The sequence below is a fragment of the Providencia sp. wls1943 genome, from assembly GCF_009706275.1.
GTDB lineage: Bacteria > Pseudomonadota > Gammaproteobacteria > Enterobacterales > Enterobacteriaceae > Providencia > Providencia zhijiangensis.
In genome coordinates this window covers 229,995-287,665 of record NZ_WLTU01000017.1, presented here as the reverse complement: position 1 = coordinate 287,665, position 57,671 = coordinate 229,995, and the positions used below count along the sequence as shown (strand labels likewise).

At 43.9% G+C, this 57,671-nt stretch carries 50 protein-coding genes (1 of these 50 only partly in view); 34 read left to right on the top strand and 16 right to left on the bottom strand.

Annotated features, from left to right (window positions below; all coding sequences use genetic code 11):
• Positions 1 to 215: 215 nt before the first annotated feature.
• From GKR48_RS08825 to GKR48_RS08800, 6 genes are all read left to right on the top strand, one after another.
• Positions 216 to 2,942, top strand: coding sequence for a DUF2345 domain-containing protein (locus GKR48_RS08825; RefSeq protein ID WP_154627794.1), 2,727 nt, complete (start codon positions 216 to 218; stop codon positions 2,940 to 2,942).
• A gap of 2 nt (positions 2,943 to 2,944) precedes the next feature.
• Positions 2,945 to 4,735 carry a phospholipase D-like domain-containing protein gene (locus GKR48_RS08820; RefSeq protein WP_154627793.1) on the top strand — a complete coding sequence of 597 codons (1,791 nt, stop codon included), beginning with the start codon at positions 2,945 to 2,947 and terminating at the stop codon, positions 4,733 to 4,735.
• Between the two features lie 2 nt (positions 4,736 to 4,737).
• Entirely contained in the window at positions 4,738 to 5,679 is a 942-nt protein-coding gene (locus tag GKR48_RS08815) for an SEL1-like repeat protein (RefSeq protein WP_230088630.1), read from the top strand.
• Positions 5,680 to 5,759: 80 nt separating this feature from the next.
• Positions 5,760 to 6,686 (top strand): SEL1-like repeat protein, encoded by a 927-nt coding sequence (locus tag GKR48_RS08810; protein WP_154627901.1) that lies wholly within the window; start codon positions 5,760 to 5,762, stop codon positions 6,684 to 6,686.
• Between the two features lie 15 nt (positions 6,687 to 6,701).
• The gene (locus GKR48_RS08805) at positions 6,702 to 6,965 is read left to right on the top strand and encodes a PAAR domain-containing protein (protein WP_154627792.1); all 264 of its coding nucleotides are present in this window, start codon (positions 6,702 to 6,704) and stop codon (positions 6,963 to 6,965) included.
• Positions 6,962 to 8,086 carry a hypothetical protein gene (locus GKR48_RS08800; RefSeq protein ID WP_154627791.1) on the top strand — a complete coding sequence of 375 codons (1,125 nt, stop codon included), beginning with the start codon at positions 6,962 to 6,964 and terminating at the stop codon, positions 8,084 to 8,086. The genes GKR48_RS08805 and GKR48_RS08800 overlap by 4 nt, the downstream gene beginning before the upstream one ends.
• Positions 8,087 to 8,171: 85 nt before the next feature.
• Here GKR48_RS08800 and glpQ read toward each other — a convergent pair whose 3' ends face one another.
• Together glpQ and glpT are read right to left on the bottom strand one after the other, a co-directional pair.
• Positions 8,172 to 9,245 carry a glycerophosphodiester phosphodiesterase gene (glpQ, locus tag GKR48_RS08795; RefSeq protein WP_006659015.1) on the bottom strand — a complete coding sequence of 358 codons (1,074 nt, stop codon included), beginning with the start codon at positions 9,243 to 9,245 and terminating at the stop codon, positions 8,172 to 8,174.
• 215 nt (positions 9,246 to 9,460) lie between these two features.
• On the bottom strand, positions 9,461 to 10,810 hold the full coding sequence (gene glpT / locus GKR48_RS08790; protein ID WP_036955981.1) for a glycerol-3-phosphate transporter: 1,350 nt from the start codon (positions 10,808 to 10,810) through the stop codon (positions 9,461 to 9,463).
• 434 nt (positions 10,811 to 11,244) lie between these two features.
• Between glpT and glpA the strand changes: the two genes are divergently transcribed.
• The 3 genes from glpA to glpC are packed head-to-tail and all read left to right on the top strand — an operon-like array spanning position 11,245 to position 15,378.
• Positions 11,245 to 12,900, top strand: coding sequence for an anaerobic glycerol-3-phosphate dehydrogenase subunit A (glpA, locus tag GKR48_RS08785; protein WP_154627790.1), 1,656 nt, complete (start codon positions 11,245 to 11,247; stop codon positions 12,898 to 12,900).
• Positions 12,890 to 14,185: a glycerol-3-phosphate dehydrogenase subunit GlpB gene (glpB, locus tag GKR48_RS08780; protein WP_154627789.1), complete on the top strand. Its 1,296-nt coding sequence runs from the start codon at positions 12,890 to 12,892 to the stop codon at positions 14,183 to 14,185. The genes glpA and glpB overlap by 11 nt, the downstream gene beginning before the upstream one ends.
• Positions 14,182 to 15,378 (top strand): anaerobic glycerol-3-phosphate dehydrogenase subunit GlpC, encoded by a 1,197-nt coding sequence (glpC, locus tag GKR48_RS08775; protein WP_006659019.1) that lies wholly within the window; start codon positions 14,182 to 14,184, stop codon positions 15,376 to 15,378. Before glpB ends, glpC begins: the two co-directional genes overlap by 4 nt.
• 93 nt (positions 15,379 to 15,471) lie before the next feature.
• On the opposite strand, the gene GKR48_RS08770 is transcribed toward glpC, so the two are convergent.
• Positions 15,472 to 16,140 carry a 7-cyano-7-deazaguanine/7-aminomethyl-7-deazaguanine transporter gene (locus tag GKR48_RS08770; RefSeq protein ID WP_154627788.1) on the bottom strand — a complete coding sequence of 223 codons (669 nt, stop codon included), beginning with the start codon at positions 16,138 to 16,140 and terminating at the stop codon, positions 15,472 to 15,474.
• Between the two features lie 161 nt (positions 16,141 to 16,301).
• Between GKR48_RS08770 and tusA the strand changes: the two genes are divergently transcribed.
• Positions 16,302 to 16,556 carry a sulfurtransferase TusA gene (tusA, locus tag GKR48_RS08765; RefSeq protein ID WP_154627787.1) on the top strand — a complete coding sequence of 85 codons (255 nt, stop codon included), beginning with the start codon at positions 16,302 to 16,304 and terminating at the stop codon, positions 16,554 to 16,556.
• Positions 16,557 to 16,620: 64 nt separating this feature from the next.
• Here tusA and GKR48_RS08760 read toward each other — a convergent pair whose 3' ends face one another.
• The 3 genes from GKR48_RS08760 to GKR48_RS08750 all read right to left on the bottom strand — a co-directional run bounded on the left by GKR48_RS08760 (position 16,621) and on the right by GKR48_RS08750 (position 20,842).
• Positions 16,621 to 17,523 carry an Rpn family recombination-promoting nuclease/putative transposase gene (locus tag GKR48_RS08760; RefSeq protein WP_154627786.1) on the bottom strand — a complete coding sequence of 301 codons (903 nt, stop codon included), beginning with the start codon at positions 17,521 to 17,523 and terminating at the stop codon, positions 16,621 to 16,623.
• 198 nt (positions 17,524 to 17,721) lie between these two features.
• Positions 17,722 to 20,064, bottom strand: a complete 2,343-nt coding sequence (locus GKR48_RS08755) for a zinc/cadmium/mercury/lead-transporting ATPase (protein WP_154627785.1) — start codon at positions 20,062 to 20,064, stop codon at positions 17,722 to 17,724.
• Between the two features lie 148 nt (positions 20,065 to 20,212).
• The gene (locus tag GKR48_RS08750) at positions 20,213 to 20,842 is read right to left on the bottom strand and encodes a lysoplasmalogenase (RefSeq protein WP_154603493.1); all 630 of its coding nucleotides are present in this window, start codon (positions 20,840 to 20,842) and stop codon (positions 20,213 to 20,215) included.
• Between the two features lie 158 nt (positions 20,843 to 21,000).
• Between GKR48_RS08750 and GKR48_RS08745 the strand changes: the two genes are divergently transcribed.
• The gene (locus GKR48_RS08745; RefSeq protein WP_036956001.1) at positions 21,001 to 21,354 is read left to right on the top strand and encodes a DUF2500 family protein; all 354 of its coding nucleotides are present in this window, start codon (positions 21,001 to 21,003) and stop codon (positions 21,352 to 21,354) included.
• 4 nt (positions 21,355 to 21,358) lie between these two features.
• On the opposite strand, the gene GKR48_RS08740 is transcribed toward GKR48_RS08745, so the two are convergent.
• Positions 21,359 to 21,643: a DUF1145 family protein gene (locus tag GKR48_RS08740; RefSeq protein ID WP_036956002.1), complete on the bottom strand. Its 285-nt coding sequence runs from the start codon at positions 21,641 to 21,643 to the stop codon at positions 21,359 to 21,361.
• Positions 21,633 to 22,250: a 16S rRNA (guanine(966)-N(2))-methyltransferase gene (gene rsmD, locus GKR48_RS08735; RefSeq protein WP_154627784.1), complete on the bottom strand. Its 618-nt coding sequence runs from the start codon at positions 22,248 to 22,250 to the stop codon at positions 21,633 to 21,635. Before rsmD ends, GKR48_RS08740 begins: the two co-directional genes overlap by 11 nt.
• Positions 22,251 to 22,467: 217 nt before the next feature.
• Between rsmD and ftsY the strand changes: the two genes are divergently transcribed.
• The 4 genes from ftsY to rpoH all read left to right on the top strand — a co-directional run bounded on the left by ftsY (position 22,468) and on the right by rpoH (position 26,999).
• Positions 22,468 to 24,279, top strand: a complete 1,812-nt coding sequence (ftsY, locus tag GKR48_RS08730; protein ID WP_154627783.1) for a signal recognition particle-docking protein FtsY — start codon at positions 22,468 to 22,470, stop codon at positions 24,277 to 24,279.
• Positions 24,280 to 24,285: 6 nt separating this feature from the next.
• Positions 24,286 to 24,951, top strand: a complete 666-nt coding sequence (gene ftsE / locus GKR48_RS08725; protein ID WP_154627782.1) for a cell division ATP-binding protein FtsE — start codon at positions 24,286 to 24,288, stop codon at positions 24,949 to 24,951.
• The gene (ftsX, locus tag GKR48_RS08720) at positions 24,944 to 25,921 is read left to right on the top strand and encodes a permease-like cell division protein FtsX (protein ID WP_132496629.1); all 978 of its coding nucleotides are present in this window, start codon (positions 24,944 to 24,946) and stop codon (positions 25,919 to 25,921) included. The genes ftsE and ftsX overlap by 8 nt, the downstream gene beginning before the upstream one ends.
• A gap of 202 nt (positions 25,922 to 26,123) precedes the next feature.
• Complete coding sequence (gene rpoH / locus GKR48_RS08715) at positions 26,124 to 26,999, top strand: RNA polymerase sigma factor RpoH (RefSeq protein WP_108478418.1); 876 nt, start codon at positions 26,124 to 26,126, stop codon at positions 26,997 to 26,999.
• A gap of 84 nt (positions 27,000 to 27,083) precedes the next feature.
• Here the strand turns inward: rpoH and gloA2 are convergent, their stop codons facing one another.
• Together gloA2 and panM are read right to left on the bottom strand one after the other, a co-directional pair.
• The gene (gloA2, locus tag GKR48_RS08710; protein WP_154627781.1) at positions 27,084 to 27,470 is read right to left on the bottom strand and encodes an SMU1112c/YaeR family gloxylase I-like metalloprotein; all 387 of its coding nucleotides are present in this window, start codon (positions 27,468 to 27,470) and stop codon (positions 27,084 to 27,086) included.
• Positions 27,467 to 27,883 carry an aspartate 1-decarboxylase autocleavage activator PanM gene (gene panM, locus GKR48_RS08705; protein ID WP_154627780.1) on the bottom strand — a complete coding sequence of 139 codons (417 nt, stop codon included), beginning with the start codon at positions 27,881 to 27,883 and terminating at the stop codon, positions 27,467 to 27,469. Before panM ends, gloA2 begins: the two co-directional genes overlap by 4 nt.
• Positions 27,884 to 28,273: 390 nt before the next feature.
• On the opposite strand from panM, the gene GKR48_RS08700 reads away from it, so the two are divergent.
• The 5 genes from GKR48_RS08700 to livF all read left to right on the top strand — a co-directional run bounded on the left by GKR48_RS08700 (position 28,274) and on the right by livF (position 33,179).
• A complete protein-coding gene (locus GKR48_RS08700; protein ID WP_132496626.1) occupies positions 28,274 to 29,383 on the top strand; it encodes a branched-chain amino acid ABC transporter substrate-binding protein in 1,110 nt (369 codons plus the stop codon).
• A gap of 115 nt (positions 29,384 to 29,498) precedes the next feature.
• The gene (gene livH, locus GKR48_RS08695) at positions 29,499 to 30,425 is read left to right on the top strand and encodes a high-affinity branched-chain amino acid ABC transporter permease LivH (protein ID WP_154627779.1); all 927 of its coding nucleotides are present in this window, start codon (positions 29,499 to 29,501) and stop codon (positions 30,423 to 30,425) included.
• A complete protein-coding gene (locus GKR48_RS08690; protein ID WP_154627778.1) occupies positions 30,422 to 31,690 on the top strand; it encodes a high-affinity branched-chain amino acid ABC transporter permease LivM in 1,269 nt (422 codons plus the stop codon). Before livH ends, GKR48_RS08690 begins: the two co-directional genes overlap by 4 nt.
• The gene (gene livG / locus GKR48_RS08685; protein ID WP_154627777.1) at positions 31,687 to 32,478 is read left to right on the top strand and encodes a high-affinity branched-chain amino acid ABC transporter ATP-binding protein LivG; all 792 of its coding nucleotides are present in this window, start codon (positions 31,687 to 31,689) and stop codon (positions 32,476 to 32,478) included. The genes GKR48_RS08690 and livG overlap by 4 nt, the downstream gene beginning before the upstream one ends.
• Entirely contained in the window at positions 32,478 to 33,179 is a 702-nt protein-coding gene (gene livF, locus GKR48_RS08680) for a high-affinity branched-chain amino acid ABC transporter ATP-binding protein LivF (protein ID WP_154627776.1), read from the top strand. Before livG ends, livF begins: the two co-directional genes overlap by 1 nt.
• Before the next feature lie 101 nt (positions 33,180 to 33,280).
• Here livF and GKR48_RS08675 read toward each other — a convergent pair whose 3' ends face one another.
• Positions 33,281 to 34,213, bottom strand: coding sequence for a hypothetical protein (locus GKR48_RS08675; protein WP_154627775.1), 933 nt, complete (start codon positions 34,211 to 34,213; stop codon positions 33,281 to 33,283).
• Positions 34,214 to 34,775: 562 nt separating this feature from the next.
• Between GKR48_RS08675 and hutU the strand changes: the two genes are divergently transcribed.
• The 7 genes from hutU to GKR48_RS08640 all read left to right on the top strand — a co-directional run bounded on the left by hutU (position 34,776) and on the right by GKR48_RS08640 (position 44,111).
• Positions 34,776 to 36,443: a urocanate hydratase gene (gene hutU, locus GKR48_RS08670; RefSeq protein ID WP_154627774.1), complete on the top strand. Its 1,668-nt coding sequence runs from the start codon at positions 34,776 to 34,778 to the stop codon at positions 36,441 to 36,443.
• A 57-nt stretch (positions 36,444 to 36,500) separates the two neighbouring features.
• The gene (locus GKR48_RS08665) at positions 36,501 to 37,703 is read left to right on the top strand and encodes a CaiB/BaiF CoA transferase family protein (RefSeq protein ID WP_154627773.1); all 1,203 of its coding nucleotides are present in this window, start codon (positions 36,501 to 36,503) and stop codon (positions 37,701 to 37,703) included.
• Positions 37,700 to 38,836, top strand: coding sequence for an acyl-CoA dehydrogenase family protein (locus GKR48_RS08660; RefSeq protein ID WP_154627772.1), 1,137 nt, complete (start codon positions 37,700 to 37,702; stop codon positions 38,834 to 38,836). The genes GKR48_RS08665 and GKR48_RS08660 overlap by 4 nt, the downstream gene beginning before the upstream one ends.
• A gap of 282 nt (positions 38,837 to 39,118) precedes the next feature.
• Positions 39,119 to 40,558 (top strand): purine-cytosine permease family protein, encoded by a 1,440-nt coding sequence (locus tag GKR48_RS08655; protein WP_154627771.1) that lies wholly within the window; start codon positions 39,119 to 39,121, stop codon positions 40,556 to 40,558.
• 138 nt (positions 40,559 to 40,696) lie between these two features.
• Positions 40,697 to 41,452, top strand: a complete 756-nt coding sequence (locus tag GKR48_RS08650; protein WP_154627770.1) for an electron transfer flavoprotein subunit beta/FixA family protein — start codon at positions 40,697 to 40,699, stop codon at positions 41,450 to 41,452.
• Between the two features lie 14 nt (positions 41,453 to 41,466).
• Positions 41,467 to 42,417 (top strand): electron transfer flavoprotein subunit alpha/FixB family protein, encoded by a 951-nt coding sequence (locus tag GKR48_RS08645; RefSeq protein ID WP_154627769.1) that lies wholly within the window; start codon positions 41,467 to 41,469, stop codon positions 42,415 to 42,417.
• 11 nt (positions 42,418 to 42,428) lie between these two features.
• Positions 42,429 to 44,111 (top strand): electron transfer flavoprotein-ubiquinone oxidoreductase, encoded by a 1,683-nt coding sequence (locus tag GKR48_RS08640; RefSeq protein WP_154627768.1) that lies wholly within the window; start codon positions 42,429 to 42,431, stop codon positions 44,109 to 44,111.
• Positions 44,112 to 44,284: 173 nt separating this feature from the next.
• Here GKR48_RS08640 and GKR48_RS08635 read toward each other — a convergent pair whose 3' ends face one another.
• Positions 44,285 to 44,998, bottom strand: a complete 714-nt coding sequence (locus GKR48_RS08635; RefSeq protein ID WP_154627767.1) for a UTRA domain-containing protein — start codon at positions 44,996 to 44,998, stop codon at positions 44,285 to 44,287.
• 351 nt (positions 44,999 to 45,349) lie between these two features.
• On the opposite strand from GKR48_RS08635, the gene GKR48_RS08630 reads away from it, so the two are divergent.
• On the top strand, positions 45,350 to 46,534 hold the full coding sequence (locus tag GKR48_RS08630; protein ID WP_230088627.1) for a hypothetical protein: 1,185 nt from the start codon (positions 45,350 to 45,352) through the stop codon (positions 46,532 to 46,534).
• Positions 46,534 to 47,664, top strand: a complete 1,131-nt coding sequence (locus GKR48_RS08625; RefSeq protein ID WP_154627765.1) for a hypothetical protein — start codon at positions 46,534 to 46,536, stop codon at positions 47,662 to 47,664. Before GKR48_RS08630 ends, GKR48_RS08625 begins: the two co-directional genes overlap by 1 nt.
• 80 nt (positions 47,665 to 47,744) lie before the next feature.
• Here the strand turns inward: GKR48_RS08625 and GKR48_RS08620 are convergent, their stop codons facing one another.
• Positions 47,745 to 49,037 (bottom strand): MFS transporter, encoded by a 1,293-nt coding sequence (locus GKR48_RS08620; protein WP_154627764.1) that lies wholly within the window; start codon positions 49,035 to 49,037, stop codon positions 47,745 to 47,747.
• 256 nt (positions 49,038 to 49,293) lie between these two features.
• Between GKR48_RS08620 and GKR48_RS08615 the strand changes: the two genes are divergently transcribed.
• The 4 genes from GKR48_RS08615 (at position 49,294) to GKR48_RS08600 (ending at position 53,510) form a co-directional block, all read left to right on the top strand.
• Positions 49,294 to 49,650, top strand: coding sequence for a YcgJ family protein (locus tag GKR48_RS08615; protein ID WP_154627763.1), 357 nt, complete (start codon positions 49,294 to 49,296; stop codon positions 49,648 to 49,650).
• A 270-nt stretch (positions 49,651 to 49,920) separates the two neighbouring features.
• Entirely contained in the window at positions 49,921 to 50,256 is a 336-nt protein-coding gene (locus GKR48_RS08610; protein WP_154627900.1) for a GNA1162 family protein, read from the top strand.
• 523 nt (positions 50,257 to 50,779) lie between these two features.
• Positions 50,780 to 52,183, top strand: a complete 1,404-nt coding sequence (locus GKR48_RS08605) for a tryptophanase (RefSeq protein WP_036956054.1) — start codon at positions 50,780 to 50,782, stop codon at positions 52,181 to 52,183.
• A 79-nt stretch (positions 52,184 to 52,262) separates the two neighbouring features.
• Positions 52,263 to 53,510: an aromatic amino acid transporter gene (locus GKR48_RS08600; protein ID WP_154627762.1), complete on the top strand. Its 1,248-nt coding sequence runs from the start codon at positions 52,263 to 52,265 to the stop codon at positions 53,508 to 53,510.
• Between the two features lie 110 nt (positions 53,511 to 53,620).
• Here GKR48_RS08600 and GKR48_RS08595 read toward each other — a convergent pair whose 3' ends face one another.
• Complete coding sequence (locus GKR48_RS08595; protein ID WP_154627761.1) at positions 53,621 to 54,058, bottom strand: DUF411 domain-containing protein; 438 nt, start codon at positions 54,056 to 54,058, stop codon at positions 53,621 to 53,623.
• 447 nt (positions 54,059 to 54,505) lie between these two features.
• Here GKR48_RS08595 and GKR48_RS08590 point away from each other — a divergent pair, with 447 nt between their 5' ends.
• Positions 54,506 to 56,092, top strand: a complete 1,587-nt coding sequence (locus tag GKR48_RS08590; RefSeq protein WP_154627760.1) for a methyl-accepting chemotaxis protein — start codon at positions 54,506 to 54,508, stop codon at positions 56,090 to 56,092.
• 68 nt (positions 56,093 to 56,160) lie between these two features.
• Here the strand turns inward: GKR48_RS08590 and GKR48_RS08585 are convergent, their stop codons facing one another.
• Positions 56,161 to 57,369, bottom strand: a complete 1,209-nt coding sequence (locus GKR48_RS08585; RefSeq protein WP_154627759.1) for an ATP-grasp domain-containing protein — start codon at positions 57,367 to 57,369, stop codon at positions 56,161 to 56,163.
• Positions 57,341 to 57,671: the end of an MFS transporter gene (locus GKR48_RS08580; RefSeq protein ID WP_154627899.1), read on the bottom strand. The gene runs 821 nt beyond the window's last position; 331 of the gene's 1,152 nt are visible here — the last part of the coding sequence; the start codon falls outside the window, past its right edge; it ends in the stop codon at positions 57,341 to 57,343. Before GKR48_RS08580 ends, GKR48_RS08585 begins: the two co-directional genes overlap by 29 nt.

The window sequence follows — 57,671 nt, the reverse complement described above, 5'->3', positions numbered from 1 at the left end:
TTTTCTTTCCTATCTATTCCTACCACAAACGGATTAATGGCTTTCGGATAATTCTTCTATAAGTCCCATTCTTGAAAATTATGGTTGATTTCAAGTTCATTTGCTGGTCTTCTGTTTGACTTAAGCCAAATAAAATGAGTTTGGGTTGGTGACCTTTCTGCCTTTGCTTCTATGACAGGTTGCTATGGAATAAGCAGAAATGGAATGTAGATAGAATGAGCTTAGAGGATATTGCTTTAAAAATAGTCACCCGTCATAACCGTTATCAACTGGCAATCCAAGGCTGTGATGCATTATTAGATGTGGAATCCTTCATTGGACGAGAAGCCATTAGTGAAACCTATCGTTATCAAATAACGTTCACCTCCCCAGCCCAAAACCTACAAGCTCAACAGTTTCTTCGCCGTACCGCTCATTTTACCTTTTCATCTCCCACTATTCCGCTGGCGGCATTAGATTCACTGAGAGAACCACAAAAGCGAATTCATGGGGTCGTCACACATTTTAAGCGGCTGTCCGGTTCGGCGGATGAAGCCCAATACCAAATTGTGATTGAGCCGTTTGTCTCATTGCTACGCCATCAGATGCGTTCCCATCGCTTTTTCCTCAATAAATCTGTACCGGAAGTGGTTGAGCTTATTTTGCGTGAACACAAAATTCAGGGCTGGGAGTTTGAGTTTCACCTGCAACGGCAATACCCTAAACGGGAGCAAATCAACCAAATCAATGAGAGTGATTGGCAGTTTATTGAACGCCTGTTAAGTGAAGTGGGGATTTTCTATTCGTTCAGTTTGCAGCCGGATACCAAAACCGAAGTCATTCATTTTGGGGATAGCCAGCGTGCCTATGTGTATGATTTACACCTGCCAATCAATAGCCCTTCAGGCATGAATGACAATGGCGTTGAAAGCGTGTGGGGGCTATCGCTACGTCATCAAGTGGTGGAACGCAGTGTCACCACCAAAGATTACAATCACCGCCAAGCGATGCAAACCTTGCTATCCATTGAAACGGATATGACTCGCACAGATGGGGACGATATAAATTATGGCGACGTTTACCACTACAAAGCCCGTCATCTTGAGCGCGGTGAAAAGTACCAACCTGCAACAGAAACCGCCCATTTTTGGTCACGGCTAGACCATGAACGCTTTCTCGCACGTCAAACACTGCTGCGAGGAAAAAGTAATTCACCACGCTTGACGCCGTTGATGATTTTTAAAGTCATCGATAGCCAGTTGCCGTCCACCTTACCAACGGATTTTCAATCCGAAATCTTAATCACGCGATTACGATTTTCAGGCAGTCGCAGCAGCGCGTTAGTGATTCAGTTTGATGCGGCGCCGTACACTGAGGCACTGTGTTGGCGACCTGTTCTAAAGCCTCGCCCTGTGATTGCAGGCACATTAATGGCGCGCATCACTAGTGCCAAATCCCATGATATTTACGCCCACCAAAATGAGCACGGTTTCTATTGGGTGAAATTCGATGCAGACCGTGATGAAAAACCGACGGGGTATGAAAGCATGCCTGTGAGGCTGGCAAAACCCTATGCAGGTGATACCTACGGAATACACTTCCCGTTAATTCAAGGAACGGAAGTAGCGATTGCCTTCCATGAAGGCGACCCGGATAGACCGTATATCGCCCATGCCTTGCATGACTCCCATCGCACAGACCATGTGACGGATAAAAACAATACTCGCAACGTGATTCGTACTCCGGCCAATAATAAGCTTCGTATGGAAGACAAGCGCGGGGAAGAGCACATCAAGCTCAGCACTGAATACGGCGGTAAATCCCAACTGAATTTAGGGCATTTGGTTAACCAAGGACGTGAAAAACGCGGTGACGGTTTTGAACTGCGTACCGACAGTTGGGGGGCAATACGTGCAGGGAAAGGGCTGTTTATCAGTACCGATTTACGCACAAAAGCATCTTCAGAACAACTGGATATACGCGAAGCTAAGCAGCAATTAGATGATGCGCTGAATTTGGTGAGTTCTTTACGGGAGGCTGCCGAAGTCGCAAAAGCCGAACTGGCCGATTTAAACGCCCAACAAACGTTATTGACCCAATCGATTTATGAACTGCAACAAGCGGCAATATTACTCAGTGCGCCTGCGGGCATCGCATTAACCTCACCCAAAACCGTGCAGGCTAACAGCGGTGAAAGCATTACCCTGACGGCGAATAAACAGGCCGATATCTCAGTCGGTAAAAAAATCACCTTAGCGGCGGGTAAGGCAATCAGCCTGTTTGCTCACACAATGGGCATTAAAGCCTTTGCGGCAAAAGGCAAGGTGGAAATCCAAGCACAAAGTGACGAAATGCACCTGACCTCACTCAAGGACATGACGGTCACCAGTACCGGCGGTAAAACGGTCGTTGCCGCTAAAGACGAGCTATTGCTGACCTGTGGTGGCGCCTATATTCGCTTAAAAGGCGGGCAAATTGAGTACGGCAGCCCCAATAATCAAACGGTGAAAGCCACAAACTGGGTGGTTGAAGGCGCTGCCTCGATGGATGTCACCCATCCACAATTTCCACAGTCGATGCCAAAACAAACCTTGCGTTTTCAACTGAGTTCGTCGCCGCAAAGTCCAATGAAGGCACGCGCTTTTGAACCCTATGCCTTATATGGTAACGGAACTCTACTTGCAAAAGGATTCACTGATGAAAATGGCAATATTCAAATTGAACATGATGTTTCGGTAGAAAAATACCGCGTTGAACTGATGGACGGTGAAAAATTCACCATCAATCTTTTAAAAGCAGACTCAGAAAATACTCAAGATGATAAAGTTTCAAGAGAGGGATTTCGTGCTCTCAAACCAATGCCAAGTATGGAAGGCAAAAAACTTTCAGGTATGACACATAGAGATGTTTTCAAAAAGTTATTGATGTCTGAAGCACTGAAAGATAATCAAGAGGAAGAATAGTCATGAGCGATGTAACGGAACAAACCATCAACCTCGTGTTAGGTGAAAATAACAGTGCAATATTGACACCGCAATGGTTCATCAGTGGTAAGTATGCACCTGTTGCTGCAGGCTTTGCTCCTTTAATTAATGGTGAACGTACTTTTGCCACAATAGCTAAAGCGATTCAACAGGCACAAAAAAGTATTGATATTATTACATGGGGATTTCAATCATCTATGTATTTTATTCGGGGGAGTAAAGACGAAGCAAAAAGAGTGGGAGACCTACTTGTTGAAGCTGCTGATCGCGGTGTTAAGGTACGTATATTAGTTTGGTATACATTAGGGGGAGATAGCCAAGACCCCAATTTCCCTGGGTGGAAAGCGAGACCTAAAAACTTTGGTTATGGAAATTATGCTGTTTCTACACCCGTTGTCTACAGTGCTTCCGGTAACCGTTTACCATATCAAAGACCTGAAGATTATGAATACGATTGTCAGTGGCATTGGGAAATTTCAATCAAGAAAAGAGGAAAAGGGAATATCCTTGTCAGACATCGAGAATTAAATTGGACCAATGATGTTCAAGAAGCGACTGAACGACAAACAAGCCATCACGTAAAAGAATATGGCGATATTGGTTATGTTCAAGGGCGGCTACTTGCTTTATACCCAACTCACCATCAAAAAGTGATTCTGATTGATTATGAAGTGCCAGATGATGCTGTCGGATTTGTCATGGGACACAATTCCCTCTCCACCTATTGGGATAAGGATTCTCATTCTGAACACCAGTTTTCAGCAGCTATTGGGCGAGATGCTGATACTGCATGGCAAGATAACTCATCATGTGTTTGTGGTGCCGTTTTGGCGCATATCAATCACAATTTTGTCGAAGCATGGGAAAAAAATGTTGGGGAAGATGCTGAACTGAGTCGACGGTCATCTTTTACCGAGGAAGACCATAAACTCACCCAACAGCGAATGGATAAAATTAATAGTAGGTTGATTAATTCACTCACTATAGATGGAATGATCCCACTAAAAAAAGTGATGGCTCAAATTTGTCGTACTCAGCCTCAATATAAGGAGTTTGATGTTTTACGCTTATATAAGCATACGTTAGTGAGAGCAAGAAAATATATTTATATTGAAAATCAATATTTTCGCTATCCTCCTTTCGTTAAGCTATTGCAAGAAGCTATCAATGAGCGAGTTAAAGAAGGCTATGACATAGAACAAAATCCACTCCACCTCTTTGTTGTCACTAATAGTTCTAATGATGCAGCGATTCATTCCGGAAGTTATCAAACATATAAAATGATTGAAGCGTTACAACGCCCAGATATGGTGCCGAATTATCATCGTAAAGAGCATAAGTTGGGCGAGGAAGAACCAATAACCGCAGGCTCAATTCCTGGAATAAAATCGCATATTTGCACATTGGTTTCACCTGATTCAACAACACCGCATTGGAAATCTGTTTATGTTCATAGCAAAGTGCTAATGATTGATGACACCTTTATGACACTGGGATCTAGTAATGTGAATTTACGCAGTATGTTATTTGATAGTGAGTTTAATATTGCCATTCAAGATACGGATGTGACGAATATTATTCCGCCTATTCGCCAGCATCTATGGAAAATACATACAAAACGGGCTAGTGATGATTTTAAAAAAGAATTTAAACATTGGAAAGAAATCATTAATAGAAATAAAGAGCTTAGAAATAGTGAAATACCAGCCACACCTTCTGCATCGTTAATTGAATTTTTTGATGGAAATAAAAAATGGGATAACAAGGACTAACTATGGAATTTAAAAAAATACTTTTAAGTTTAATGGTGATTTTTTTTCCATGGTTGGCAGGATGTGAACAAAAGGAAGTAAATAAAATGAATGATACCTTAAAAAATTTTCAATTTACCTGTGTACAAGAAAAAGACAGTTTTCCACCATTAGATCCCGAAGCTGATTCTTTGTTTAAAGAAGCACGTCGCTTAGAAATTAAAAAGGGTCCTAAAGATTTTGGTCATATTGCTGCATTGTATCGTCAAGCGGCTGAAAAAAAACATTACAATGCTATAGGTAACTTACAGAATATGATAGCAACAGGCCAAGCTGAACCTATGATGGGTAAAAAACGTTCTGAAGAGGTGATTGATTTAGTCGAGCAACTGATGCAAATGGATATTCCCTTTGGTTATTACATTATGGGTACTTATCTTCAAAGGGGTTACGGAGTAAAACAAGACTCAGATGCAGCAATGCGTTATTTTTTAAAAGCTGCCGTAATGGGGAATCCAGAAGGACAACTTGCCATTTCGGAGCAATTTCTTAATGCAAGAACTCCGTTGTATCGTTTGGACTTAGGTAGGCAACTACTCGATTGTGCGGCTAAACAAGGCAATACAGATGCAGCTTATTCCCTTGCTATGAATTATGAAGTTCGTGATAAAAATTATAGTCAGGCGCTGAAATACTATCAATTAGCTATCCGATATGGTAGCGATCAATCAGCTTATAAGTTATCTGAAAGTTTTAACACATCAGACCCCAAGAATGAAATATACTATATGGAACAAAATGTTGATCCTGAAAGGGTTCATCGTTATAAATTGATAGAAGAAGAACTTTTACTTGATCCTAGAGCCAAGTTCCCCGATATCGATAAAATCGTTCCTCTTCCACCTGCTGAACTCCCTGAATGGGATGGTACGTTTGAATATAAAAAACAGGCGGAGGGGCAATAACCAAAATGAATCTCTCCTTTTTATTTAATCATCAATCCGTTGCTCGCGGCATCTTTAAATACAGCGTATTGATTTGTAGCATGTTGATGCTGAGTGCTTGCAATCCGATGGATAAAAAAGAAGAGCCGCCGGCTCAAAAAACAGAACCTGATTTAACGTTCAGCTGTGTCTATGAAAAAGACACCTTGCCCCCCGTTGATCCTGAAGCCGATATTTGGTTCAAGCAGGCGCGAGAACTTGAAAAGGTCAATAAATCTCAACGGGATTATGCTCAAATTGGTGTGCTATATCGTAAAGCAGCCGAGCGAAATCACCCCAAAGCCATGTTGAATCTCAGTAACTTAATTAGTTATGGCAAAGTGCCTCCGATTGAAGGTAAAGGTCCTGCTCAAGAGGTGTGGGATATTCTCCAAAAAATGGCGAAATTGAACATCAGCTATGGTTATTACCAAATGGGACACTATCTTGATACAGGCTATGGAGTTATAGCAGACCGCACCAAAGCGTTAGCCTATTTTCGCCAAGCAGCGGATTTAGGTAGCCCCGAAGCTCAATATGTCATTGGCGATATATTTGTTTCCCAGCGTTTATCGGACAGAGATAACCCAGCCTATCGACCCGAAATAGGAAAAAAGATGTTGGACTGTGCAGCTAAACAAGGTAGTGGAGAGGCTGCATATAGGCTAGCGGGCTATTTATTGAACGTAGAAGAAAATATAGGTGCTATGTTACAATATGATCAAATATCAGTTAGAAACGGTTATAGACCTGCAGCCTCAACATTAGAAAAAGCTTTCAAGCCTAATGTAAAAGAAAGTTCTCCTTATTACCTACCAGTGAAGGCAGACCCAGAACGCTCAGCCCGTTATGAATCAATAGTCAACGAAATGGATGCTTCTGATGAAACAGCTAAATTCCCCGATATTGATAAAATAGTTCCCCTCCCACCTGCCGAACTCCCTGAATGGGATGGCACGTTTGAGTATAAAAAACAACAGGATAACTAATAAAAGGATCTTAATATGCGCGCACTGGTTCGTTTAGGTGACAAAACTACTCATGGCGGTGAAGTGATTACTGCATCTGGCTCTGTTATGTATGGTAAACCCATCGCTTTAGTGGGCGACAAAGTGGATTGCCCAAAAAAAGGGCACGGCGTTAATGTCATTTTACCCGGTTCAACGCGCATTTTAATATCCGGTCGCCAAGCGGCATTGAATGGCTTTCAAACCGAATGTGGCTGTACCCTCATTGCGAGCCTTTCCTCGTCAGGTGAACAGTCATGATGAGCTGGAGAGTGCCATCATTAGAACATCCTCCAGCCCCTAAAGCACCTCGTTGGATGCTTTGGTTTTTGATTATGTTGATTGTAGGTGCTCTTGGATTTGGGCTGAGCCTATATTTATCCACCAATGAAATACTATCACCAACTACCAGTAACACCATGCTGATGATTGTATTCGTTATTTGCCCCGCGCTGTTGGTGGGTTTTATTCGATTTTTTATCTACTCAATCGTAGCTTATCGCCATCAACTTTTTACCAATATGTTAGATGATGCTCGCAGAGAATGGCGTTATTGGGCAGGCAAGCACCTTGGAATATTAGCGCATGCTCGATTAACTCAAGCCGATGAAGTGATGCCGGAAGGCATTGCATTATCTTCATTGCCACCCAATAAAGATAATGTATTGGCGCTAAGCTCTTTAAAATCGCGTTCGTCATGGGAAAAGCAAGAAATAGTGGTGCAAAAATTACTCGCCCCCATTGCTGAGTATTACCATCAACATTCTCTCTCCCAGCCTATTACCCTATATTGGCAAGCTGAAGATAATGAATCTAATTGGCAGGAACTGATTAAACAGGAAGCCACCCGTTTGTCATTGACGTTGGAATCTGTTGAGATATTGCCCTCCGAGTCGTTCAGTCAATGGTTATTAACATTGTATGAAAATGCCTTTGAACCCAAGTTATACGCCATTTTGGCGTTTCAGTTAGATTCGACCGCGAGTGAAGAAGCTGCCAGTGTGTTATTTGCACCTCAAGGGTTTTATGAGAGTTTACGAGCGCCAGTTCAAGCGAAACTTTTGCGCCCGATATCTACAGATAAAGAATCTTTCGCTGATGCACTGAAAACACAGTGTGAATTTCAGTATTCAGGGGAACAACTGAATAAACTTTGGCACAGTGGTGTAAGTGAAAATGCTAAACGAAAATGCATCGAGAGCTATGCACAACAGAAAGTAGCTAATTTATCAGAGCATTTTTATGATATTGATGCCCTTTTAGGAAAAGGCGGTGTGGCTCGTCATGTGGTGGCGCTGTCATTGGCGTGTGAATATCCACATCCCAGCCTTATTGCTCAGCAAAATGAAGCACAACTTTTATTGCAGCAAATTCAGGCTTAAAGTCTAAATAAGAGAGTCGTTATTCTGATTGAAAAGACTCTCTCGAGTCATTGACGTGCAATTGACTCGAAAGAGTGAGGGAGAGTTACTTCTGTTTTTGCTGCTCTAAAAACTTAACCCCTAAATCTGGGAAGTCAGTGAAGGCACCATCAACGTCCGCTTGGTTATAAATAATGTCATATAACTGCTGACCATCTTTCGCGTACTTAGGCAGTTTGTCCACACGGATAGTAAATGGATGCACCGCCATATGGTTAGCGTGAGCTTCTTTTACCATACCGTTTACTTTGATGTTCGTTGGTGTGGAATCTTCGCTAATGAGCATATGGTAGTCAGGGCCGATACCGTCTGCGTAGGTTGCAATCTCTTTCATCGCACCCGGCTTCATCATCCAATCATAGTTATAGTTCACCCAAGTACCGTCTGGCTTCTGCTCTTGAGTCTCTTCCCAATCGGTGTAAGCAATCAGTTGGATCAGTTTTAAATCCATCCCCATTTCTGGCATCAGTTTCGTTTTGATGCGTTTTAAGTCAATCGGGTCGAAAGATTGCAGATAAACGTTAGAATCTTTGTTGGTATAGCCATACTCTTTCAGGACTTCTAAGGTTTTCTTGGTGATATCCTTGCCTTCTTGTTGATGGAACCAAGGGGCTTTAATTTCAGGGTAGATACCGATATTTTTACCCGTAGATTTGTTCAAACCTTGAATAAATTCAATCTCTTCTTGGAACGTGTGGACACGGAAATCGGATTTACCCATTGGGAAACGATTTGGATAGCTTTGGACTTTTTTACCATCAACAATATCAAAACCTTCCGTGAATTTCAGAGACTTAATTTCTGGCAGCGTAAAGTCGATGGCGTAGTAGCGACCATCTTTACGTGCGCGATTTGGAAACTTATCCGCTACGTCAGTGACGCGATCCAGATAATGGTCATGAAGAACAACCAGCTCATTATCTTTGGTCATCACTAAATCTTGTTCGAGGAAATCCGCGCCTTGTGCATACGCCATCGCTTTCGCTGGAAGGGTATGTTCAGGTAAATAACCACTTGCACCACGATGGGCAATCACCACTTTACCTGCCGTTTCGGCAGCAGCAGAGACTGACATCACTAAGACCATACTTGCGACTAATGTTTTTAATTGAAAATTCATCAGTAAATCTCCTTGGTGCTCATTGTTTGTAGGTAAAAAATTTGTAGGTAAAAAGCTTTATGGGTAAACAGTTTTTTAGGTAAATAAATTTATAAATAAAGACTTTTACAGATAAAAAATGGTGCCGATAACAAATTTTGAGTAAAAAAATGGGCTATATCCTTTTCTTGATATAACCCATCAATCTAGCGAATCAACTCAACATAAGCGGTGGCTTATTGGTTTTTAGCGAGTTCGCGTTTATGTTTACTTTCGCTCAGCATAACGATGAACAGTAAAACAACGGCCAGTGCAGAACCACCGATCATCACAGCAAAACCGCCGTTCCAACCGAAGTAGTCCACGGTATAACCGACGATAGCACTTGCGGCAACAGAACCACCAAGATAACCGAATAAACCGGTGAAGCCTGCGGCGGTACCTGCTGCTTTCTTAGGTGCAAGCTCAAGAGCGTGCAGACCAATCAGCATGACAGGGCCATAGATTAAGAAACCGATAATCAACATACATGCCATATCAACGCCTGGGTTACCCGCTGGGTTCATCCAGAAGACGATAGTTGCAATAGTCACTAAGGTCATGAAGAACACGCCTGTCGCGCCACGGTTACCACGGAAGACTTTATCCGACATCCAACCGCACAGCAGTGTTCCTGGAATACCCGCATATTCATACAGGAAGTAAGCCCATGAAGATTTATCCATTGTGAAGTGTTTAACTTCGCGCAGGTAAGTTGGTGACCAGTCCAGAACACCGTAACGCAGTAAGTATACGAACACGTTAGCGATAGCGATCATCCACAGAAGTTTGTTAGGGAATACATACTTCATGAAGATAGCTTTAGCGGTTAATTCTTCTTCATCAGAGGCTTTATAGTCTGTTGGATAGTCGTTTTTGTACTCTTCAATTGGTGGCAGACCACAAGATTGCGGAGTATCACGCATTAATGCGAAGGCAATCATAGCCACTAAAATAGCGGCGAATGCTGGCATATACAGCGCAGCTTTCCAGTCGTTAAACCATGCCATACCTAACAGGAACAGTAATGGAGGCAGGCCACCACCGACGTTATGCGCACAGTTCCAAACGGAGACGATACCGCCACGTTCTTTTTGTGACCACCAGTGAACCATAGTACGTCCACAAGGAGGCCAACCCATGCCTTGGAACCAACCACATAAGAATAACAACACGAACATAATCATGATGCTAGACGTTGCCCATGGTACGAAGCCCATGAATATCATGACAAGTGAAGCGAGGATCAAACCTGCTGGTAAGAAGTACCGAGGGTTAGCACGGTCGGAAAATGAGCCCATGATAAATTTGGAGAAACCATAGGCGATTGAAATCCCAGATAAGGCGAAACCAAGGTCACCTTTAGAGAAACCTTGTTCAACGAGATAAGGCATTGCGAGGGCGAAGTTCTTTCTAACTAAGTAGTATGCTGCGTAACCGAAGAAAATCCCCAGGAAAATCTGCCAACGTAATTTACGATAGACGGGATCTATCTTATCCGCTGGCAGCCTCTCGATATGAGCGGCGGGTTTAAACATGCGTAACATAAAGCCTCCGATGGCATGTCAGTAGTTATATGCTCTTCATTTCACCTATGTTGTGAAGTTGTTGAGCGTTTATTATGGGAGAAGTAACCAAAACGAAAACAATCGAGTTTCTTTAAGTGCTTTTATTTTCTAATTGCGCTAAATCTTAATCGTTAAAAAACATTTTATCTGTAGTCTAACGCACAATTATTGATTTTGTTTATCTGGCTGCATAGTTAATGCGATTTGTGAATGGAATGGAACTAAAATTGTGAATTATTTTGTGAGGGTTATCACGCTTCCGCGCTTTGATGTACCTAATTTGTACTTTTGACTTTCGTTTTTGTTCCTTATCAAACATTGAGCGCTTTTTTGAGCTTATATTAACTATAGACTATAAAAATAGAAACTATACTTATCGAATAGTGAAGATTGATTAACGTGAGGAATGCGACATGAATGGCTCATCTGTGACTGAAACGGATGTCATCATTATCGGTGGTGGCGCAACAGGTGCAGGTGTCGCTCGTGACTGCGCTCGCCGTGGATTAAAAGCAGTTTTGCTAGAACGGCATGATATTGCGACAGGTGCAACAGGGCGTAACCATGGCTTGCTACACAGTGGCGCTCGTTATGCTGTGACCGACAGTGAATCGGCAAGAGAGTGTATAGAAGAAAACAAAATTCTTAAGCGTATTGCCCATCATTGTGTTGAAAAAACCGATGGACTCTTTATTACCCTACCTGAAGATAGCCTCGAATATCAGCAGCAATTTATCACCGCTTGCCAATCCGCTGGCATTGATGCTCAAGCGATTGATCCCGCGGAAGCTATTCGCTTAGAGCCTTCAGTTAACCCGCGTTTAATTGGTGCGGTTCGCGTGCCTGATGGTACTGTCGATCCATTCCGCTTAACCGCTGCCAATATGCTCGATGCGCGCGAACATGGCGCTAAAGTACTGACTTATCATGAAGTGATTGGTTTGATCCGCCAAGGGGATAAAGTCCGCGGTGTGACGGTTTATGATCATCAAGCTAAGCGTCAATATGATATTCATTCGCAAATCGTGGTGAATGCGGGCGGAATTTGGGGACAAAAAATTGCCGAATACGCGGATCTGAAAATCAAAATGTTCCCAGCGAAAGGCGCATTACTTATTTTAGGTCACCGTCTTAACAACATGGTGATCAACCGTTGCCGTAAACCAGCGGATGCGGACATTCTGGTTCCGGGAGATACCATTTCTCTGATTGGTACTACGTCAACGCATATCGAATATGACCAAATCGATAATATGTATGTGACACCAGAAGAAGTGGATATTTTGATCCGCGAAGGTTCTATGTTATCCCCTGCGTTAGCGACAACGCGCATTTTACGCGCATATGCGGGTGTTCGCCCATTAGTGGCGAGTGATGATGACCCTTCTGGCCGTAACGTAAGCCGCGGTATTGTGTTACTCGACCACGCAAAACGCGATGGTTTAGACGGTTTCATTACCATTACGGGCGGCAAGTTAATGACTTATCGCTTAATGGCGGAATGGGCGACCAACAAAGTTTGTGAAAAATTGGGTGTTACAACCCCATGCACGACGGCGGAAGAGCCACTACCAGGATCTCAACACAGCGCAGAAGAAGCGTTGCGTAATGTGGTCTCTATCCCAGCACCTATTCGCGGCTCTGCGGTTTATCGTCATGGTGATAGGGCGTCTGCGATCCTCAGTGCTAACCGTTTAGATAAAAGCTTGGTGTGTGAGTGTGAAGCGGTGACGGCGGGGGAAGTTCGTTATGCAGTGGAATCTTTAACCGTCAACAACTTGCTCGATTTACGCCGTCGTACCCGTGTGGGTATGGGCACGTGCCAAGGTGAGCTTTGTGCTTGCCGTGCGGCTGGATTACTCAATCGTTTTAACGTCACCACACCACATGAAACCGAGCAGCAACTGGGACACTTCTTAAATGAGCGTTGGAAAGGGGTGAGACCGATTGCTTGGGGGGATGCTTTGCGTGAAAGCGAGTTCACCAGTTGGGTATATCACGGATTATGTGGCATGAATGAAAGTACATTGAGCCAGCCTGCTCAGAAGGAGGCAGAGAATGAAATATGATGCAGTAGTGATGGGCGGAGGCCTTGCCGGTCTTATCTGTGGAATTCGTCTGACTCAATCAGGGCTTTCTTGTGCCATCGTGAGTGCTGGGCAGAACGCACTGCATTTCTCGTCGGGTTCATTGGATTTATTAACACATCTTCCTGATGGTACTCAAGTTGAGCAACCGCTATCGATGTTGGAAGCGCTAAAACAACAAGCTCCGAGTCATCCGTACAGTTTGATTGGGGCAGAAAAAGTCGCTGAGCTGGCTAAATTGGCACAGACTACACTACAGCAAGCAGGGCTGCATCTGAAAGGTTCTTGCGAAGAAAACCACTACCGTATTACGCCGTTAGGTCATAAGCGGATGACCTGGCTTAGCCCTGAGTCGGTGCCAACAACAGCGCTCCATCAACCGATGGAATTAGGCAAAATTGCGGTTGTGGGCATTGAAGGTTTCCTCGATTTTCAACCGCAAATGGTGGCGGATGAGTTAGACCGTCAAGGACTCGAAGCGGAGGCGTGCTATGTTCACTTACCGTTGCTTGACCGATTAAGAGAAAACCCAAGCGAGTTCCGTGCGATTAACGTGGCGCGCTGGTTAGATAGACCTGAAAATATGGCGCAAATTGTGGAAGAAATTGCACCGTTAGTCGCCAATGCGGATGCGGTGTTTATGCCTGCGTGTATTGGTCTCGACAGTGAAGAACCGATGCTAGAGTTACAAAAACGCTTAGGTAAACCGCTATTTTTACTGCCAACATTGCCACCCTCTTTATTAGGTATTCGCCTTCATGAAATGCTATTACGCCAGTTCCGCCGTCAAGGTGGGATCATGATGCCGGGTGATAAAGTCACTTCCGTCAATTTCGTGGGATCACGTATTGAATCTGTGCAAACCCGTAACCACGGTAATATTTCATTGAAAGCTAAACATTTTGTGTTGGCGACGGGAAGTTTCTTTAATAACGGCTTGGTAGCGAAATTTGACCAAGTGTATGAACCCTTGATGCATTTGGATTTAGGCGAAATCGGCGACCGCGCCAAATGGACAAATAAAGAGTTCTTCGCATCTCAGCCATACATGGCGTTTGGTGTGCAAACTGACAGCCATTTACGCGGTAAAAAACACGGTGAGACGATTGAAAATCTGTATATCGCAGGTGCGGTCTTAAGTGGGTTTGATCCACTCACTCAAGGCTGTGGTGCAGGGGTTTCGTTGGTCACGGGCTTATATGCCGCGAATGAAATCGTGAATGAATTTGCTAAAGATAAAGCCATGCAGGCGGAGGTGGCGCAATGAGTATTCAAGATGCAAGCTTTGAAAGCTGTATAAAATGCACCGTTTGTACCACCTATTGCCCAGTGGCAAAAGCGAACCCACTGTATCCGGGACCAAAACAAGCGGGTCCTGATGGTGAGCGTTTACGCTTAAAAGATCCGATGATGTACGATGATGCATTGAAATTCTGCACCAACTGTAAGCGCTGTGAAGTGGCGTGCCCGTCTGATGTGAAGATTGGGGATATTATCGCCCGCGCTCGTAATACCTATAGCCAGCAGAAACCGAAACTGCGTGATGCGATTTTAAGCCATACAGATATCATGGGCTCCTTATCGACCCCATTTGCCCCTGTAGTGAACACTATTACGGGGTTAAAACCTGTTCGCCAAATTCTGGATAAAGCCTTGAAAATTGACCATCGTCGTGAGCTGCCGAAATATTCATTCGGGACTTTCCGTCGTTGGTACGGTAAACAAGCCGCAGAGCAGGCGAAGTTTGAAGAGCAAGTGGCATTCTTCCACGGCTGCTATGTGAACTATAACCATCCACAACTGGGTAAAGATTTAATCAAAGTTTTCAATGGGATGAATATTGGTGTTCAGCTGTTAAAACGTGAAAAATGTTGTGGTGTGGCGCTGATCGCAAACGGATTTATGAAGCAAGCGAAACGCCAAGCGAATGTGAATCTGGAGTCGCTTCAAGAGACTATTTTAGAGAAACATATTCCCGTCGTGGCGACCTCATCGACTTGTACATTTACCATTCGTGATGAATATACGCACGTACTGGACGTCGATACCTCTGAGATGCGCGATAACATTGAATTAGCGACCCGTTATATTTATCGTCTGCTGGAAGAAGGGCGCGAACTGAAACTGAAACACACTCCATTAAAAGTGGCTTATCACACGCCGTGCCATATGGAAAAAATGGGTTGGACATCCTACACCCTTGAGCTGATTAAGCGTGTACCGGGTGTAGAGCTGATTGTTTTAGATTCACAATGTTGTGGTATTGCAGGAACTTACGGGTTCAAAAAAGAGAACTACGAAGTTTCCCAAGGTATTGGAGCTGGGCTGTTCCGTCAAATTGAAGAGAGTGGCGCGGATATGGTGATCACCGACTGTGAAACCTGTAAATGGCAAATTGAAATGTCCACCAGTAAGAAATGTGAACACCCAATTTCGCTGCTGGCTCGCGCACTCGAATAATCAATGGTTGTGTTGAGCAATGTGAAAAGTCGTTAGGTATTAATCAAGTTAACCCTTTGGGAGATAAGTGATGGCTTATCTCCCTTTTTTATCTCAGTGCTGCGGGGATAATTGTTTCTTGCTGGCGGTAGCGAAGAAAGTCTTCAAAATAAAGTTCAGTAATAAACCGTAAGCTGGCAAGAAGAACAGCATACAAATTAATAACTTGAAGACGTAATCAACAAGAGCGATTTCCATCCAATTCGCTGCCATAAACGGGTCGCTGCTTTGATAAAACGCGATAAAGAAGAACGCGATGGTATCAATCAAGTTACCAAAAAACATGGCGCAGGCAGGAGCCACAAACCAACGTTTGTTTTGGCGCAGGCGGTTAAACACGTTGACATCCAAGATTTGACCGAGGACATATGCCATAAAACTTGCCGCCGCGATACGCGCAACAAACAGGTTAAATGTCATGATAGCCGCAAAACCTTGCCATTCTCCTTGGAAGAACAGAGCAGAAATCACATACGAAATTAATAATGCTGGTAGCATGACCGCAGTGATAATTCGACGAGCTAATGGCGCACCATAGATGCGAACGGTTAAGTCCGTAGCAAGGAAAATAAAGGGAAAGGTAAACGCACCCCACGTAGTATGAAACCCAAAAATATTAATGGGTAACTGCACCAAGTAGTTGCTGGATGTAATAATTAAAATATGAAATAACGATAGCCAAATTAACGCAGTGGCTTTTTGCTGCGGAGTAAACGTAAACATATTGTACCTTTTTAGTCGCAATGGGGTGAGGGAACCCATGAATAACATCCCTAAATTGGGAAGTGCGCATCATACTCTCGTTGCGCAACAAAATCAAAACTGTTCATCCACTGCGCGTGGCTTTACAATAAGCGCATTGATAACCAAGAGAATGTGGTGTTATGTCTGACTTATTTTCTAATCCAACGAAAACCCTTGATACGCTAGGGCTGCGCTGCCCTGAACCTGTGATGCTGGTACGTAAAACGGTACGTAACATGGCGGACGGTGATACTTTGTTAATTATTGCAGATGACCCTGCCACCACCCGCGATATTCCCGGTTTTTGCCGTTTTATGGAGCACGAGTTATTGGCGGTTGAGGCTGATAATGCACCGTATCGCTATTTATTGCGCAAAAAAACCAACGGTTTGTAATGACCCAATTTCTGTATGATGGATAGCCTCTTTGCTTTGTATGAGGCTTTTTTTGATAAACGATTTAATTGAGCGCTTGAATTTCACTGGCTGATAACCCAGTGAGTTTACTGATAACATCGATACTTAAACCAAGTTGTAAGCTCATCAATGCCACTTTGAGTTGATTCTTTTTTTCTCCTTTCTCTATTCCTTTCTCTATTCCTTCATTTTTTAACCGCTGTGCAATATTCATAATAGCTCCTCGATGATTTTCGGCTTGGTCGATTAATGTCTCGACAATGGATGTGTAATAAGGTGAATCCATGATGATAAATAAGTAATTCAAGATAGTGATCACGTCATCTTTGTCATTATAGTGGTTGTTTAATATTTGAACGAAGTGCTCAGTGATCCTCTGGTGGTCATTTCGTAGTTTTTTGTGCTTCATTGCGAGTTCCATCACGGCGATTTTGCGGTGACTAACTATTTCGGTATCTTCAACCACGGTGATATCCACCAACGGGAAAGGGCTGCTATACAGATCATGAGCTATCTCTGAGTGCGGTAAACATTGTGTCCATGGACCAATATACGGATAGGGAGATGTCTTTCCGTGGTAAAACAAAATGGGGACAACGAGCGGTAAAGTTTTATGCCCTTGTTGTAAGTGTTGGTTCATGGCGAGGAAAGCATAATGCATTAAGCGCCAGCTCATGAGTTTGTCTGGTGTGGATTGATGTTCCACTAATAGATAGATGTAGCTATCACCAGTTTTTGTTTGTACGGAATAGAGAACATCGGAAAACCGTGTTCTCAGTTTGCAATCAATAAAGGCTGAATTAATGAGGGTGAGCGTATCTAAATCGCACAAACATTTAATTTGCTCAGGTAAATGAAGCTCAAAGAAATCTCGGGCATTATCCTGTTTTGTCATAAAACCTTTAAAGGCGGCATCATGAGGTATTGAACTTGCATTATTAGCCATATCCACGCTCAGCAAATGTTGTCGATGACCGAGATATTACCCAATATTTTTGTGTGCGGGAGAAAAGTTAGTCCTAAATTCAGCTAGTGAATGTTTTGTGTAACTCTTTGCTGTAATTGATTATTTTAAATCTTTCACGCATAAAAAAACGCCGTAAAGATGATTTTTACGGCGTTGATATATCAAACTAACAGAAGGCTATTTTTTGACTTCGGGTAGCTTAACGCGCAGTAAGCGAACCGCGTTGGCGGTGACTAATGCCGTAGCACCAGAATCCGCTAATACGGCGACCCATAATCCAGTAATACCTAACAAACTCGTCACCAAGAAAACCGCTTTTAAGCCCAAGGCGATAGTGATGTTCTCGCGGATGATCTTCCGTGTGGCTCTGGATAATGCGACGATCTCAGGTAATCCAGTCAAACGGTTATGGGTTAAAGCGGCATCTGCAGTTTCTAAAGCAACGTCGGTACCGCCACCCATTGCGACACCAATACTTGACGCTTTCATAGCTGGGGCATCATTAATACCGTCACCCACCATCATGGTGTTGTGATCGCGATTAAGCTCCATCACGGCGGTCACTTTATCTTCTGGCAATAATCCAGCACGGAATTCCATACCCAACTGATTTGCAATGGCGCTGGCGGCACGCGGGTTATCCCCTGTTAGCATCACGGCATTAACATTCAGTGATTTCAACATGGCCATCGCATCAGATGCATCGCTACGTAAGGTATCTTGCAGGGCGGTTAAGCCGATAACTTGGCCATCTTCTAACGTGACGACAACCGTTTTACCTTGTGCTTCTAACGCTTCCACTTTTGCTTGCCATTGGCTGCTTAATGCTGGTTCAACCCTTGATGGCGCGCTAACTAATACTTGCTTACCGTTAAAAGAACCTTCGACCCCTTTACCCGCTAGTGCTTTACGCTCTAATGCTTCCTCAACAGTGATAGATAATTCTTCAGCTTTATTGACGATAGCTTTAGCCAGTGGATGGTGAGAGCCAACTTCAACCGATGCAGTGATACGAATTAACTCGCTTTCACTCAGTCCTTCAACAGGAACAACATCGGTGACATGCGGTTTACCTTCTGTCAGGGTGCCCGTTTTATCCAGTGCAATCGTAGTGACGGTTCCCAACTGTTCTAATGCTGCACCGCCTTTAATTAAAGCGCCACGGCGAGTGGCGGTTGCCAGTGCTGAGGTAATTGCCGCAGGGGTTGAGATAACCAACGCACAAGGGCAACCAATTAACAACAGAGTCAAACCACGGTAAATCCAAGTGTCCCAAGCTGCGCCGAAGAACATTGGCGGGATCACTATTACCAAAGCTGAAATCAGCATGATAATTGGGGTATAGATTCGGCTGAAACGGTCGATGAATCGCTCAATCGGCGCACGACGCTCTTCGGCTTCTTCAATCAGTTGCAAGATACGGTCGATAGCATTTTGGCCTTGCTCTGATACCACTTCCATTTGTACCGCTTTGTCGACGGACAAACAGCCCGCAGCCACTTTTTCCCCAGCACTGCGTTCTACAGGAACGGATTCACCCGTTAATGCGCTTTCATCAAAACTCGCAAACCCTGCAATCAGCACCGCATCGGTCGGTAATCGACCACCAGGTGCAATTTCAATGATGTCCCCAGGGCGTAACTGTGCGACAGGAACCGACGTTTTTTGTCCATCCTTGATAAGTACGGCATCTTCAGGCACTAAAGCCATGAGTGCGCTAACACCTCGGCGAGCGCGTCCCGCAGAGTAGGACTCAAGCATTTCACCCAGCATAAACAGTAAGATAACCATGGCGGCTTCTTCAGTTGCTTGGATAAAAATCGCCCCTACAGCGGCAACGGTCATCAAGGTTTCAATTGCAAATGGTGTACCGGTACGAATCAAACGTAACGATTTACGTGCGATAGGGTATAACCCAAATAACGTGGTTAGGATAAACGCCACGTTACCCAGTTGTGGGTTAACAAACTCCAATCCCCAGCTGATTGCCATTAGGATCGCTAAAATAATGACGGGTTTTGCTTCACTCAGTAAGCTTGGTGGCGGTGCTGATGCTGCACTCGCGCTTCCTACATCATGGAGCTCGTAACCCGCAGCTTCGACCGTTGAACGAACAACGGCAGTGACGTCTTTGTCAGCGTCCACGACGAGTTTTTCAGTGGCAAAGAGGACTTTGGCTTGAGCGACTTCGCGAATTTGGGAAATCGCGTTTTCGATTTTAGCCGCGCAGCTTGGGCAGTCCATCCCGCGTACAATCCAGCTAAAACGCTGTTTAGCGGTTTGGGTGGGCTCTACATCGTCATTTGCAGCGGATGTTGAACTACAGCAGCTACCATGTTGATGGGATTTTTCATCGTCATCATCATGAGCATGATTTTTGTCATTGCCATGATGATGTTCATGGGATGATGCGTCATGGCTCACCGCTTTGCTATTCTCTACAGCTGCGGATGAGCAAGTGTTTCCTGAGCAGCAAGACGTGCTGTGTGCATGGGTATCTTTATGAGAGTGTGAGTGCATAAGCGCCCCCTTTTTCTAGATGCGTTTTTAACCATGTTCTCTAATTAAGGTTAAGTCTACACTTTGGAGTAGACTCTAGAGTCAAACGAAAAAGGGGAAGCCAATTGATAAAATTCTCAAATAGCACGTTTTATCAATTGGCGGAGGATTATAAATAAATAGCGCGAACAATAAAGAACTGGCCGAGGAAGTAGAATGCTGCCACGACGGCTTTAGAGGCTTTGAATGGGAAACGGAAATGGGCAATTAACCAGATACAGTGAGATAAAAATAGCAGAGAAGCGCCCACCATAATCGAGAAATTAAACTCTCGACCTAAGCCAAAGTATTGGTCTCCAGCCACCCACATCATAATCATGCTCATAATAATAGAGGCGAAAACAACAGGCTGTTGGCTTTCCAGTTTTCCCCAAATCAGTACCAAGGTGACGGCTGCGATAGCAATAGGGACGATGAGCCAAGGCAGATACAGGCCAAAGTTGAATTGCATTCCAAAGCTAATGGTGTAGACCAGATAACTTAAGAACATCAGCCCTAAAGAAGTAAGCAAGTGCTCACTAGAAAACATTCTCGAGAGGTCAGCAACTAAGGAAAGCAGTAAACCGCCTAAAATTAGGTAGGTTTGCGCATTTAAGTCGTCAGAACTCCATCCCCAGAATAATAGGAGAAGCAAAGTGATAGGGCGGAATAACCAACGTTGCCACTCAGGGCCACGATAGGCTGCATCAACGTACAGCCAGCCAGAAAATAAAACAGCGAGGAATGGCCAACTAATCATACACATATCCTTAAGAGTTTCTGGAAAAGAGAAATCACCAAGAGCGATTAAATATAAATGAACTATACCGCGTCTCGCATAAATTGTATGGCGTTTATCTGCAATTTGAGCGATAGAGGGTATATACTTATGATAATTCTAAGCTAAATATATAAATTATGAATAAGCCAATTCTCTTAATTATTGTTCTCGCGATTATCGCCGTGTTAGCCACTAAGCGTTTTTTTGACCAAAAGAAACAGAATGAAATTAATGATAATTCATTGCCTGTCAGTCAGTTAGTGCTCGTTAAAGAGAAAAAGGATTACCCTTATCCAAATATGCGTTCCCGGGAACGCGATGTGGTATCCCCTGAAACTTTTCGCTATGAACTTTATTTTCAGACTCAAGCTTCAGGAGAAACGATTAAGGTGATCGTCAGCGAAGAGCAGTACCAAGGTGTTGAATTGGGTGCTAAAGGTAAGCTAACCCTACAAGGTACGCGATTTATTCGCTTCGAACCCTCTGAATAAACGATTATTTCTTTTTAGCGGCTTCAATAGCCGCTTTTGTTTTCTTATGCATGGCGAGCATTTCAAACACGCCAAAAAAGAAAATTTTTGTCTGCTGGAGCCCTGTTAGCTTTTGATCTTTCGGTAAGCTGGCTTTCAGGAAGATAGTCTGCAATGCATGCATAAAAATCATAAATACCATTGCGACATCCATGAAATATTTCAATGGCTTAGGGAATGGATGCACAATATTAAAGATCATAAAGCCCCAAACACAAATCATGAGCAGACGTCCGATATTAATCAGCATCTTTTTCTCCCTGCATACTTGATGAATGAACAGATTGACGAATAAACAGACGATACGCAACTTGGCCAGCGACTTTTTCACGGTGTAACTGCCAGTTTGCGGGAATGTCAGTAAGTGGTAACTCCGCTTCTGACTCTACATAAATCCAGCTTTCATCAGCTAACCACTGATTTTTTTCCAGCAGCGTGATGGTTTCTCCAAGTAGCCCTTTACGAAAAGGTGGGTCGATAAACACCACATCACAAGGCGTTCCTGCTTGGCTAAGAACGGTGAGGCTGCTGTTATTAATAACGGTCGCATTATCAGCTTCTAAGCGAACTTTGTTCTCACTAAGAAGCTTGGCATTTTGTTTATCAAGTTCAATAAACGTGACGTGCTCGGCAAAGCGAGATAAGGCTTCAAAACCTAAAGCGCCGCTACCTGCGAAGCAATCAAGACAGCGAGCATCACGGATCACTGGCATTAGCCAGTTAAAGAGCGTTTCTTTGATGCGATCAGTGGTGGGACGTAAGCCCTCACTATCGCGTACAGGCAGTTTTCGCCCACGCCACTTACCACCAATGACACGAATTTGCCCCAAGGAGGCTGTTTGTGGTTTTTTTGCCATAATATGTATAGTTGCTTAGTTCATTGAGGAATGTATAAATTATTGGGGACTATTGTAGCGCTTCGGTTTCACGGTTTTAACAGAAAAATAAGAATAAATTGTCAGGATTTTTCTTTCAGATATGTGTTGCTGCGCGATGAAATGATAGACTGCATGTAATTTTATTGCGATTTAATTTTTAAACGCCATGTTTTTACCGCGAGGAGTGTAGTGGCTGATGGCTAAAGATAAGAAAAAAGGCTTTTTCTCATGGTTGGGATTTGGTCGTAAGAATGAAGAAGAAACCCAGCAATCGGATGTCGAACTGAAAAATGATGTTGTTCATGATACTGAGCAACAGGATGCCGCCACAGCAGAAGCTGAGCGTCAACATCAGGCAGAGCTTGATGCAATTAAAGCGGCGGAAGATGAGGCTGAGCGCCAATATCAAGCTGAACAAGATGCGATTACGGCTGCTGCGGAAGAAGCAGAACGCCGGCATAAAGCGCAATTAGAGGCGATGCGCATTGCGGCAGAAAATGCAGAGCAAGAGCGCCAAGCGGCAGAAGAAAAGCGTATAGCAGAAGAAAAAGCGGCTAGAGAAGCGTTAGAAGCGCAGGCTTTACGACAAGCTGAAGAAGCCGCGGAACGCCAACATCAAATCGAGCAGGCTGCAATTAAAGCTGCCGAAGAAGAAGCTGAACGCCAGCATCAAGCTGAGTTAGCTGTTATCAAAGCCGCAGAAGAAAAAGCGGAACGTGAATACCAAGAAGCAGAAGCAGCTCGCTTGGCGGAAGAAGAAGCGGAGCGTCAACGCCAAGCTGAACTCGCTGCTATCAAAGAAGCCAAAGAAAAAGCCGAACGCGAACGCCAAGAGGCTGAAGCGGCTCGCTTAGCGGAAGAAGAAGCGGAGCGTCAACGCCAAGCTGAACTCGCTGCTATCAAAGAAGCCAAAGAAAAAGCCGAACGCGAACGCCAAGAGGCAGAAGCAGCTCGATTAGCGGAAGAAGAAGCAGCTCGTATTGCAGAAGAAGAGGCCGAGGCGGCACGTTTAGCCGAGGAAGAAGCACAAAAGCAAGCGGAAGAAGACGCTGCGAAAACTCAGCCAGTTGAGCAGGAAAAACCGAAAAAAGAAGGCTTTTTCAGCCGTCTGAAGAAAGGCTTATTAAAAACTCGTCAAAATTTAGGTTCTGGTTTCCTTGGTCTATTCAAGGGCAAAAAAATCGATGACGACCTTTTTGAAGAGCTAGAAGAGCAGTTATTAATTGCGGATGTCGGTGTTGAAACTACCCGTAAAATCATTGATAACTTAACGCAGCACGCTTCCCGTAAAGAGCTAAAAGATGCCGAAGCGTTGTACGGTAAGCTGCGTGAAGAAATGTCTGATATTTTAGCCACCGTAGACAAACCATTAGAGATCGAAGGTAAAAAACCTTATGTTATTCTGATGGTTGGTGTTAACGGTGTGGGTAAAACAACAACGATTGGTAAATTAGCACGTCAGTATCAATCAGAAGGTAAGTCCGTCATGTTGGCGGCGGGTGATACATTCCGTGCCGCGGCAGTTGAACAACTGCAAGTGTGGGGCGATCGTAACAATATTTCAGTTGTCGCTCAGCATACTGGTGCTGATCCAGCTTCCGTGATTTTTGATGCGATTCAATCTGCTCAAGCAAAAGGTGTCGATGTGTTGATCGCCGACACCGCAGGGCGCTTACAAAATAAAGCGCACTTAATGGAAGAATTGAAGAAAATTGTCCGCGTGATGAAGAAGCTTGATGAGTCAGCCCCTCATGAAATTATGTTGACCCTCGATGCGAGCACCGGACAAAATGCGGTTAGTCAGGCTAAAATTTTCAATGACGCCGTAGGTTTAACCGGTATTACACTGACAAAATTCGATGGTACAGCAAAAGGTGGCGTAATCTTTTCAATCGCCGATCAGTTCGGTATTCCAATTCGTTATATCGGGATTGGTGAAGGTATTGAAGATTTACGCCCATTTAAAGCCGATGACTTTATCGAGGCTCTATTTGCCCGAGAGGAATAATTTTCGATGATCCGCTTTGAACATGTGAGTAAAGCTTATCGCGGTGGCCGCCAAGCGCTCCAAGGGGTAGATTTCCATCTACGCCCTGGGGAAATGGCATTTTTAACGGGTCACTCAGGCGCAGGTAAAAGTACATTACTTAAACTGATTTGTGGTATTGAGCGCCCAAGTGCGGGTCATATTCTGTTTAATGGTCACGATATCAGCCGACTAAAAGACAGAGAGATCCCTTTTCTGCGCAGACAGATCGGCATGATTTTCCAAGATCACCATCTGTTATTTGACCGCACTGTTTATGACAACGTGGCGATGCCACTAATTATTTCTGGTGCAAGTAGCGAAGATATTCGCCGACGCGTGAGCGCTGCATTGGATAAAGTCGGTTTGTTGGATAAAGCGAAAAACTTCCCAATCCAACTGTCTGGTGGTGAACAGCAGCGCGTGGGTATTGCACGCGCAGTAGTGAATAAGCCAACGATGCTTCTCGCGGATGAGCCGACAGGTAACCTTGATAACGAGTTATCTGAAGGCATTATGCGTTTATTTGAAGAATTTAACCGTGTGGGTGTGACGGTATTAATGGCAACCCACGATATTGCGTTGATTGAACGCCGTAATTTGCGTGTATTGACCTTAAGCGAAGGTCGGATGCTTGGAGGTCAACATGGCTAAGAATGTCCGCAAAGCGAAGCCAGAACGTGCCATGCAATCAAAAAGCAAAGCACTCAAAGGTGGCTGGCGTGAGCAGTGGCGCTACTCTTGGTTAAATGCGCTGGCTGATATGCTACGTCAACCGCTGGCAACCTTTTTAACTGTGATGGTTATTGCCATTTCATTAGCGCTACCAAGTCTGTGTTATATCGTTTGGAAGAATGTTTCTCAAGCGGCTGAGCAGTGGTATCCGACGCCTCAGTTGACGGTCTATCTGGATAAGTCTCTCGATGAGCAAGGGGGACAAAATGTGGTGACCCAGCTTGAAGCCCTTGATGGCGTTGCCCATGTGAATTACTTATCTCGCGACCAAGCGATATCGGAATTCCGTAGCTGGTCTGGCTTTAGTACCGCATTAGATATGCTAGAAGAGAATCCACTACCAGCAGTGGCAATTATTACCCCGAAACTGGATTTTGAAGGTTCGAATGCCTTAGCTACATTGCGCGACCGTGTTAGCCAAGTTAACGGCATTGAAGAAGTTCGAATGGATGATAGCTGGTTCTCACGCCTAGCTGCATTAACTCGGTTGGTAGGGCAAGTAGCATCGGTGATTGGCATTTTGATGATTGTTTCATTGTTCTTAGTGATTGGTAATAGTGTGCGGCTAAATATTTTTGCTCGTCGCGATACCATCAATGTGATGAAGCTCATTGGTGCTACTGATGGCTTTATTATGCGCCCATTCTTAAATGGCGGGGTGGTATTAGGCGCCTTGGGTGCGGTGATCGCCCTCATTATGACATTCTTACTCGTGTGGCAGTTGTCCGATTTAGTCGCGCAAGTAGCAAGCGTATTTGGTACGCAATTCCACATTGAAGGGCTACTGTGGGAAGAGGCTCTGTTGATTATTTTAATGTCTGCAATTGTGGGCTGGGTAGCGGCATGGCTGGCAACATTACAACATTTACGCCATTTCAGACCAGAATAATTTAGTTGTTCCCATCGGTGCTAACTTATTGGCACTGATGGGAAAAATAAATTTCTGCGAACTTCTTTTCTAATTATGTGTCAGATATTGACCTGCGGTTAACTATTCTTGTATATAATTTATTTAACGCGGCTAAGCTGATAGACTACGGTTTGTCTGTATCGACTCTCTCCCATTTCAGTACAATTCATAGAGGATCTTAATGACCAAAGACATGCAATCACTAGCGCTTGTTCCACAAGGAAGTATTGAAGCTTATATGCGAGCTGCCAATGCTTACCCGATGCTGACCGCAGAGGAAGAAAAGGAACTGGCAGAAAGGCTGCATTACGATGGTGACCTCGAAGCTGCTAAGCAACTGATTTTATCCCATTTGCGCTTTGTTATTCACATCGCGCGTAGCTATGCAGGCTATGGTTTACCACAAGCTGACTTAATTCAGGAAGGCAACATCGGCCTGATGAAGGCTGTGCGTCGCTTTAATCCTGAAGTGGGTGTGCGTTTGGTGTCTTTCGCCGTGCATTGGATCAAAGCGGAAATTCATGAATACGTTTTACGTAACTGGCGTATTGTCAAAGTCGCAACAACAAAATCCCAGCGTAAGTTATTCTTTAACTTAAGAAAGAATAAAAAACGCCTTGGTTGGTTTAACCAAGAAGAGGTGGATATGGTTGCACAAGAGCTAGGCGTGAGCACCAAAGATGTGCTGGAAATGGAATCCCGTATGGCGGCGCAAGACATGGCATTTGATATGTCTGACGACGATGATAGCGGTGATTTCGGTGGCCCTGTTGCGCCGGTGCTTTTTCTCCAAGATAAGTCTTCTGATTTTGCCAATACCATTGAAGATGATAACTGGGAAAGCCATGCAACTGATCGCTTAGCAGATGCATTAGCATCATTAGATGAGCGCAGCCAAGATATCATTCGTGCTCGTTGGTTGGATGATGACAACAAAACGACGCTGCAAGAACTGGCCGACAAATATGGTGTTTCCGCTGAGCGTGTTCGCCAGCTTGAAAAGAATGCCATGAAAAAGCTGCGTCTTGCGATGGAAGATGAAGACGACGAGATGTAATGTTTCTTGCCCGTCTACGTTATCTGCATTTATTTCCTCTGATTGGAAAATAGATGCAGATAACTTATTCCTTTCCCCTAGTAATTAACGGGAATAAAGTTCTAAAGGCAGTCCATCTGGATCCGTAAAGAAGGTAAAACGCTTCTGAGTATACGGGTCGATTCTTACCCCTTCACACACCACCTGATTTTGTGCCAAATAGGCAATCCATTCTTCTATATTATCCACTTCAAACGCTAAATGACGTAACCCAGTGGCTTCAGGATAACTGAGTCTTTTGGGCGGATTGGCGAAACTAAACAGCTCAATCTGATAATGCTCTCCAAAAGCTAAATCTGCTTTCCATGAGTCATTCTCTGGACGGTAATATTCTGCGAGAAGCTGTAATCCAAGGATCTGGCAGTAAAAATCCTTACTCTTAGAAAAATCAGAGCAAATAATAGCAACGTGATGAATTTTATTAAGTTTCATACTGATGGCTCGATGTTTAGCTGCCAATGATGGGTTTCTTCGGTGGGTTGAAAACCACAGGCAACAAGAAATTTCTCCAAAGCGATTTTGTTTTGCGGTTCCACTCCCTGCAAGTCAAAGATCCAATGGCGGATTTCAGGTTGTTGACGGCAAATTTCCTGTAAAAGATACAATCCCACACCGCGACGGCGAGTGACTTCACGGACATTAAAATCACAGATAGTACCTTGTTGTTGATAAATAACCACTTTAGCAGCTGCCAATAAGCGATCGTTAAAACGCGCCCCATAAAAATGCACGCCAGACTCAAGGCTTTGTTCGAGTTGTGTTCGATTCTGGTCTAGCCAGATCTTCGATAAGTCGATGTATTGTTGCTCAGTAGGATTGACCAGAGGGATGATGGTAAGTCTCATGTTGTTTTGATCCATTTCATGGTGCATGTTGCACGCTATTCTAACAGCAGAGTGATCTGTAACCGATTTTTTAATTTCAAAGAGAAAAATTTGGTATTGATGAATTTTCCGAGTTTCCCTCGGATTAAGCCAAATTTAACTGGAATATAACACTAGCATTTACAAAAAATACACGTTTTATCATTAGTTTTTTATTCTGCAGTTGATGTAAATAGCTGTCTCATTCATTTGCTATTTAGCATAATTCTCTTGTTTAATGGTCTGAAATATATAGCCTTATTGGCCGTATTTTGAAATATCAGGCATTGAACCTGTCACCTATAATAATTGATTATAAATCAATCACAAACACTCACAATCATACACAATATTGATGGCGGGGACGCACGAATGAAGAATATTAATAAAGCATTATTAGCGGGTTGTATCGCAATGGCATTAAGTCCAGCTGGATGGGCGAAAGAGATTAAAATCGCAGTTGTCGGCGCTATGTCAGGCCCCGTTGCTCAGTATGGTGATATGGAATTTACGGGCGCTCGCCAAGCTATTGCGGATATTAATGCGAAGGGTGGAATTAACGGCGATACACTGGTTGCCGTTGAATACGACGATGCGTGTGACCCAAAACAAGCGGTTGCGGTCGCCAACAAAGTGATTAACGACGGCATCAAGCACGTCATTGGGCACCTCTGCTCTTCCTCCACTCAGCCGGCTTCAGATATTTATGAAGACGAAGGCGTTCTAATGATCACCCCAGCGGCGACCAATGCGGATTTAACCACGCGTGGCTACCAGCTTATCATGCGCACAACAGGTTTGGATTCTGACCAAGGCCCAACAGCGGCGAAATACATTATCGAAAAAATTAAACCGAAGCGCATTGCAGTCGTCCATGATAAACAGCAATACGGCGAAGGTTTGGCTCGCTCAGTACGTGAAAGTTTAAACAAAGCTGGCGTGAAAGAAGTCATGTTTGAAGGTGTCACTGCGGGTGATAAAGACTTCTCTGCACTGGTCGCTAAACTGAAAAAAGAGAACGTCGATTTTGTCTATTTCGGTGGCTACTACCCAGAAATGGGGCAAATCTTACGCCAAGCGAAACAATCAGGTCTGAACATTCGCTTTATGGGGCCTGAAGGTGTGGGTAACTCCTCACTGTCGAATATTGCAGGAGACGCCTCAGAAGGTATGTTGGTGACATTACCGAAACGTTATGACCAACTTCCAGCTAACCAATCCATCGTCGATGCGATTAAAAAGAAAAAAGAAGATCCAACAGGACCATTTGTATGGACAACTTACGCAGCAATTCAAGGCTTAACTACGGCGATGCAGCGTACAGGCAGCACGGAACCTGATGTGCTGGCGAAAGATCTGAAAGCTAACCCTGTGGATACCGTTATGGGGCAATTAAGCTGGAAGCCAAATGGTGACCTGAAAGGTTTCGAATTCGGAGTGTTTGAATGGCACAAAGACGGAACCTCTACTGCACAAGAGTAATTCTCACTTGTATTGATAATTGAGAAATGCGTATTCAGTGATGAGCTGGAAGCTTGGTAACGGGCTTCCAGCTTCTGCTCTCCATAGAGGGACAGTAGTTTGAAAGGATAATCTTATGTCAGACCAAATTCTGTATTTTATTCAGCAATTCCTCAATGGCTTAACGTTAGGAAGCACTTACGCGCTGATCGCTATCGGCTATACCATGGTGTACGGCATCATCGGGATGATCAACTTCGCCCACGGTGAAGTGTACATGATTGGTAGCTACGTTTCGTTCATTGTCATTGCGGGCTTAATGATGCTCGGTATCGATGTGGGCTGGATCCTCATTGCAGCGGCGTTTGTGGCGGCCATTGTGGTATCAAGCTCCTATGGCTGGAGTATCGAGCGCGTTGCTTACCGTCCTGTTCGTCACTCTAAGCGCCTGATTGCGCTGATCTCGGCGATCGGGATGTCCATCTTCTTACAAAACTACGTCAGTCTGTCTCAAGGATCCCGCGATCTGGCATTGCCAAGCCTGATTACTGGACAGTGGGTATTAGGTGAAAGTGATGGTTTCTCCGCTATTGTCACCAAAATGCAACTGACTATTTGGGTTGTGACCTTCCTTGCGATGCTGGCACTCACGCTATTCATCCGTTATTCCCGTATGGGGCGCGCCTGCCGTGCGTGTGCGGAAGATTTAAAAATGGCAAGTTTGCTGGGTATCAACACTGACCGCGTGATCTCTTTGACCTTCGTGATCGGTGCGACGATGGCGGCGGTTGCAGGCGTGTTATTAGGGCAATTCTACGGCGTAATTAACCCGTATATTGGCTTTATGGCGGGAATGAAAGCCTTCACCGCAGCCGTATTAGGTGGAATCGGCAGTATTCCAGGCGCAATGCTGGGCGGCTTGATCCTCGGTGTGGCGGAAGCCATGACCTCGGCGTATTTAAGCACGGAATATAAAGATGTCGTCTCATTTGGTTTATTGATTGGTGTTCTGTTGATCATGCCAACTGGCATTCTGGGTCGCCCGGAGGTCGAAAAAGTATGAGAAAAGAAAATTGGATCAGCGCCATTATTGCCTCCGTCACCTTCTTTATTTTAGCGGTATTTATGATGGGGCTAAAATTAGGTCTCGATGGCACTAAGTTGATAGTGGAATCTGGGGGAGACGTTCGTTGGAATTGGATCTTCGTCGGTATCGCCATTATCTTTGTGTATCAATTAATTCGCCCCGCGTTAAGCAAAGTGTGGCAGGGCGTGCCCAAAAAATCGTGGGCGTTACCGGATTTTGACGGCGGCTCGCTCAGACAAAAAATTATCGGGCTCGCTATCATTATTGGGGCGATTATATGGCCATTTTTAGTCTCTCGCGGTAGCGTCGATATTGCCACATTAACCTTAATCTACGTGATGCTGGGGCTCGGCTTGAACGTGGTGGTTGGGTTATCCGGATTATTGGTACTCGGCTATGCGGGCTTCTACGCTATCGGCGCCTATACCTTTGGCTTACTTAATCACTATTATGATTTCGGTTTCTGGGAAAGCTTACCGATTGCCGGCTTAACGGCGGCATTAGCAGGATTCTTGTTGGGCTTTCCAGTACTGCGCCTGCGGGGTGACTATTTGGCGATCGTCACTCTTGGGTTCGGGGAGATCGTACGTATTTTATTATTAAATAATACGGAGATCACCGGCGGCCCGAATGGGATCAGCCAGCTGCCAAAGCCGACCTTCTTTGGCTTAGAGTTTAGCCGTACTGCTAAAGAGGGTTGGGACACATTCCATAACTTCTTCGGCTTAGATTACAACCCCGGCGACCGGATCATTTTCCTCTATTTTGTCGCCTTGTTGCTGGTGGTGATCACACTGATCGTGATCAACCGCTTATTACGGATGCCATTAGGGCGAGCGTGGGAAGCGCTACGTGAAGATGAAATTGCGTGTCGATCATTAGGCTTAAGCCCGACGCGTATTAAATTAACCGCCTTTACAATCAGTGCAACATTTGCAGGGTTTGCAGGAGCGTTATTTGCTGCACGACAAGGGTTTATCAGCCCTGAATCCTTCACGTTCGCTGAGTCTGCCTTTGTATTGGCGATTGTGGTGCTTGGTGGAATGGGATCGCAAACGTCGGTGATTTTAGCTGCGATCATCTTGGTGGTATCAAGGGAGATGATGCGCGATCTGAATGAATACAGCATGTTGCTGCTGGGGGCATTGATGGTGCTGATGATGATCTGGCGTCCACAAGGCTTGTTACCAATGCAGCGCCGCCAAATGAAATTGAAAAGTGCACAAGGAGGTGGATCATGACGACGTCTATTCAGCCTTCGGCTGTACCGTTATTGCAAGTCAGTGGCTTAACCATGCGCTTTGGCGGTTTGCTAGCGGTCAACAACGTGGAACTGACGTTGAACCAAGGGGAAATCGTTTCACTGATTGGCCCCAATGGTGCAGGGAAAACCACCATATTTAACTGTTTGACTGGGTTTTATAAGCCAACGAGCGGGGCGATCCTCTATCGGGATAAGCATCTTGAAGGGCTTCCGGGTCAAGCCATTGCTCGCCTTGGGGTGATCCGTACGTTCCAGCATGTTCGCTTATTCAAAGAAATGACGGTAATTGAAAACTTATTAGTGGCTCAGCACCAACATCTGAAAAGCGGTATTTTCTCAGGCTTACTGAAAACGCCTGCATTTCGCCGAGCAGAAGCCGAAGCGGTAGATAACGCGGTGAAATGGCTAGAGCGGGTCAATCTTTCTGAATTTGCTAACCGCCAAGCGGGGAATCTGGCGTATGGTCAACAGCGTCGCCTAGAAATTGCCCGCTGTATGGTGACGCGACCTGAAATTTTGATGCTGGATGAGCCAGCGGCAGGGTTAAACCCGAAAGAAACTAACGATCTGGATGAGCTAATTGCAGAGCTGAGAACCCATCATAATGTCTCTATCTTATTGATAGAACATGATATGAAACTGGTGATGGGCATTTCTGACCGCATTTATGTGGTGAACCAAGGAACACCTCTGGCGAACGGAACACCGAACGAAATTCGCCAGCATCCGGATGTGATCAAAGCCTACTTGGGAGAAGCTTACTGATGCTGGAATTTAAACAAGTTTCCACCCATTACGGGAAAATTCAGGCGCTGCATGATGTCAGCTTAAATATCCAAAAAGGGGAAATTGTCACGCTGATTGGTGCCAATGGTGCAGGAAAAACGACGTTACTCAGTACGTTATGTGGCGACCCTCGCGCATCCTCTGGTCAGGTACTTTATCGGGGGGCGGATATTACTCAGCTACCGACACCGCAAATTATGCGTAAAGACATTGCGCTAGTGCCGGAAGGGAGGCGGGTGTTTTCCCGCATGACTGTTGAGGAAAATCTGGCTATGGGCGGTTTTTTTGCGGATCGCCATCAATATCACGAGCGTATTGAACGGGTTTATTCGTTATTTCCACGGCTGCATGAACGTCGTAGCCAGCGTTCAGGAACCATGTCCGGTGGTGAGCAGCAGATGCTAGCCATTGGACGGGCGCTGATGAGTCAGCCTGAATTACTGTTATTGGATGAACCTTCATTGGGGCTGGCACCAATTATCATTATGCAAATTTTTGACACTATTTTGCAGCTACGGGAAGAGGGGATGACCATCTTTCTGGTGGAGCAAAATGCTAACCAAGCATTGAAACTCGCTGATCGTGGGTATGTGTTAGAAAATGGGCATATTGTTCTGGAAGATAGCGGAAAAGCCTTGCTGGCGAATGAAGCGGTACGCAGTGCCTATCTTGGCGGGTAGTATTTTCGTCATAAATTTCGTCATACTTTGAGCTGTTCCGGTGTTGACCGTGAACGCTAACCCTAGTCATATACTTGTGTATGTGACTAGGGCTTAGCCGCTTACTCATCATGCGAATTATTTCTTATTAATTCTTCCATATTATTTTTTTTGATTGTAATTTTAAAATCATCTTTCTTATCATCAATAAAGTTAAAAATACCCTTGTGATTATTTAGTTTAAGATGATTTTCATTGTCTTTAGTTAGATATGTTTTTCTTTCGATTGAAATTGACAATCCCGGTAATGCACTGCCGAAATCTTCACTTGTATTTATATATTCAAATGTTTTATTTGCTGTAATAATGCAATTCCCATTTTTTGTTTCTTTAATACTAAAGGTGGTTTTCATATCCTCAATTGAACTGTTATTTTTAGATTTTTGAATATCCCCTTCCCCTATATAGTAATTTTGATTTTTATTTATTTGTTGTAAAAGTATTGTGGGATCTGCAAGAAAGCCTTGATGAGCAATTTGCGATATTAATTGTGCGTTTTTTAATCCAAATTTTGCAGTGAGAACCCTTGCATCTTTAATTTTAACTGAATTTTCTTGGCGGTATGGAGTGTGTAAGTGAGTGTTTGTTCTATTGAAATCCTTGTTGAATTTATCAGATAGGTTTCTATCAAAAGTATATCCATTACATTCATGAGTACGGCCAAGGTGAGTAGATGTGCAACTATCATTAGTGTTAGGTTTAAATCTTTCTATTTTTTTTCTCAATATAATAGCAGTTGATTTTTCATCATGAATAATTTCTTTTTTATATTTATTATTAATACTGAAGTTTTTTTTAATAAAGGCAATGTTATTTTTTATATTTAATTCACTTTTTCTATTTTTTATTGGTGATTTGAATAAATTACAAAATGATTCTAATGCATTATTTATTCGACAGACAAAGTTGGAGAATGAATTTTTATTCGATATTTTACTCTCAATAGAGGGAAGGTTTTCGGTGGAATAGGGTATGTTTTGATTAATTTTAGTCATGAAAACTCACTTATTGGTATATTTCATTTTGGGATAGGCTACCTCACGGAGAAAATAAATTATTGCATAAATAGATATTACCTATTCAGAGGTATCATGCGATGAAATGGCAGGTGATAATCTTATAAAGATAGGTTTTAGTCGTTTTAACTGTTAATTTTTCTATTCTTACGGAATGTGAAGTATCTCTCATTTCTGTTATTTGTTTGTTTCTGCATAGAAAATCAAATGTATATACAAGTTTTTGTGTAGAAACAGCACCCTAGTTATTGTTGTCTAACTTTTCTCCATCTCCCTTCTTCACTGTAGCGACAAAAATTCAAATTTCAATGTATATACTTTGTGAATTAAATGTATATATATTTAATTATCAACTAAGCAAACAGGGCAAAAAGAGTTGTTCTCAACCGTTCTTTGATTTTATTTAACTAATTGATTTTAATGTCAAGTTAAAAGATTCCCACGGTATGAGAATGATCTGGCAGCCACTAACTCAACAATGATAAATAACCGAAATTGTTAATTTTGCGTTAAACCAAGTGGATGGATAGGGGATAAAAGAATGTTAAACCGTACAGATTCAACGCGCGTGATCCGTGCCCCGCACGGTAGCCAAAAGAGCTGCAAAAGCTGGCTGACTGAAGCCGTCTACCGCATGATCCAAAATAACTTAGACCCAGATGTCGCTGAGCATCCGCAAAGCTTGGTGGTGTATGGTGGCATTGGACGTGCAGCCCGTGACTGGGAATGTTACGACAAAATTTTAGATGTCTTAAAAACCCTCGAAGACGACCAAACATTGCTGGTGCAATCCGGTAAACCTGTCGGGGTTTTCCCAACCCATGTAGACGCGCCTCGCGTTTTAATTGCTAACTCCAACATTGTTCCTCATTGGGCGAATTGGGATTATTTCAACGAATTAGATCGCAAAGGCTTGATGATGTACGGGCAGATGACTGCCGGCTCATGGATCTACATCGGTTCACAAGGGATAGTGCAAGGCACTTACGAAACTTTCGTTTCACTGGCAAAACAGCATTTTAATGGTAACCCTGCGGGGCGTTGGATCCTAACTGGCGGCCTAGGCGGTATGGGGGGGGCGCAGCCTTTAGCGGCTACTATGGCTGGTTTTAGCATGATTGCGGTTGAGTGCGATGAAAGCCGTATCGATTTTCGTTTAAGAACCCGTTACGTAGACAAAAAAGCCACTTCACTGGATGAAGCGTTGGGTTATATCGAAGAAGCCAAAGCGAACGGTAAGCCAGTCTCTGTGGGCTTATTAGGCAATGCGGCGGATGTGTATAACGAGTTAGTCAAACGCAATATCACGCCAGATTCAGTCACTGACCAAACCAGCGCCCATGACCCAGTACACGGTTATCTACCACAAGGTTGGACATTATCCCAGTGGCGTGACAAGCAACAAACTGCGCCAGCCGAAGTGACTAAAGCCGCGAAGAAAAGTATGGCGGTGCAGGTGGATGCCATGCTGCAAATGCAAAAGCGTGGCTCAGCCGCGTTCGACTACGGCAACAACATTCGCCAAATGGCCAAAGATGAAGGTGTGAATAATGCCTTTGATTTCCCAGGATTTGTGCCTGCGTATATTCGTCCACTGTTCTGCGAAGGAATTGGTCCATTCCGCTGGGTGGCACTGTCGGGTGACCCAGAAGATATCTACAAAACAGACCAAAAAGTCAAAGAACTGATCCCAGATGATAAGCATCTGCATAACTGGCTGGATATGGCGCGCGAGCGTATTGCATTCCAAGGTTTACCAGCGCGTATTTGTTGGGTAGGACTAAAAGACCGTGAAAGATTGGGGCGCGCGTTTAACGAGATGGTGAAAAGCGGGGAGCTAAAAGGCCCTATCGTCATCGGTCGTGACCATCTTGATTCTGGCTCTGTTGCCAGCCCACATCGTGAAACCGAATCCATGAAAGATGGTTCAGATGCCGTCTCTGACTGGCCATTACTCAATGCGCTGCTGAACACCGCAGGCGGGGCGACGTGGGTGAGCTTGCATCACGGCGGCGGCGTGGGAATGGGCTTCTCGCAACACGCTGGGGTGGTGATTGTGTGTGATGGCACCGATGCCGCAGATAAACGTCTTGCTCGTGTGCTGCACAACGACCCAGCAACTGGCGTCATGCGCCATGCGGATGCCGGTTATGACATCGCCATTAATTGTGCGAAGCAGCAAGGCCTTAACTTGCCAATGGTCAAGTAATGTCGAATGCCGGCTCCATGGAGTCGGCACCTTTTAGCCTCACATAAGGAATTCACGATGAATGCGGCAATGACTCAAAAACCACACGGACCGCTGGCTGGGATCAAAGTAATTGATTTAAGCCGCGTGCTAGCAGGGCCTTACTGCACTGGCATGATGGCAGACTTGGGCGCCGAAGTGATCAAAATCGAAGTGCCTGATCATGGTGATGATAGCCGTCATCTTGGTCCTTTTATTGACGGTGAAAGTGTTTATTACGGGCTGATCAATCGTGGAAAACGCAGCATTGAGTTAGATCTTAAAGACGATGGCGATCGTCAGATTTTATTTCAATTGATCAAAGAGAGTGATGTGGTGGTGGAGAACTTCCGCCCCGGTGTCACCAAGCGTCTTGGGATCGATTTCGACAGTGTTAAACAGCTTAATCCCAACATTATTTACGCCAGCATTTCAGGGTTTGGACAAAACAGCCCCCTAGCGAGCTACCCAGCGTATGACATTGTGGCGCAAGCCATGTCTGGGTTGATGAGCGTGACAGGTTCCCCAGAGTCAGGCCCTACACGCAGTGGTGAATCCATCGGAGATGTCTGTGCGGGCGTATTTGCCTCATGGGCGATTAGCAGCGCGCTGTTTGCTCGCGAACGTCACGGTGAAGGCGCGCAATATCTGGATGTTGCCATGGTGGATGTGCTGCTCAGTATGCAGCTCACTGGGTTATCTAACTTATTTGCCAATGGTAAGGCGCCAAGTTTAGTGGGTAATCGTCACCCTGTTTCAACGCCATTTGATACCTACCAAGCAAAAGATGGTTTGGTGGTGATTGCGATTGCCAGTGAAAAACTGTTCCAACGTTTCTGTGAATGTATGGGGAAACCGGAGCTATCCCAAGACCCGCGTTACTTGAATGACCCGACTCGTACGGTAAACCAAGCGGCGCTACGTGAAGAAATTGAGCGCTGGACAGGAACAAAAAGTGTCGAGGAAGTGTGTGACTTACTCCTGAATGCTGGCGTTCCTGCCTCGCCAATTCACAATTTACAGCAAGCGACGCAAAGTGAGCATGCCGAAGTTCGCCAAGTATTAACCCACTTAAATGATGGCGGTACTCCTCTGATTTCTCAGCCTGTTTTCTTTAATGGCGTGAAACCGAAGGTTACCCAAAGAGCCCCTGTTCTTGGGGAAGGCAATGAACACTATAAATCGACAGCCACAGCAGCTACTACAACCACAACGATAAAAAGCGCGGAGACGATGCAATGAGTTTTGATATTAATGAAACCGAGTACGCCATTGTAGAGGCCGTTGAAAAAGTGTGTCGCGATATCCTGCAAGCGAACGCTCAACGCTATGATGAAGAAGAAATTTTTTGTGCGGAAAGCTTAACCGCGCTGGGGGAAATGGGCTGTTGGGGAATTAACTTACCGGAGCAATATGGCGGTTTTGGGATTGGTAGTATTGCCATGAGCATGATTGTTGAAGCGGTGGCAGCGGCTTGTGCCTCCACATCCTCCGCATTGACGGCCCATTTCTTAGCAACAGATTCTATCTTGATTGGCGGAACAGAAGAGCAAAAAAATTATTGGTTACCAAAGGCGGCAAGTGGTGAATTACTTGGCGCATTTGGATTAACCGAGCCAGCCGCAGGTTCAAACCCCGCGGATATGCGCACGACAGCAACCCGTGAAAATGGCGGTTGGCGCATTCGTGGCAACAAACACTATATTACCAATGCCAAAGAGGCAGATTTCATCGTGCTGTACGCCAAAACGGACGTCGAAGCAGGCGCTCGTGGCATTAGTGCTTTTATGATCCCAAAAGGGACGGAAGGCGTCGCATTTTCTCAGCCAGAAAAGACCATGGGGCTGCGTGGTAGCACTATCTATGAATTAGCGCTCAACTGTTGGCTGCCAGAATCGGCATTGCTAGGTGAAGAGGGCAAGGGTTTCCATACGGCGATGGAAGTGTTGGATAAAGGTCGTGTAGAAGTGGCGGCAACGTCATTGGGGATCGCCCGTGCAGCCATGGAAAGTACATTAGGCTGGGTGAAAGAGCGTCAGATTGGTAAGAAGCCGCTGGCGGCTTATCAAGGAACGCAATGGAAACTTGCCGATATGCACACACAACTGGAAGCCGCGCGTATGCTGACATGGAACGCAGCGGAACTGCGTGATTCTGGACAGCGTTTTAGTTTGCAATCAGCCACCGCAAAACTGTTTGCGGCGGAATGCGCCGGTTTTGTGACGGATGCCGCGCTGCAATTGCATGGGGGGTATGGTTATATTCGCGATCTACCCCTAGAGCGCTATGTACGAGATGCCCGTATTTTGCGTATCTTTGAAGGGACGTCAGAAATTCAAAAAATCATTATTTCGCGCGCCGTTCTCGACGCTTAATTTTGATGTGTTCGACCCGATAGGTAAGACAGGACTTATCGGGGTTTTTCCAGCTATGAGTATCTAAGCAATAACAGGAGCACTATCCTGACAACAGGATCATGGACTTAAAAACACAACAACAATCAGGTTTAAGAATGTATTTCAATTATTAATGACGGGTAGATAAAACAATAACATACCTGCATCACGTCAAATGTCTGTGCTCACAACATAGAGAATTCATTACTGACGACTAATTGGTTCATTCTTTAAGCCAGCCTTGCTTAAAGAGGAATTACCATGACAGTTTCCAACGATATCATCGGGCAAAAGCAGTCTTGCCAAGATAATGTTCCGCTTATCGAAGCACGTTCCATTGACTATATTCCTGAATCTGAACGACACGGGACGTTGTCGAGCCAATTCACGCTGTGGTTTGGGGCTAACTTACAAATCACCGCAATCGTCACCGGTGCCCTCGCTGTTGTACTGGGGGGCGATGTCTTTTGGTCGTTGATTGGCTTGTTTATCGGTCAATTACTGGGGGGCGCAGTGATGGCGCTCCATGCTGTACAAGGGCCGAAGCTGGGTCTACCGCAAATGATCTCCAGTCGCGTGCAGTTTGGGGTTTATGGTGCGGTCATCCCGATTTTATTAGTCTGTATGATGTACGTTGGGTTTTCTGCCAGTGGGACAGTATTGGCGGGGCAGGCGGTGGGGCAATTACTGAACGTCAGTGATTGGATGGGGATCGTGATTTTCGGAATTGTGATCATCGGTATCACTATCTGCGGCTACCGCATCATCCACATTCTCGGTAAAGTGGCGAGTGTCGTCGGTGTTATCGCCTTCTTCTACCTATTCTTCCGTCTGTTCTATATGAATGACGTCTCGGTATTATTATCAAATCGTCATTTTGACTGGACGAATTTCCTATTAGCCATGTCGCTGTCGGCTTCTTGGCAAATTGCGTTTGGCCCTTATGTGGCAGATTATTCCCGCTATTTGCCGACCAAAACCCCAACCATCAAAGCGTTTTTAGCCGTAGGTTCAGGGACAGTGATCGGAACTCAAGCCTCAATGATCTTAGGGGTGTTTGCGGCAGCGCTTGCCGGTAATCAATTTGCGGGTCATGAAGTTTCCTACATTGTTGGCTTAGGCAGCACGGGGTTAATTGCAGCGCTGCTGTATATCAGTATTTTCTTTGGCAAAGTGACGATTACCGCTCTGAATGCTTACGGCAGCTTTATGTCGATGGCGGCAATTTGGTGTGGTTTCCGTGGTAAACACCAGATATCCCGTGGTCAGCGCCTGTTTTTTATTATCCTCATGGTGAGCTTTTCGACGGCGTTAGGTCTTGCTGGGCAACACTCATTCTTAAAACTGTTCTCGGCTTTCTTGCTGTTCTTATTAGCGTTCTTTACGCCATGGAGTGCGATTAACTTAGTGGATTACTACTGGGTGACGAAAGGTCGCTACGATGTTCCGCAATTATCCAACCCGAATGGCCGTTATGGTCGCTGGAACAAAGTGGGGATCATCACCTACGTGGTTGGCGTATTGATCCAAATGCCATTTATTGCCACCGGATTCTATACAGGTCCGTTGGTCGATAGCCTAGGCGGCGTGGATATTTCGTGGATTGTCGGTTTAGTCGCCACCAGTATTATCTACTATGTCGCGGTAAAAATTTGGCCAATGTCAGTGGCGCCAAGCCTGATATTGCCAGAAACCAAATAAGGTTTATTTCTTAGGTAACATCTTAATTTTCCAACGATAAAAATAGTCAGTGATGGCGTCATAGCAGTGAAAATATTCACTGCTATGGGCTCCCTCAACTCAAAAATAGCAGTAACAAAGTGCGCGATAGGAGTGGTTATGAAAATTTTAGTCGCAGTAAAACGGGTGATTGACCATAACGTTAAGGTGCGGGTTAAAGCCGATGGCTCAGGGGTTGAGCTGGCGAATGTCAAAATGGCGATGAACCCATTCGATGAAATTGCGGTAGAAGAGGCGGTACGCTTAAAAGAAGCGGGCAAAGCCACCGAAGTCGTCGCTGTCTCCATCGGCGAAGCCTCGGCGCAAGATACGCTGCGTAGTGCAATGGCGATTGGGGCTGACCGAGCCATTTTGATTCAAAAAACCGCCGAGATGGCGCTAGAGCCGCTGGATATTGCCCGCCTTTTGCAGCAAGTGGTGAATCAAGAGCAACCGGATTTAATTTTGCTCGGCAAGCAAGCTATTGATGATGATTGCAACCAAACTGGGCAGATGCTTTCGGCGCTCTTGGGTTGTGCACAAGCTACATTTGCGTCGCAGATTATGGTCGAGGGCGAAACGCTGCAAGTCACGCGTGAAATCGATGGCGGCTTAGAAACCTTATCCATGGGATTGCCTGCGATTGTGACTACCGACTTGCGTTTAAATGAACCTCGCTATGCCACATTGCCTAACATCATGAAGGCAAAGAAAAAACCATTAGACATCATTGATATTACGACACTGAATTTTAGCCCATTAGGGCAAGTAAAAATCGTCAACGTGACTGAACCGAAAAAGCGTTCTGGGCAGTGCACCATGTTGAATGATGCCGCCACGTTAGTGACTGAACTGCAAGCCAAAGAAGTGATTTAACAGGGAGCCTGAACATGAGCCAATTATCCGTTTTAGTCGTTGTTGAGCACGATAACCAAACCATTAAATCTTCAATCTATAACAGCATAACGGCGGCACGCGAAATCATTGCACAGGGTGGAAGCCTACATGTGCTGGTGGCGGGAAGCCAAGTGGCTACAGTGGCACAATCCGCGGCTTCCATTCTTGGCGTCGAAAAGGTAATCACCATCGATGCCGAACCGCTCAAAAATGCGCTGGCGGAATCCATGACGAGCGCGGTGGTTGCCGTGGCGCAGGGCTATAGCCACATTATCTTTCCTGCGACTACATTTGGTAAAAACATTGCCCCTCGTGTCGCTGCCACGCTGGGTGTTTCCCAGATTTCGGATATTACCCAAGTGGTGGATGCACAAACGTTTGTCCGCCCAATTTATGCTGGAAATGCGTTGGCAACGGTACAAAACAATGGCAATCAGGTGGTGATCACCGTACGCAGCTCAGCATTTTCAGGAGCGACTGCAACCCAGTCCCCTGTAGGAATCGAACCTGTATCTGTTGCGCAGTTCACCCAACTTTCGGCGCTCACTAGCCAGTCATTAACCCAGATGAGCCGTGCGGAATTAAGCTCTGCCAAAGTGGTGATTTCAGGGGGGCGCGGTTTAAGTTCCGGTGAGAATTTTGCGTTGCTGGAAACCATTGCCGACAAATTAGGGGCTGCGGTGGGGGCTTCCCGTGCGGCAGTGGATGCGGGGTATGTGCCAAATGATTATCAAGTCGGACAAACGGGCAAGATCGTCGCGCCAGATCTGTATATTGCGGTTGGGATCTCCGGCGCCATTCAACATATCGCGGGCATGAAAGAGAGCAAAGTGATCGTGGCGATTAACAGCGATCCGGAAGCGCCGATTTTCCAAGTGGCAGACTACGGCATTGTGGGGGATCTGTTTGAGATCTTACCTGAATTCGATAAAGCGCTGGCGTAGGAGAGAGCAAAATGACTATCGACAATAGTGCGAATGTTTCGGCGTCTTGTGCGCGAGAATCCATGGAGTTTGATGTCCTGATTGTCGGTGGTGGGCCCGCAGGATTATCGGCGGCAATTCGCATTAAACAACTCTCGTTACAAACTGGTCGGGAGCTTAGCGTCTGCTTAATTGATAAAGGCGCCGAAGTTGGGGCGCATATTTTATCGGGCGCGGTCATCGATCCCCGTGGACTGAATGAGTTATTACCCGACTGGCAGCAAACCATTTCAGCCTCACTCACTGCCGTCAGTGAAGATCGTTTTTTATGGCTCAAAGAGAACAAAGCCAGCAAATTGCCATTATCTTTGTTACCTACTAGCCTGAAAAACCACGGTAATGTGATTGGCAGCCTTGGGCAAGTCAGCGCAGCACTTGCAGTAGAAGCGGAGCAACTCGGTGTCGATATTTTCCCGGGGTTTGCGGCTACCGAAATCCTTTTTGATGATGCGAGGCAGGTTATTGGCGTCACCACTGGCGACATGGGGCTAGACAAACAGGGCAACCCAACGGCTATGTATCAAGCTGGTATGAACCTATTAGCCAAAATGACTTTTTTCGCTGAAGGGTGCCGAGGGCAACTAGGTAAACAGTTAATTTCTCATTTTGATTTAGCGGCAAACTGCGGTAAACAGACTTATGGACTGGGTCTCAAAGAAATTTGGCAAATTCCTAAAGAGCAGCATCAAGCGGGGCTCGTGGTGCATTCAATCGGCTGGCCGTTGGATAACCAAACCTATGGGGGTGGATTCGCTTACCACTATGGAGAAAACTTGGTGGCAGTGGGGCTGGTAGTGGGGCTAAATTATGAAAATCCCTATTTATCCCCGTTTGATGAATTCCAGCGTTTGAAAACCCATCCTGCCTTCAGTGCTTTTTTGCAAGGCGGTGAGCGTGTGAGTTATGGGGCGCGTACCATGGTGGCGGGGGGCTTACCCGCATTGCCAGAGTTAAGCTTCCCCGGCGGCGCATTAATTGGTGATGATGCGGGCTTTTTGAATGCAGCACGCATTAAAGGCAGCCACTGCGCGGTGAAAAGCGGTATGTTAGCGGCAGAGGCTTTATTTGAATCGTTCGCCGAAAATGGCGTCGATTATGCGGAATTTACCCGCCAGTTTCAGCAGAAATTCGAAAAAAGCTGGTTGTATGACGAACTTTATCAGACCCGCAATTTCAAGCCATATATGAAAAAAGGGTTAGTGATGGGGTCGTTGATGTTCGGTGCAGAGCAATGGTTATTAAAGGGTCGTAGCCCTTGGACGCTTAAACTTAAACTGGATGACCATCAAGGGCTTAGACCTGCCAGTGAATTTCAGCCGATCCATTACCCAAAACCGGATGGCAAGTTGTCATTTGATAAACCTTCGTCGGTGTTTTTATCCAATACGAACCATGCAGAAGAGCAGCCTTGCCACTTACGTTTAAAAGATAATGAAATTCCTATTCGCGTGAATTTATCCACTTATGCTTCACCGGAAACACGATATTGCCCTGCGGGTGTATACGAAATAGTGAGTGATCAGATGCAGGAAAAACTGCAAATAAATGCGCAGAACTGCCTGCATTGCAAAGCGTGTGATATTAAAGACCCTCTGCAAAATATTACGTGGACAGCACCGCAAGGGGGAGAAGGGCCTATTTATCAAGGCATGTAGTTATCTTTGTTGTGAGAAAATGATTTGTTGTGATGTGGATGTGTTGATACCTGACGTAATGTCTGTGATGTGGAGATTATCGAACGGTATTTTCGTTGTTTATCAGTCGTTTTGGGGCCAGAGTGCCCCATTTTTTATGCGTGTTTTATTTGATGAATGTTTATGACCAAAGATTAACTTTCAATGCGGGAATGTAATTTCAATTTATAGCGGGAGCCTGCGCTGATCATATTGACGTAGCTGATCAACGTGCTGCCTGTCCATGTACGGCGGCTTAGCTGCAAACAAGGGGCATGTTCTTTGATGGATAAGGCTTGAGCGATAGGCTTAGTAGCCAAAATTGCCTCTATGGTGTGTTCCATCTCACTGACCGGAAAATGGCGTTGTAAATAGCCGCTTGGAGTTTCACTATTGCCAAAATGCTGCTGAACAAATTCAGGGGCAATATTATGATTCACATAGCGTTCTTCTAGCATCAGTGGAATGTCATTTTCAAAATGCAGTAATTTGCAGTAGCCAATATCACTACCTTCTGTGACGCCAAGTTGTAGGGCAATTTCTGCGGTAGCAGGGATGATTTTTAGCTGTAGCTGGTGGCCGGCATATTTATTCCCACTAACTGAAATTTCATCAAAAATATCAAAGGCTTTCGTGACGGGAAGCTCATGTTTTTGAGTGGCAACAAAAGTCCCTTTTCCTGCAATCCGATTTAAGATGCCTTTCTGGCTGAGTTCAGAAATCGCTTTATTCACCGTCATACGGCTAACATTAAATTGGGCACATAACTCAAGTTCAGTGGGGATCTGAGTTTCGGGTTTGAAAATCCCTAAATCAATACTCCGCAGAATGTAAGATTGAATTTGTTTGTAGGCCGGTTTTGATGTCATCGTATTTATTCAAATTTGTTGTTAACGGTAGGGATAAAATAACGGTATTTTGGGATGTAATGGATTCAAAATAACTCATTTGCGTCAGTCTAGCAGTAATTATTTCCTTTACTAGAGTCTGGTTGCATTTTAAGAGTAAAACAGGCATTTATCAGCTTTTAGCTGATTATGCCCTTGAGCCTGTAATTATCTGAATTGTTCTAGTATAGGGCAAGTTTAACTAGGGCAATATACCTTTATTTATTATCATAATGTTAAATTAACTATAACAAATAGGCATCATTGATGGGTGTTCAATATTTTCACGCTAAGCTAATTCAGTGCGATTATAAACAGGTTTCACCAGAGGGCATGGTGAGACTAATCACTTCGGATAACGTGTTTTTTTTCAATGCTGAAGATTTTGAAAACAGCCAAATATTTTTGGAACGATTGAATAAAGACGACAGGTTGATTATTTCTGCTGAACAACTGAATGATGGGAGCTATTGGCTCAATTGGGTGTATCACCCAGAACATGGCCGTTTGGAACCCGATAGAAACCTTAAATTTGACAAAGGGTTAGTAAAGCAGTACCTGCTATCTTTTGGGCTTGCTGCACTCTTTATCCCCGCATTTTTTTGCGTGTTTAATGATGAAGATAGCACATGGTTAATTGTGTTAGGGTCATTATTAGGCATGGCGGCTTTTGTGGGGGTAGTTTTACTGTCTATGTGCATTTCACAAACCTTCACTATTTTTAGCCGAAAACGAAAAACCATCTTACGCGCATTAGATTTAGTGATAGCGGGCAAGTTTCAGGTAATTTCTGGCGAAAATCTGATTCAGATTGAAGGAATTAAAAACCCGAAATCCAAACCACTCAAAATAAATTCTCGAAAGCAAAAGCCTATCCCTGAAACCGCGTTACAGGTGACAAAAGGCAAAGTGAATATTAAGAGTATCAAGACGATTGAATATTATTATCGTGGGGGAACATACACCCGCAATGAAATAGAGCTTCAAGTGAATAAAAGCCATTTAAACCTCAAGTTAGATGGCTCAAAACCCTTCTTTAATAACCACAGCTTTTTTCTCGCTCAAGGGGATGAGGTCGAAGTCTATCACTCCAAAGTCGAAGATGGGTTTCCTGATAGCGTCGTATTTGGTCTGTATAACCACCAAGATAATTTAGCTTACACGTTGTCTGCTCGAGGTATGGCGCAAGAACGCGGGTTGTATCTGGCGTTATGGGGGATCACGGGCATTATTTTGGCATTATTCTTGGCGATTTTTGGCGCGACAGCAATTAGCGATATTGTTGACAGGGGAAATCACTGGGATTATTGGGATTGGCTGTATTTGCTCGATAATGACCTGATATTTATTGGTTTTGCTAGCTCGATAACATTGGGTATCTGTTTCTTAATTGCCCTTGGTATGGCGGCTTATTATCGATTTTCGAAACGGGGTAATGGCTATTACCAAACCCAAGCTGTCTTGAGCGCATTACGACGCCAACAAGGTAAAGATACTTATGTTATGGAGGTACGCTAATGAATCCATTTCTAAGTTGGCGCTTTCTGCTGACGGGTGCCGTTTTCTTGGTGTGTTTAGGCTCAACATTGATACTGGTATTTGGTGGGGATGATACGCCATGGCGGTGGAAAGAGAATAGCCAAGAGAGCAATGCTTATATTGCGGATTATGATTACGCCAAAACTTACCCTGCGAAAGACGGCACGCTGATTATTGCGCAGAAAAATGGTCGCTCATCTTACTATTACCATCGTTCAGATTTGTTTTCGCCTGCACAGGAAGACAGCTATCAGGTGTTATTTGCCAATAAAGATGGCGTGCGTTTTATTACACAATTTAGCGACAGTTTTTATAACGCGGTGTGTGAAGAGTCTCAGTGCCTTTTAATGGTGCGCGATGGGTATCGCACTGTGAATTTAGCGGACAATTCGATTACACCTCTAACGCCCTGGAAGGACGGGGATGGTGAATACATTTATGCGGCAATTACCGGAAAAATGTACCAAAGTGGTCAGGGGGAGCCCTATGTCCTGATCGACAGCCAAAAGATCTTTACCAGCGCGGATAAAGGGCTTACATGGCAATATTTGCTGGATCCACGTGAGCTTGTGAAGCGTTTTTATCCTGAAGAAATCGCAGATAATTCAACATTTTCTTATGCGGTTCATGATGGCAATGTGATTGTATGGTACAGCTACGGTAACGAAATGGGCTCTCTTGAAGTGGTGGTGAACATTGCACAGAAAAACGTGGTTAGCCATCGATGGTTACCTATTCGTATTAATGAGGCGGTTCAGAATCAGAAAGGGGATATTTATTTAGCGGCTCAAGAGCCTTCTCGCCGATTATTTTCCCTTTATCAGTATCAAGACGGGAATTTTAAGCTGATCAAGGAAGCGGGTTATAACCATCTGCAAGATATGGTTATCTGGGGCGATGGCTTGTTGGTGATGGAGTCCGCGAGAAGCGGACGGAAATGTTTGCTCCTCGATTTTGCCAGCAATCAATTGCATCGCCGCTCAGAGTTAGAGTGGTATCAAAAATTATATATTCCTGAATTACGTGGGTTTATTGAATTATCAAATAATTACAGTGATTCACCAGAGTTAGCCGCAGGCGAGACGGTGCATTACCGTCTTGCGTATTAGTTTCAAAATAAAGATATTAATTCCAAAATCAAATAGGGGCGATATGCCCCTATTTGCCTATTTACTGGCTAACCCGCTATCTATGGGCGTTTTCGTGGTAGTAAAATCACGGCAGTTGCCGCTATCACCGCCACGACCGAGAAAGCGATAAAGTTCCAGCTGGTCGCTATCCCCAAACTGGCGATATACGCCCCAAACATAGGCCCTGTCATCGCGCCAATTCGAGAGAAACTTAATGCCCAGCCAGTCGCTGAAGCACGGGCTTTTGATGGGTAATAATTGGCTATATAGCCCGTCAAAATCAGCGCTGCGGAAATACTGCCGACCCCAGCAAACGCGACAAGTAAATAGTTAATATAGATATTTTGTTTGAAAACCATGCAGCCAATGCCTATTGCGCCGAGCAAGAAGAAAAAGGCAACCGAGCCGCGAACGCCGCGTTTATCTGCAATTTTTCCTAAGAATAAGCCCCCTAATGCGGATGCTAAGCTAAACACCACAAGGAAGGTTAGGCTGGAGCCCAAGTTATAGCCTTCTTTGCGCATAATCGACGGCAGCCACGTATTTAAGCCATACACCAGCAACATGCCGCAGAATAACGCTATCCAGAAACATGCGGTTGCGCGCAAATGTGTCCACGCAAAAACCACGGAGACTATCTCTTTCAAACGTTGAGGTTGCTGTTTTTGCTGTGCGGGTGGTGCTTGATATTCAACGTCTAATTTCTGTGCCAGAGATTGTGCTTCGGTGTGGCGTCCTTTGTGCGTCAGAAATTCAAGGGATTCAGGCAAGATGCGTGCCATCGGCCAAATTAACAAAAGCGGTAATGCACCAAAGCCAATCACACTGCGCCATCCAAATTGTTCTAGTAACCACATGGCGACCAGTGCGGCGCTGAGGATCCCCAATGAGTAACCGGAATACATAATGCCGTAGTTAAAAGAACGTTTTTCAGCAGGAGAATATTCGATGGTTAACGCGGCTGCGACGGGAATAACACCTCCAAGTCCAATACCACCAATAAAACGCATCAACCCAAACATCCAAGGTGTTGGGGCTAGGGCAGCGGCAAGCATCGTCAATGAAAAGAGCGTGACGCAGGCTAAAAGCATACGGCGGCGCCCGTAGAGTTCACTCAGCGTACCGATAATAAATGCCCCAAAAAACATGCCGACTAAAGCGTAGCTGCTAAGAGCGCCAAGTTCTAAAGGGGTGAGGTTCCACTGTTTATATTCTGCAAGAGTGGGAAGAACAGCGCCCATCACGCCAACATCATAGCCTTCAAATAGAATGCTCATCCAGCAGATAAATAACACTTTCGAGGTGGTTTTTGTGGTGCCAAAAGATTTAATCGCGACTGTCTCTGTTGTCATACATCACTCTCTTATGGGGTGCTTAATTGGGTTGAATGTAGAGTTGCAGGTATTTTTATTATTTAAATTGTCGCTTATACACTCATCTTTTCTGCAATAAATAACAATTGAAAGTGTTAATGAAAAGTTAAAATCATGCACTAAGTGGATAGAGTTAGCAGTAAACATGAAATAGTGATGGCGAGTGGGAATTTATCCACAAAATACAACTCTAATGGGATATTGCAGCTGTGTTATTACTCAAAAAAGGCGTTATATGAACTTAAAAGCGATGTGTCTTGTTGGGCTTGCGATCGCAGCATTGCCAATGTTGGCGTCAGCAAAATCGACTTCAGCGTTAAAATCCCCAGAAAAGAATGTGTTATGCGATAAATATGTGTGCGTTAGCGCCAAAGAGGGCGTTTCAGTGGCACTAACGAAAAAATATTTAGGTGATAAACGCGCGAAAGCAATTGAGCAAGGTGGCGATTTTGATAAAACGGCCATGACGTTTGCCAATGGAATTTTCTGCGATATTAACGAGCAAAAATGCCATGTTGACCGTTACTTTGAGGCGGATGGTAAACGAAGCGCAGTATCCAAAGAGTACACGCAAAAACTGTTTGGAAAATGATCGCTAATTAAGCTTTCTAAATATAAAATCCATAAATTCTCTCTTTATGGGTTTTTATATTAGTTTATATTAACTAAACAAATATATATTTCATTGTGGGTTTAACTAATATCATACTTAATTATACATTGTTTGATTGAATAAGGATCAATCTTGTTATCTGTAAGGTAAATGACATTTTTGTTTTTAAATTATACGGGTTATCTTTATTGGATTTTCTAATGAAGAATAAAATGAAACATTTAATGATCATTAGCAGCTTGCTTGGTTATGGTATGGCTGTTATCTGGTTGTGCTCAACCAACTAAAACAGATTACAGTGCTTATAAACAAAGTAAGCCAAAAAGTATTCTTGTGTTATTGCCTCAAAATAGCACAACAGAAGTGCAAGCAAGTCACGGGCTTTTATCTCAAACGATGTTGCCATTAGCTGAAGCTGGTTACTATGTATTCCCTGTGGCGGTTGTTAATCAAATCGCAGATACTATAACAGATAAGAGTTATGGTATTGCGGGTATAACAAGTGCCAGACTCCTCTCCGCAGGTAAACCAAATGGCATTCTCTATGGACCGAGATCGCCAAAATATGGCAAAGATGCAGAGTAATTGTTAGATTAATATTCAAAAGTAAAGCCTTTGTATAAGGCTTTACTTAATTAAAATAAATTTGACTTTAAATAGCTTTTTAACGTTAAAAAATTAAGTTTAAAATTACTATCTATTATTTAATTATAAAATGACCTCAATTTATTAACGTTTATTTAATAGTGATTGAAATAAATAATATTGTGACCCTAATCATAGTGCGGAGTAGAGTTTAACGCTTTTTGTGATGCAGATACAAATAATAGAAAATTGATATTATATTTATCTAAGAATTGTTATATACCATACTCAAGGTTGTACTAATTCCTTGCTAATGGGAGCCATAGTATGTTTCTTTTAAGTGAGTTGTTAATGTCGAGGCGCTTCTTCTATTTGAAGAAATGGTTCAATATTGATATTTCTTTAGCCTTTTTCTTTCCGCACAAATAACCTTTCTTTTTTCTCTCTCTCAAGATCTATTCGCTTATTTTTATAAGTTCGAATTTCTGTTTTTATTATTTAATGAAAAATTAAAGGTATTATCATGGCTAAAAGAATCGTAGAACCGTTCCGTATTAAAATGGTAGAAAACATCCGTATTCCATCAAGAGAAGAACGCGAAGCAGCATTAAAAGAGGCGGGTTATAACCCATTCTTGTTACCAAGTAGCGCGGTGTATATTGACCTGTTAACGGACTCCGGTACTAACGCAATGAGCGACCACCAATGGGCCGCGATGATCACGGGTGATGAAGCGTACGCGGGTTCTCGTAACTATTATGATTTAAAAGATAAAGTTAAAGAGATGTTTGACTACGACTATGTTATTCCTGCTCACCAAGGTCGTGGTGCTGAAAATATGTTATTCCCTGTTTTACTGAAAGTGAAACAAGAACAAGGCGGCGCGAAAAAGCCGGTATTTATTTCTAACTTCCACTTTGATACTACCGCTGCCCACGTTGAATTAAATGGTTGTAAAGCGATTAACATTGTTACCGAAAAAGCCTATGACTCAGAAACTTATGATGATTGGAAAGGTAATTTCGATATTCAAAAATTAAAAGATAATATTGCAAAACATGGTGCTGAAAACGTGGTAGCGATTGTTTCTACCATCACCTGTAACAGTGCAGGTGGTCAGCCAGTCGCGATGGATAACTTGAAGGAAGTTTATGAAATCGCGAAACAGCATAATATCTTTGTAGTAATGGACTCTGCACGTTTCTGTGAAAACGCGTATTTCATCAAAGAGCGTGATCCAAAATATAAAAATTCCACAATTAAAGAAATCATTCTGGATATGTATAAATACGCTGATGCGCTCACTATGTCAGCGAAAAAAGACCCACTGTTAAACATTGGTGGTCTGGTCTGTATTAAGAATGACGAGAAAATCTTTACGTTGGCAAGACAGCGCTGCGTACCAATGGAAGGCTTCGTGACCTACGGTGGTTTAGCGGGTCGTGATATGGCGGCAATGGTACAAGGCTTAGAAGAAGGGGCTGGGGAAGATTACCTGCATTATCGTATCGGTCAGGTGAAATATCTGGGGGACCGCTTACGTGAAGGCGGTATTCCAATTCAGTATCCTACCGGTGGACACGCGGTATTCGTGGACTGTAAAAAACTGGTTCCACAGATCCCAGGTGACCAATTCCCTGCGCAAGCTGTGATTAACGCGCTGTATTTAGAGTCAGGTGTTCGTGCTGTTGAAATTGGTTCATTCCTATTAGGTCGTGATCCTGAAACGGGCAAACAAAAACATGCTGATATGGAATTCATGCGTTTAACTATCGCAAGACGTGTTTATACCAACGACCATATGGATTACATTGCAGATGCTCTGATTGGCTTGAAAGATAAATTCGCAACGCTGAAAGGTTTAGATTTCGAATATGAGCCACCAGTATTAAGACACTTCACTGCAAGATTGAAACCCATTAAATAATAGGTAGTTCTGTAATAGTCAGATCTGCGGGTTCCCGTGCAATGCGGGAACCTTATCCCTTATTTTTAAGGTGACCAACATGAACAATTCGGCAGCCAAGAAAGAACCCTCCATAATGGTAGGGGGTTTTGTGCTAGGCGGAGCCATGATCGGGGCAGGTATGTTTAGCTTGCCAACCATTATGGCTGGAGCTTGGTTTATTAACTCGATAGTAATATTACTGATTGTTTGTTTCTTTATGTTTCACTCAGGGATCTATATTTTAGAATGTATATCCAAATATGGAGCCGGCACTAACTATTTTTATATTTCAAAAGAATTATTACCAAAATGGGCCTGTTATATTGCCAATGCAGCATTAATATTTGTTTTATATATATTGATATATGCTTATATTTCTGCGGCTGGATCTGTTATCAAAGAAGCGTCGGCAATATATGGATTTGATGTTAACTTAAGAGTGATATTTGTTATCTTCACTTTACTGTTAGGTGCAAGTATTTGGTGGAGTGGTATTGCGGCAAGTCGATTAACATCATTATTTTTATTTATTAAAATTGTTTTATTTATTCTTGCTTTCTCAGGGTTATTCTTAATTGTCAAAACTGACTTATTATTAACGTCTCCAGTGGGTGATAGTCAGTTATCTTTACTGCCATTTGTCTTTATTATTATTCCTTATGCCATCACTTCGTTTGGTTATCACGGTAACGTTTGTAGCTTGTATAAGCTGTATCATGAAAATGAACGTAAAGTGGTTAAAAGCTGTGTGATTGGTTGTGTACTGGCTTTAATACTCTATTTCCTTTGGATATTAGGTACCATGGGAAATTTACCTCGAACAGAATTCATCACCATAATTAATAAAGGCGGAAACCTCGACGCATTTATTGAATCACTGTATGCGGTATTAAGTAGCCCACATATTGCAACATTCTTATTATGGTTCTCGATTAGCGCTGTATTTTGTTCATTCTTAGGGGTAGCAATTGGTTTATTCGACTACATTCTGGCGTCATTAAACTTTAATGATAACTCTTCAGGCAGAATGAAAGCAGCACTGTTATGTTTTATACCTCCTCTAGTTTTATGCATGTTATTCCCAAATGGTTTTTTAATTGCGATTGCTTATGCGGGGATGGCGGCGTGTATCTGGGCTATTATTTGCCCGGCAGTCATGGCATTAAAAGTGAGAGAGCGTTTCCCTAACTCGACCTTTAAAGTGTGGGGAGGTAAAGGGCTAATCTATGCAGTTATAGCCTTTGGTGTTGTTGGTATTATTTGTCAGTTGTTAGCGCAGTTTAATGTATTACCAATATACCGTTAATTTTTCAAATTAAGATGTAGTAATCACTGCCAAAGGTACAGCGAGGGTTTGCTGTACCTTTTTTTTGGCTTATTGGCTTATTGGCTTATCGGCTTTATGAATTCGTGGAATTAATAACGCTTAAGTATGGATTGACTGCCATCTTTTTTAAAACTGACCACAGAATAAGGCTGACTAAATCCACTTGGCTGTTCCATTCCTAAACTGCCTGCTGGCATACCTCCGACAGCAATACCTGCAACGTCATCAGGTAGTGTATTGATTTTCGCTAAGCTATCGAGAGGAACGTGACCAACAACCAATTTGCCATTAATTTTGGCGGTATGGCAGCTGCGTAATGAGTTAGGTAAATTGGCTTCTTGATTGATTTTATCGATCTCTTGATAGGTGACATCGTGAATTTTCACGTCATAACCTGCTGCTTTTACTGCTTCGCCCCAAAGATGGCAGCAACCGCAACTTTCTTCTTTGTACAGGTCAACAACTTGGCTTGCTGCAACAGAGGAAAATGACGCTGCCAATAGTGCAGTGAATAACAATTTTTTCATGTCAGTATTACTCCAAAAATAAGATATTGTTATTTAAATAAAAAATAAGGGTGCGAAATTTAAGCAGGTTTGTATTTCTTTTATTCGAGTTCTTATGGAACCTCTGAACCATAAAGCTTCCCGTAGGGGGAAGCTCAAGAGATAAAACAGATTTTTGCTTATATTTACAGAACCTGATGATGGAGTTTGCTTACAGAAACAGAGCAATACTTTGGGAGGTCAATCACAAACTGGAATATAGGGTGATTGTATGAAAATAGAACGTCCGTGGATAAAAAACAGGCATTATGTCTCTAAAATCAATCATTAAGCTAATTTTTAATCGGATTATTTTGCGCTTTTTTTGATGTCTGAAAGTCAGAAAGCAATTGAAAATAATTAAATTTTTCTCTTTTACCGCCGATAAATTAAACAAAGATCATTTTATTTTATCAAAAGAGAAATTCCATGCAGAAACTTCGAAATTATTCAATACGTGCTGTGATGCTCGTACTACTTGGCATTTTATGCCTAAACCTTGGGGGCATAAGCCTGTATAGCGGTTGGTCCTTATCGCGCATTTCTGACGGTATCCATGTTGATCGACAACTGGTGAAACAGATGACGGTACTGAGTCAGGGCAATGACCAATATTTTCGTTTTGTTACTCGCTTAACCCGCGTGATGGAAACCAAAAATGAGGGCAAAGAAGGGGATTACGCTTTAGTCAAAGACGCGTTCGTGAATATGGAGCGTTATCTTGAGGAGATGAAGTCAATTTCCCCAGGCCCGATGGATAAAGCCATTTCCGACCAAGTGATAAATAGCTGGCAAGCGCTGCTCGATGAAGGCGTGAAACCACAATTAGCTATTTCCATGGGGGATGATAAAGCGGCTTATTTGGCTCATGCCCATAATGTCACACCTGCGTTGAGCCGTACATTCGGCGCGGCTATCACACAGTTTAACCAAACTGCGGATGTGATGATTGAACACACGCGGGAAGCGGTTGATGAGCATATGAATATGACGCGAGTAGTGATTATCATCGCGACCATTTTTGGTTTGCTCATTTTGATCTTCACTGACCGCTATTTGGCTAAGATGATGCAACGACCGCTGGAGCTGATCCGCCAATATTTCGATAAGATTGCGAAGGGGGATTTAAGCCAGCCAATCGAGCCATTTGGTCGTAACTGTGTCGGTAAACTTTTCCCATTATTAGAAGAGATGCAGAACAGTTTACGTGATGCGGTGTTGACGATCCGCAATGGTAGCGAAAGTATTTATCGCGGTGCGACAGAAATATCTAACGGCAATAGCGACCTTTCTTCTCGTACAGAAGAGCAAGCAGCAGCGTTGGAGGAGACCGCAGCGAGTATGGAGCAAATTACCGCAGCAGTGCAATTGAATGTGGAAAATACTCACCAAGCAAACCAGCTAGCTACAGAAGCGTTTGTAGTCGCAAATCAAGGGGATGCAATTGTTGAATCCGTTGTGAGCACAATGGATGAAATTTCTCAGAGCGCCAAGAAAATTTCTGACATTATCAGCATGATGAATGACATTAGCTTCCAGACAAATATTTTGGCATTGAATGCCTCTATTGAGGCCGCGAGAGCGGGTGTGCATGGACGAGGGTTTATGGTGGTTGCCGCTGAAGTACGTAAGCTGGCAAGTCACAGTGCTGATGCTGCGATGGAAATTGAAAAGCTCATTGCTGAATCGACTTCGTGTGTGGAAAAAGGAACGCATTTGGTTCATGAAATGGGTTCAACGATGAGTAATATTCTGCAAGGGATCAATGACGTGACTGCGATTATGAAGCAGATTACCACGGCATCTGAAGAGCAGAGTAAGGGGATAGAACAAGTGGGTGTCGCGATTACTCAAATGGATAATGTGACACAACAAAATGCGTCTTTGGTGGAACAAGTGGCAACCGCTGCAAGTTCGTTAGAGCATCAAACCGAAGAGTTACAAGAATCGGTGAGCAAGTTCCAGCTAACCTGCGATGGAAGTGCATTCACCGACGCCAAGGTTGTTGCCGCCTAATAGAGGCAAACTATCAAGTAACGGTAATCCATTTAGCCCAGTACAAACACAGGTTTGTACTGGGTTTTTTATTGATAGCTCATGGATATATTTTTGAGCCAATTTTCTGCCTTTTCTGCGGCTAAGTGTTGTGTAGGTGCTGTTGTAATCACATAACCAAGCCGGCTATAGCTATCTTTTAGTGTGTTGACATGCACAGGAGTAGGAACAAAATTAAACAATAACGGTAGATCTAAGTGGGAGTTTGCATGGAAATCAAGGATAGTTCCTTGTTTTTCGGAGGTTAAAAATCGAATAGACGCATACTGTTTGTTGAGCGTTAATGTGGGCGCATAGGTCATACCTTTTACATGTAACGCAAGATAGCATTCAATTAAATCAAACTCTGTTGATTGATAGCAAAGAGTGTCGATCATCCCACCGGCAACTCTTGGATTAATCTCAATAAGCTTTATTTCACCCTGATTAAGTTTAAATTCAACATGTGCGACCGTGTGGGATAACCCTACCTCAGTGAGCCACTCAATGATAGTTTTCGTGACGTCATCGATATCAAGGGATTCATCTGGAAAATCATGATCGATTTCTACGGCATATTGCCCAGATGTCGTGTATTTTTTTGTGATGCCCAGTATTTTCCATTCATCGCATTGCATGTCCCAATAAGCTTCGGCGCTGTATTCCTCCCCGCCAATAAATTCTTCGACAAGATAATATGGGGAGAGCAGATATCCGCGTTGGTTAACTCTAAACTCGGTTAATGCATGGACGGCAGCACGAGCTTCTTCCTCAGAGTAACACACAGTCACTTGGCTACTCCCACTGTCATCACAGGGTTTTATGACAACAGGGAATGGCATATTGTTAAGGTCAAATTTGTCATGGATATTGCAAACTTTGTAATGACAATTGGCATTCTGTTGGTGCAAATATTGTCTGGTTAGGTGCTTGTAGCGACACATCGTTAGGGCAATTAAATTCGGAGAGGGTAAACCGAGGGCGTGAGATACCGCGGCAGCGTTGACGAGCCGATAGTCATCAAAAGCCACGATACCTTGCGGATTATACTCGAGAGCATGACTGAGTATCGCTGCAATGGAATCGGTATTAACCTCTATAATTTCATTAACATAGAGTGTTGGGTTGTCAGCTAATTGAGCATAATAATTGCGTTCTTTGGTTAATAAAACGGTGTGATAACCGTTTTTTTTAGCCAGCTTAATGGCTTTGACACCTGTACCAGAGATATTACATTCGAGAAATAGGATGGTTTTCATCTGAGCGCCTTAAATGGATAGAGTATTCAGCAGTGAATAAAGAAATAAGTAATAAAAATAGGATAATAGGGATATAAGTATGTATTTGGACATCGTTTGCAATAATGCCAACATAGGCACCAAGGGACTCTGCTAATCCCCAGAAAAATAGGCAAATAGACAGTGAGAGTTTCTTGCGGGTAAATGGGCACTTCTCTATTGCAAGGCTATTGTTGTAAGGGCTCCAAATCAACTCGCTAAAGGTAAATAGGATGATTAATAAATAGAGCGAGACTAATGCATTGAAGTTTAAAAATAACAGC

Coding starts and splice junctions, on each gene's coding strand:
- GKR48_RS08750 (WP_154603493.1), bottom strand. CDS start 20,842: ATGATTAGTTGGCCATTCCTCGCTGTTTTATTTTCTGGCTGGCTGTAC.
- GKR48_RS08605 (WP_036956054.1), top strand. CDS start 50,780: ATGGCTAAAAGAATCGTAGAACCGTTCCGTATTAAAATGGTAGAAAAC.
- GKR48_RS08810 (WP_154627901.1), top strand. CDS start 5,760: ATGTTGATGCTGAGTGCTTGCAATCCGATGGATAAAAAAGAAGAGCCG.
- ftsX (WP_132496629.1), top strand. CDS start 24,944: ATGGCTAAGAATGTCCGCAAAGCGAAGCCAGAACGTGCCATGCAATCA.
- GKR48_RS08595 (WP_154627761.1), bottom strand. CDS start 54,058: ATGAAAAAATTGTTATTCACTGCACTATTGGCAGCGTCATTTTCCTCT.
- GKR48_RS08700 (WP_132496626.1), top strand. CDS start 28,274: ATGAAGAATATTAATAAAGCATTATTAGCGGGTTGTATCGCAATGGCA.
- GKR48_RS08645 (WP_154627769.1), top strand. CDS start 41,467: ATGAGCCAATTATCCGTTTTAGTCGTTGTTGAGCACGATAACCAAACC.
- rsmD (WP_154627784.1), bottom strand. CDS start 22,250: ATGGCAAAAAAACCACAAACAGCCTCCTTGGGGCAAATTCGTGTCATT.
- GKR48_RS08665 (WP_154627773.1), top strand. CDS start 36,501: ATGAATGCGGCAATGACTCAAAAACCACACGGACCGCTGGCTGGGATC.
- gloA2 (WP_154627781.1), bottom strand. CDS start 27,470: ATGAAACTTAATAAAATTCATCACGTTGCTATTATTTGCTCTGATTTT.
- GKR48_RS08625 (WP_154627765.1), top strand. CDS start 46,534: ATGAATCCATTTCTAAGTTGGCGCTTTCTGCTGACGGGTGCCGTTTTC.
- GKR48_RS08610 (WP_154627900.1), top strand. CDS start 49,921: ATGGTATGGCTGTTATCTGGTTGTGCTCAACCAACTAAAACAGATTAC.
- glpT (WP_036955981.1), bottom strand. CDS start 10,810: ATGTTACGCATGTTTAAACCCGCCGCTCATATCGAGAGGCTGCCAGCG.
- hutU (WP_154627774.1), top strand. CDS start 34,776: ATGTTAAACCGTACAGATTCAACGCGCGTGATCCGTGCCCCGCACGGT.
- GKR48_RS08660 (WP_154627772.1), top strand. CDS start 37,700: ATGAGTTTTGATATTAATGAAACCGAGTACGCCATTGTAGAGGCCGTT.
- glpQ (WP_006659015.1), bottom strand. CDS start 9,245: ATGAATTTTCAATTAAAAACATTAGTCGCAAGTATGGTCTTAGTGATG.
- livG (WP_154627777.1), top strand. CDS start 31,687: ATGACGACGTCTATTCAGCCTTCGGCTGTACCGTTATTGCAAGTCAGT.
- GKR48_RS08760 (WP_154627786.1), bottom strand. CDS start 17,523: ATGGCTAATAATGCAAGTTCAATACCTCATGATGCCGCCTTTAAAGGT.
- GKR48_RS08690 (WP_154627778.1), top strand. CDS start 30,422: ATGAGAAAAGAAAATTGGATCAGCGCCATTATTGCCTCCGTCACCTTC.
- glpA (WP_154627790.1), top strand. CDS start 11,245: ATGAATGGCTCATCTGTGACTGAAACGGATGTCATCATTATCGGTGGT.
- GKR48_RS08620 (WP_154627764.1), bottom strand. CDS start 49,037: ATGACAACAGAGACAGTCGCGATTAAATCTTTTGGCACCACAAAAACC.
- GKR48_RS08805 (WP_154627792.1), top strand. CDS start 6,702: ATGCGCGCACTGGTTCGTTTAGGTGACAAAACTACTCATGGCGGTGAA.
- GKR48_RS08740 (WP_036956002.1), bottom strand. CDS start 21,643: ATGCTGATTAATATCGGACGTCTGCTCATGATTTGTGTTTGGGGCTTT.
- livH (WP_154627779.1), top strand. CDS start 29,499: ATGTCAGACCAAATTCTGTATTTTATTCAGCAATTCCTCAATGGCTTA.
- GKR48_RS08815 (WP_230088630.1), top strand. CDS start 4,738: ATGGAATTTAAAAAAATACTTTTAAGTTTAATGGTGATTTTTTTTCCA.
- glpB (WP_154627789.1), top strand. CDS start 12,890: ATGAAATATGATGCAGTAGTGATGGGCGGAGGCCTTGCCGGTCTTATC.
- GKR48_RS08590 (WP_154627760.1), top strand. CDS start 54,506: ATGCAGAAACTTCGAAATTATTCAATACGTGCTGTGATGCTCGTACTA.
- glpC (WP_006659019.1), top strand. CDS start 14,182: ATGAGTATTCAAGATGCAAGCTTTGAAAGCTGTATAAAATGCACCGTT.
- GKR48_RS08630 (WP_230088627.1), top strand. CDS start 45,350: ATGGTGAGACTAATCACTTCGGATAACGTGTTTTTTTTCAATGCTGAA.
- rpoH (WP_108478418.1), top strand. CDS start 26,124: ATGACCAAAGACATGCAATCACTAGCGCTTGTTCCACAAGGAAGTATT.
- GKR48_RS08615 (WP_154627763.1), top strand. CDS start 49,294: ATGAACTTAAAAGCGATGTGTCTTGTTGGGCTTGCGATCGCAGCATTG.
- GKR48_RS08635 (WP_154627767.1), bottom strand. CDS start 44,998: ATGACATCAAAACCGGCCTACAAACAAATTCAATCTTACATTCTGCGG.
- ftsE (WP_154627782.1), top strand. CDS start 24,286: ATGATCCGCTTTGAACATGTGAGTAAAGCTTATCGCGGTGGCCGCCAA.
- GKR48_RS08770 (WP_154627788.1), bottom strand. CDS start 16,140: ATGTTTACGTTTACTCCGCAGCAAAAAGCCACTGCGTTAATTTGGCTA.
- tusA (WP_154627787.1), top strand. CDS start 16,302: ATGTCTGACTTATTTTCTAATCCAACGAAAACCCTTGATACGCTAGGG.
- GKR48_RS08600 (WP_154627762.1), top strand. CDS start 52,263: ATGAACAATTCGGCAGCCAAGAAAGAACCCTCCATAATGGTAGGGGGT.
- GKR48_RS08800 (WP_154627791.1), top strand. CDS start 6,962: ATGATGAGCTGGAGAGTGCCATCATTAGAACATCCTCCAGCCCCTAAA.
- livF (WP_154627776.1), top strand. CDS start 32,478: ATGCTGGAATTTAAACAAGTTTCCACCCATTACGGGAAAATTCAGGCG.
- GKR48_RS08585 (WP_154627759.1), bottom strand. CDS start 57,369: ATGAAAACCATCCTATTTCTCGAATGTAATATCTCTGGTACAGGTGTC.
- GKR48_RS08820 (WP_154627793.1), top strand. CDS start 2,945: ATGAGCGATGTAACGGAACAAACCATCAACCTCGTGTTAGGTGAAAAT.
- GKR48_RS08650 (WP_154627770.1), top strand. CDS start 40,697: ATGAAAATTTTAGTCGCAGTAAAACGGGTGATTGACCATAACGTTAAG.
- GKR48_RS08640 (WP_154627768.1), top strand. CDS start 42,429: ATGACTATCGACAATAGTGCGAATGTTTCGGCGTCTTGTGCGCGAGAA.
- GKR48_RS08825 (WP_154627794.1), top strand. CDS start 216: ATGAGCTTAGAGGATATTGCTTTAAAAATAGTCACCCGTCATAACCGT.
- panM (WP_154627780.1), bottom strand. CDS start 27,883: ATGAGACTTACCATCATCCCTCTGGTCAATCCTACTGAGCAACAATAC.
- GKR48_RS08675 (WP_154627775.1), bottom strand. CDS start 34,213: ATGACTAAAATTAATCAAAACATACCCTATTCCACCGAAAACCTTCCC.
- GKR48_RS08745 (WP_036956001.1), top strand. CDS start 21,001: ATGAATAAGCCAATTCTCTTAATTATTGTTCTCGCGATTATCGCCGTG.
- GKR48_RS08755 (WP_154627785.1), bottom strand. CDS start 20,064: ATGCACTCACACTCTCATAAAGATACCCATGCACACAGCACGTCTTGC.
- GKR48_RS08655 (WP_154627771.1), top strand. CDS start 39,119: ATGACAGTTTCCAACGATATCATCGGGCAAAAGCAGTCTTGCCAAGAT.
- ftsY (WP_154627783.1), top strand. CDS start 22,468: ATGGCTAAAGATAAGAAAAAAGGCTTTTTCTCATGGTTGGGATTTGGT.